The sequence below is a fragment of the Pseudomonas sp. 1L-C-7-B-C1 genome (assembly GCF_057291635.1).
In genome coordinates, this window is sequence record NZ_JBXAWH010000020.1 from 1 (window position 1) to 57,671 (window position 57,671).

General features: G+C 59.1%; 52 protein-coding genes (1 of these 52 running past the window's edge). 34 read left to right on the top strand and 18 right to left on the bottom strand.

What is annotated here, in order from left to right:
- Positions 1-270: 270 nt before the first annotated feature.
- The 7 genes from AC0Z8Z_RS24390 to tssI all read right to left on the bottom strand — a co-directional run bounded on the left by AC0Z8Z_RS24390 (position 271) and on the right by tssI (position 11,755).
- Positions 271-1,290: a hypothetical protein gene (locus AC0Z8Z_RS24390; RefSeq protein ID WP_485620819.1), complete on the bottom strand. Its 1,020-nt coding sequence runs from the start codon at positions 1,288-1,290 to the stop codon at positions 271-273.
- The gene (locus AC0Z8Z_RS24395; protein WP_485620820.1) at positions 1,290-4,037 is read right to left on the bottom strand and encodes an RHS repeat-associated core domain-containing protein; all 2,748 of its coding nucleotides are present in this window, start codon (positions 4,035-4,037) and stop codon (positions 1,290-1,292) included. Before AC0Z8Z_RS24395 ends, AC0Z8Z_RS24390 begins: the two co-directional genes overlap by 1 nt.
- Before the next feature lie 192 nt (positions 4,038-4,229).
- Complete coding sequence (locus AC0Z8Z_RS24400; protein WP_485620821.1) at positions 4,230-4,580, bottom strand: hypothetical protein; 351 nt, start codon at positions 4,578-4,580, stop codon at positions 4,230-4,232.
- A gap of 13 nt (positions 4,581-4,593) precedes the next feature.
- Complete coding sequence (locus tag AC0Z8Z_RS24405; protein WP_485620822.1) at positions 4,594-8,799, bottom strand: RHS repeat-associated core domain-containing protein; 4,206 nt, start codon at positions 8,797-8,799, stop codon at positions 4,594-4,596.
- Positions 8,800-8,802: 3 nt separating this feature from the next.
- Positions 8,803-9,267, bottom strand: coding sequence for a DcrB-related protein (locus AC0Z8Z_RS24410; protein WP_485620823.1), 465 nt, complete (start codon positions 9,265-9,267; stop codon positions 8,803-8,805).
- 32 nt (positions 9,268-9,299) lie between these two features.
- Positions 9,300-9,869 (bottom strand): hypothetical protein, encoded by a 570-nt coding sequence (locus AC0Z8Z_RS24415; protein WP_485620824.1) that lies wholly within the window; start codon positions 9,867-9,869, stop codon positions 9,300-9,302.
- 32 nt (positions 9,870-9,901) lie between these two features.
- Positions 9,902-11,755: a type VI secretion system tip protein TssI/VgrG gene (gene tssI / locus AC0Z8Z_RS24420; protein ID WP_485620825.1), complete on the bottom strand. Its 1,854-nt coding sequence runs from the start codon at positions 11,753-11,755 to the stop codon at positions 9,902-9,904.
- 751 nt (positions 11,756-12,506) lie between these two features.
- Here tssI and AC0Z8Z_RS24425 point away from each other — a divergent pair.
- From AC0Z8Z_RS24425 to AC0Z8Z_RS24460, 8 genes are all read left to right on the top strand, one after another.
- The gene (locus AC0Z8Z_RS24425; RefSeq protein ID WP_485620826.1) at positions 12,507-14,012 is read left to right on the top strand and encodes a DUF6861 domain-containing protein; all 1,506 of its coding nucleotides are present in this window, start codon (positions 12,507-12,509) and stop codon (positions 14,010-14,012) included.
- Positions 14,012-14,236 carry a hypothetical protein gene (locus AC0Z8Z_RS24430; protein ID WP_192173546.1) on the top strand — a complete coding sequence of 75 codons (225 nt, stop codon included), beginning with the start codon at positions 14,012-14,014 and terminating at the stop codon, positions 14,234-14,236. The genes AC0Z8Z_RS24425 and AC0Z8Z_RS24430 overlap by 1 nt, the downstream gene beginning before the upstream one ends.
- A 142-nt stretch (positions 14,237-14,378) precedes the next feature.
- Positions 14,379-14,780, top strand: coding sequence for a hypothetical protein (locus AC0Z8Z_RS24435; RefSeq protein ID WP_463580541.1), 402 nt, complete (start codon positions 14,379-14,381; stop codon positions 14,778-14,780).
- A gap of 94 nt (positions 14,781-14,874) precedes the next feature.
- Positions 14,875-15,111, top strand: coding sequence for a DUF6966 domain-containing protein (locus AC0Z8Z_RS24440; protein WP_485620875.1), 237 nt, complete (start codon positions 14,875-14,877; stop codon positions 15,109-15,111).
- A 103-nt stretch (positions 15,112-15,214) separates the two neighbouring features.
- Positions 15,215-16,141 carry a hypothetical protein gene (locus AC0Z8Z_RS24445; protein WP_485620827.1) on the top strand — a complete coding sequence of 309 codons (927 nt, stop codon included), beginning with the start codon at positions 15,215-15,217 and terminating at the stop codon, positions 16,139-16,141.
- Positions 16,138-16,413, top strand: a complete 276-nt coding sequence (locus AC0Z8Z_RS24450) for a hypothetical protein (protein ID WP_485620828.1) — start codon at positions 16,138-16,140, stop codon at positions 16,411-16,413. The genes AC0Z8Z_RS24445 and AC0Z8Z_RS24450 overlap by 4 nt, the downstream gene beginning before the upstream one ends.
- Before the next feature lie 50 nt (positions 16,414-16,463).
- A complete protein-coding gene (gene tri1, locus AC0Z8Z_RS24455; protein WP_485620829.1) occupies positions 16,464-17,534 on the top strand; it encodes an ADP-ribosylarginine hydrolase Tri1 in 1,071 nt (356 codons plus the stop codon).
- 198 nt (positions 17,535-17,732) lie between these two features.
- The gene (locus AC0Z8Z_RS24460; RefSeq protein ID WP_485620830.1) at positions 17,733-18,041 is read left to right on the top strand and encodes a hypothetical protein; all 309 of its coding nucleotides are present in this window, start codon (positions 17,733-17,735) and stop codon (positions 18,039-18,041) included.
- A 2-nt stretch (positions 18,042-18,043) separates the two neighbouring features.
- Here AC0Z8Z_RS24460 and AC0Z8Z_RS24465 read toward each other — a convergent pair whose 3' ends face one another.
- Together AC0Z8Z_RS24465 and AC0Z8Z_RS24470 are read right to left on the bottom strand one after the other, a co-directional pair.
- Positions 18,044-18,514, bottom strand: a complete 471-nt coding sequence (locus tag AC0Z8Z_RS24465; RefSeq protein WP_485620831.1) for a hypothetical protein — start codon at positions 18,512-18,514, stop codon at positions 18,044-18,046.
- A gap of 18 nt (positions 18,515-18,532) precedes the next feature.
- Complete coding sequence (locus AC0Z8Z_RS24470; protein ID WP_485620832.1) at positions 18,533-19,075, bottom strand: CbrC family protein; 543 nt, start codon at positions 19,073-19,075, stop codon at positions 18,533-18,535.
- A 390-nt stretch (positions 19,076-19,465) separates the two neighbouring features.
- Between AC0Z8Z_RS24470 and AC0Z8Z_RS24475 the strand changes: the two genes are divergently transcribed.
- From AC0Z8Z_RS24475 to AC0Z8Z_RS24485, 3 genes are all read left to right on the top strand, one after another.
- The gene (locus AC0Z8Z_RS24475) at positions 19,466-19,996 is read left to right on the top strand and encodes a hypothetical protein (protein WP_485620833.1); all 531 of its coding nucleotides are present in this window, start codon (positions 19,466-19,468) and stop codon (positions 19,994-19,996) included.
- Between the two features lie 278 nt (positions 19,997-20,274).
- Complete coding sequence (locus AC0Z8Z_RS24480) at positions 20,275-20,577, top strand: hypothetical protein (RefSeq protein WP_485620834.1); 303 nt, start codon at positions 20,275-20,277, stop codon at positions 20,575-20,577.
- 187 nt (positions 20,578-20,764) lie between these two features.
- A complete protein-coding gene (locus AC0Z8Z_RS24485) occupies positions 20,765-21,073 on the top strand; it encodes a hypothetical protein (protein ID WP_485620835.1) in 309 nt (102 codons plus the stop codon).
- Between the two features lie 144 nt (positions 21,074-21,217).
- Here the strand turns inward: AC0Z8Z_RS24485 and AC0Z8Z_RS24490 are convergent, their stop codons facing one another.
- Positions 21,218-21,946, bottom strand: a complete 729-nt coding sequence (locus AC0Z8Z_RS24490; RefSeq protein ID WP_485620836.1) for a hypothetical protein — start codon at positions 21,944-21,946, stop codon at positions 21,218-21,220.
- 215 nt (positions 21,947-22,161) lie between these two features.
- Here AC0Z8Z_RS24490 and AC0Z8Z_RS24495 point away from each other — a divergent pair, with 215 nt between their 5' ends.
- From AC0Z8Z_RS24495 to AC0Z8Z_RS24505, 3 genes are read left to right on the top strand one after another with little or no spacing between them, the layout of a single operon-like run.
- On the top strand, positions 22,162-22,425 hold the full coding sequence (locus AC0Z8Z_RS24495) for a hypothetical protein (RefSeq protein WP_485620837.1): 264 nt from the start codon (positions 22,162-22,164) through the stop codon (positions 22,423-22,425).
- A 32-nt stretch (positions 22,426-22,457) separates the two neighbouring features.
- Positions 22,458-22,796, top strand: coding sequence for an immunity protein Tsi6 family protein (locus AC0Z8Z_RS24500; protein ID WP_485620838.1), 339 nt, complete (start codon positions 22,458-22,460; stop codon positions 22,794-22,796).
- A 5-nt stretch (positions 22,797-22,801) separates the two neighbouring features.
- Entirely contained in the window at positions 22,802-23,359 is a 558-nt protein-coding gene (locus AC0Z8Z_RS24505) for an HD domain-containing protein (protein WP_485620839.1), read from the top strand.
- Between the two features lie 272 nt (positions 23,360-23,631).
- Here AC0Z8Z_RS24505 and AC0Z8Z_RS24510 read toward each other — a convergent pair whose 3' ends face one another.
- Entirely contained in the window at positions 23,632-24,216 is a 585-nt protein-coding gene (locus AC0Z8Z_RS24510; protein WP_485620840.1) for a hypothetical protein, read from the bottom strand.
- A 598-nt stretch (positions 24,217-24,814) separates the two neighbouring features.
- Here AC0Z8Z_RS24510 and AC0Z8Z_RS24515 point away from each other — a divergent pair.
- The 15 genes from AC0Z8Z_RS24515 (at position 24,815) to tssA (ending at position 45,932) form a co-directional block, all read left to right on the top strand.
- A complete protein-coding gene (locus AC0Z8Z_RS24515) occupies positions 24,815-25,564 on the top strand; it encodes a hypothetical protein (RefSeq protein ID WP_485620841.1) in 750 nt (249 codons plus the stop codon).
- Positions 25,565-25,633: 69 nt separating this feature from the next.
- Positions 25,634-26,167, top strand: a complete 534-nt coding sequence (gene tssB / locus AC0Z8Z_RS24520) for a type VI secretion system contractile sheath small subunit (protein WP_062387737.1) — start codon at positions 25,634-25,636, stop codon at positions 26,165-26,167.
- A 14-nt stretch (positions 26,168-26,181) separates the two neighbouring features.
- Positions 26,182-27,684 carry a type VI secretion system contractile sheath large subunit gene (tssC, locus tag AC0Z8Z_RS24525; RefSeq protein ID WP_065988946.1) on the top strand — a complete coding sequence of 501 codons (1,503 nt, stop codon included), beginning with the start codon at positions 26,182-26,184 and terminating at the stop codon, positions 27,682-27,684.
- Positions 27,685-27,711: 27 nt separating this feature from the next.
- Complete coding sequence (gene tssE, locus AC0Z8Z_RS24530; RefSeq protein WP_065988945.1) at positions 27,712-28,194, top strand: type VI secretion system baseplate subunit TssE; 483 nt, start codon at positions 27,712-27,714, stop codon at positions 28,192-28,194.
- On the top strand, positions 28,194-30,026 hold the full coding sequence (gene tssF / locus AC0Z8Z_RS24535) for a type VI secretion system baseplate subunit TssF (protein WP_485620842.1): 1,833 nt from the start codon (positions 28,194-28,196) through the stop codon (positions 30,024-30,026). The genes tssE and tssF overlap by 1 nt, the downstream gene beginning before the upstream one ends.
- Entirely contained in the window at positions 29,990-31,060 is a 1,071-nt protein-coding gene (gene tssG / locus AC0Z8Z_RS24540; RefSeq protein ID WP_485620843.1) for a type VI secretion system baseplate subunit TssG, read from the top strand. Before tssF ends, tssG begins: the two co-directional genes overlap by 37 nt.
- Positions 31,057-33,654, top strand: a complete 2,598-nt coding sequence (tssH, locus tag AC0Z8Z_RS24545) for a type VI secretion system ATPase TssH (RefSeq protein WP_485620844.1) — start codon at positions 31,057-31,059, stop codon at positions 33,652-33,654. The genes tssG and tssH overlap by 4 nt, the downstream gene beginning before the upstream one ends.
- 38 nt (positions 33,655-33,692) lie before the next feature.
- Positions 33,693-34,478, top strand: coding sequence for a type VI secretion system lipoprotein TssJ (tssJ, locus tag AC0Z8Z_RS24550; protein WP_485620845.1), 786 nt, complete (start codon positions 33,693-33,695; stop codon positions 34,476-34,478).
- The gene (gene tssK, locus AC0Z8Z_RS24555) at positions 34,471-35,814 is read left to right on the top strand and encodes a type VI secretion system baseplate subunit TssK (RefSeq protein WP_485620846.1); all 1,344 of its coding nucleotides are present in this window, start codon (positions 34,471-34,473) and stop codon (positions 35,812-35,814) included. The genes tssJ and tssK overlap by 8 nt, the downstream gene beginning before the upstream one ends.
- On the top strand, positions 35,811-36,608 hold the full coding sequence (gene icmH / locus AC0Z8Z_RS24560) for a type IVB secretion system protein IcmH/DotU (protein WP_485620847.1): 798 nt from the start codon (positions 35,811-35,813) through the stop codon (positions 36,606-36,608). The genes tssK and icmH overlap by 4 nt, the downstream gene beginning before the upstream one ends.
- A gap of 30 nt (positions 36,609-36,638) precedes the next feature.
- On the top strand, positions 36,639-40,577 hold the full coding sequence (locus AC0Z8Z_RS24565; RefSeq protein ID WP_485620848.1) for a type VI secretion protein IcmF/TssM N-terminal domain-containing protein: 3,939 nt from the start codon (positions 36,639-36,641) through the stop codon (positions 40,575-40,577).
- Between the two features lie 55 nt (positions 40,578-40,632).
- On the top strand, positions 40,633-41,559 hold the full coding sequence (tagF, locus tag AC0Z8Z_RS24570; RefSeq protein WP_485620849.1) for a type VI secretion system-associated protein TagF: 927 nt from the start codon (positions 40,633-40,635) through the stop codon (positions 41,557-41,559).
- Positions 41,556-44,051, top strand: coding sequence for a type VI secretion system membrane subunit TssM (tssM, locus tag AC0Z8Z_RS24575; protein WP_485620850.1), 2,496 nt, complete (start codon positions 41,556-41,558; stop codon positions 44,049-44,051). The genes tagF and tssM overlap by 4 nt, the downstream gene beginning before the upstream one ends.
- Before the next feature lie 160 nt (positions 44,052-44,211).
- Positions 44,212-44,730, top strand: a complete 519-nt coding sequence (locus tag AC0Z8Z_RS24580; RefSeq protein WP_485620851.1) for an Hcp family type VI secretion system effector — start codon at positions 44,212-44,214, stop codon at positions 44,728-44,730.
- Positions 44,731-44,831: 101 nt separating this feature from the next.
- Positions 44,832-45,932 carry a type VI secretion system protein TssA gene (gene tssA, locus AC0Z8Z_RS24585; protein WP_485620852.1) on the top strand — a complete coding sequence of 367 codons (1,101 nt, stop codon included), beginning with the start codon at positions 44,832-44,834 and terminating at the stop codon, positions 45,930-45,932.
- Between the two features lie 94 nt (positions 45,933-46,026).
- Here tssA and AC0Z8Z_RS24590 read toward each other — a convergent pair whose 3' ends face one another.
- From AC0Z8Z_RS24590 to AC0Z8Z_RS24615, 6 genes are all read right to left on the bottom strand, one after another.
- Positions 46,027-46,407, bottom strand: a complete 381-nt coding sequence (locus AC0Z8Z_RS24590; protein ID WP_485620853.1) for a VOC family protein — start codon at positions 46,405-46,407, stop codon at positions 46,027-46,029.
- 58 nt (positions 46,408-46,465) lie between these two features.
- On the bottom strand, positions 46,466-47,803 hold the full coding sequence (locus AC0Z8Z_RS24595; RefSeq protein ID WP_485620854.1) for an MFS transporter: 1,338 nt from the start codon (positions 47,801-47,803) through the stop codon (positions 46,466-46,468).
- A gap of 108 nt (positions 47,804-47,911) precedes the next feature.
- Positions 47,912-48,850, bottom strand: coding sequence for a hydroxymethylglutaryl-CoA lyase (locus tag AC0Z8Z_RS24600; RefSeq protein ID WP_485620855.1), 939 nt, complete (start codon positions 48,848-48,850; stop codon positions 47,912-47,914).
- On the bottom strand, positions 48,847-50,040 hold the full coding sequence (locus AC0Z8Z_RS24605; RefSeq protein WP_485620856.1) for a CaiB/BaiF CoA transferase family protein: 1,194 nt from the start codon (positions 50,038-50,040) through the stop codon (positions 48,847-48,849). Before AC0Z8Z_RS24605 ends, AC0Z8Z_RS24600 begins: the two co-directional genes overlap by 4 nt.
- A 106-nt stretch (positions 50,041-50,146) precedes the next feature.
- Complete coding sequence (locus tag AC0Z8Z_RS24610) at positions 50,147-51,058, bottom strand: LysR family transcriptional regulator (RefSeq protein WP_205483764.1); 912 nt, start codon at positions 51,056-51,058, stop codon at positions 50,147-50,149.
- Positions 51,059-51,229: 171 nt separating this feature from the next.
- A complete protein-coding gene (locus AC0Z8Z_RS24615) occupies positions 51,230-52,210 on the bottom strand; it encodes an oxidoreductase (RefSeq protein WP_485620857.1) in 981 nt (326 codons plus the stop codon).
- 85 nt (positions 52,211-52,295) lie between these two features.
- On the opposite strand from AC0Z8Z_RS24615, the gene AC0Z8Z_RS24620 reads away from it, so the two are divergent.
- Positions 52,296-53,234 (top strand): AraC family transcriptional regulator, encoded by a 939-nt coding sequence (locus AC0Z8Z_RS24620; protein WP_485620858.1) that lies wholly within the window; start codon positions 52,296-52,298, stop codon positions 53,232-53,234.
- On the opposite strand, the gene AC0Z8Z_RS24625 is transcribed toward AC0Z8Z_RS24620, so the two are convergent.
- Positions 53,192-53,767 (bottom strand): TetR/AcrR family transcriptional regulator, encoded by a 576-nt coding sequence (locus AC0Z8Z_RS24625; RefSeq protein WP_485620859.1) that lies wholly within the window; start codon positions 53,765-53,767, stop codon positions 53,192-53,194. The genes AC0Z8Z_RS24620 and AC0Z8Z_RS24625 overlap by 43 nt on opposite strands.
- A 182-nt stretch (positions 53,768-53,949) precedes the next feature.
- Between AC0Z8Z_RS24625 and AC0Z8Z_RS24630 the strand changes: the two genes are divergently transcribed.
- The 4 genes from AC0Z8Z_RS24630 to AC0Z8Z_RS24645 form a co-directional block, all read left to right on the top strand.
- Positions 53,950-54,606 carry a glutathione S-transferase gene (locus AC0Z8Z_RS24630; protein ID WP_485620876.1) on the top strand — a complete coding sequence of 219 codons (657 nt, stop codon included), beginning with the start codon at positions 53,950-53,952 and terminating at the stop codon, positions 54,604-54,606.
- Between the two features lie 165 nt (positions 54,607-54,771).
- The gene (locus AC0Z8Z_RS24635; protein ID WP_485620860.1) at positions 54,772-56,403 is read left to right on the top strand and encodes a methyl-accepting chemotaxis protein; all 1,632 of its coding nucleotides are present in this window, start codon (positions 54,772-54,774) and stop codon (positions 56,401-56,403) included.
- 67 nt (positions 56,404-56,470) lie between these two features.
- Entirely contained in the window at positions 56,471-57,466 is a 996-nt protein-coding gene (locus tag AC0Z8Z_RS24640; protein ID WP_485620861.1) for an aldo/keto reductase, read from the top strand.
- A protein-coding gene (locus tag AC0Z8Z_RS24645; RefSeq protein ID WP_485620862.1) for a thiol-disulfide oxidoreductase DCC family protein crosses the window boundary here: on the top strand, positions 57,463-57,671 show its beginning. It continues 235 nt past the right edge of the window; 209 of the gene's 444 nt are visible here — the first part of the coding sequence; it begins with the start codon at positions 57,463-57,465; its stop codon lies beyond the right edge, outside the window. The genes AC0Z8Z_RS24640 and AC0Z8Z_RS24645 overlap by 4 nt, the downstream gene beginning before the upstream one ends.

The following is a 57,671-nucleotide window of genomic DNA, read 5'->3' on the forward strand; positions in this document are numbered from 1 at the left end:
CCTACGAGACGGCCAGTGTCGCGGCTGTGCAGCTGCCCGTTGGCTTCGTATTCGTGTGTGGCGTCGATGATGGTGTGCGGCAGGCCGTCGTCGCTTGTGCAGATGTTCGATGCGCAGCACCTAGCCGTGGGGATTACGATCAAATCTACTTGTAGACTTCATCGTATCGACCGTTTCAAGATGCCAGCGTTTTCCATCGTCGTGCTACAAGCCCTCTCGCATAGAAACGAAACCGTCGAACCTGAAAAAGACCACGACGGCTGTAGCAAATTAATATCCAGGTGCTGGCTCTGCGCTCTCGATATCTACGGCAAGAAGCGGCGCGATCTCGGGATCAGTACCTGTTCGCTGAACCGTAATCACCGCAAGTAATGGCCCAAATTCGCCTGGAATGGGATCAAAACCCCTTAAGTGCACATCTACTGACACAGCTTCGCCACTACCTGGCAGCGCTATTTTTGGCCATTCTTGCGTCCTACATAACGGCCAATTCAGCAATTGCTCGCCGGGGACAACGCTAAGCTCCTGAATATCGTCCCTGACCTTATATCTCCCATTGAATTGAGGTAAGGGAACATTCGGAACGAGATCAACATCCTCGCACTTAGCAAGCCCATGAATATAGTATTGCCAAGGCGTCATACCCCATACCAAAACTAGCAGACCAGCTTCAAACAAATAATTAGCGATTTCTGTTTCACAAAATGCTTGCTGCAAATCCATTATTTCACAAGAAAGGTTTTCTTTAATAAAAGCATCCATTTTATCTATGTCTGCGAGAAAAAAACCCAGCCGCGCAGCGCCATCGTACACGGGCCCCGGATAACGCTCAATTACTGAGGGAGGCTTACCTAGCTCAGAAAGAACTGCTGTTACGTTGACGATCTCGCTGTATTCAAGCATCGGCTTAATATGATCTGGCACCTCACCTAGCGTCTTCAATGGCCGATCCAAGTATACGGTCAAATCAAGGTAATAAATTCCAGGAGCCAAGCGTGTCGAGTCGAGGGTAATTTGTTCTCCAGCTAGTTCAATAGAAACAGTTTCGCATGCAGACGCAAGATGAATTAAAACTTGCTTGCTTGATAATAACGTGGATTTAAATGTAGGACGGTAATCAAAAACCCTCGAGTTTCTCGTCCATCGAAAAATGACTTTACGCTGCTGCTGTGAAAATAGCGAGAAGTCATAATCTCGAAGATCTATTGAGGTGACTCCGAGGTTTATAGTCGCATTCGCGACAACTCTTGAATCGTTCAACGTGAGATATTTGCTTTCAGAGCTTAACATCAACTACATCCTCCCATGGCAAACCCTTTACTTCTGGCCCATTTTTTTGTTGCTTCCCAAGCTTGAGACGGCGATACATTCGACGCGAGAATCTTACCCGGCCGGCCGTTTTCAATAATCCTCACATCACCTCTAACGTGTGCAATTTCAGGATTGTTATAATGTGTTTCCAACGACTTGAGCCAAGCTTCGTTCGTTAACCCTTGCGCTTTAACAGCATCCGCACTAACGAGGGGCCTAGTGTTTGCTCCCGTCTTATTGTACCCATGCATACGACTATGCTCGACATCATTCCATTGCCCCGGCTCTAACCAATACATTGAGGGAACATTATGGAGAGAATTGAATGGAGCGATTCCCAGCTTGGTTGCAGCAGCGTGCGGAACCATATGGTGCCCCAGCAACACAGGATTGCCCAACGGCATCAGTCCCAAAGGATCAACCCACGTGATTGCATTTGGGGCGTAACGATAAAGATTGTCGCCGCCGATCAACCCAATCGGATCCTGCGTAATAAACCGTCCAATTTCCGGATCGTAATACCTGAACGTGTTGTAGTGCAGACCCGTCTCATCGTCGAAGTACTGACCTTGGAAACGCAGGTTCTGCTCAACCTCACCCACGGCAAGCGATTCAACTTCGCCCCACGCCTTATAGGTTGCCCGCCAAACAATCTGGCCGTCGACATCCGTCATCTCCAGCGGTGTGCCGATCTGGTCGGTGTGGAAGTAGTAAAGCTTCCGCTCTTCTTCACCTTCACTTTGGTCAACCCGGGCAAGTGGCGCGTGGCTACCTGGCTCGTAAAGATAAAGGCTGCTCTGCCACGGCGTTTCCTCACGCAGCATCCGCAGGCCTTGCCAGAGGAAATGCTTATGCTCGGTCTGGCTATCAATCTCGGACGTCTTACCAACCCGACGACCCAAGCTGTCATACCGGTACGTGCCAACGCTGCGCACATGGCTGTTAACCATCGTTTCCGCACGCACGAGCCGGTTTTCGCAATCGTAGGTGAACGTCTGCAGCTTGCTCAAGCCCGACCGTTTTTTAATCAGGTTGCCCCACGCGTCGTAGGTATATTCCTGATCCCGCCATTGCTTAATGCGGTTGTCCTTTACCTGATCGAATTGGCTGGTGTTGAAATTCAGCCGGTTCGCCGCAGCGTCGTATCTGAACTCTTCGCTATCCACCAAGCGCCCGGTGTCTCGACTATGCAGCTGACCATTGGCTTCATACTCGTACTTAATCTCCCCGCGCAGTTTGTCCAGCGTGCGGGTCAGTTCGCCTGCTGGATCGTACTCGAACCGCCGATGGATCGGGTTGTACGCATGATCGACCAGCAACGAGGTGTTGATGCCTGGATTCTGGATCTGCGAAAGCTTTTCAGCAGGAATAGTCGACGCAAACTGCCAGCTCTTGCGCCCCATCGCGTCATAGCCAAAACAACTGGTGAGCTTGCCCTGTGATCGATAGACCTCGCGATGCAGGTCATCGCGCTCCATGTCGCTGATGAGCAGACCGTCGAGGTTCAGTTGATGGAGATGCCCGCTCCCGTAATACAAATGATTCAGGTGCTGACCCGTCGGCAACGTCAGCGTGGTCAGGTTGCTGAGCGGATCGTATTCGTAGGCCAGCGCCCCTTGCGGCGTGGTCTCTTTGATCAAACGACCTAACAGGTCATAGCTGAAGTCGAGTTTCTCTTCTGCAACGCCCAGCTTTTTGCCGATGCTTGAAGGCAGCCGGTGAATGCTGAGCAACCGGTCTGCTTCGTCGTAGCCATAATCCTGCCGCGCATCCTGATTGACCTTGGCCAGCAATCGGCCAATCACATCACGCTCAAATTCCGTGCTGCGCTGCGGCCGCTCTGCCCTGTCGCCGTAGCCGATTTCCTCAACCCGCGTCAGATGCCCGCCCAGGTTGTAGTTGAATCTGCGCGTCAGATTGTCGATGCGCTTTTCTTCGATCAGACGATCCGAGGCGTCGTAGGCAAATCGGTACGCAGCATTGTTTTCGTTAACCAGCGCTGTTAGGCGAATCGCCTTGTCGTACTCGTAGCTGATGCGTTGGCCTTTGGCGTCCTGGCGGCTGGCAGGCAATCCGCGTGCAGTACGCAGCAGACGCGTAATCTGACCTTTGCCATCGGTGTGCGTGAGGACCTGACCCAATGCGTTGTAGGTAAACGACTCAGCGGTGCCGTCCGGGTGCTCGATGCGTACAACTTCGCCGTCAGGCTTGCGCTCAAGTCTTGTCGTCTGATTCAAAGCGTCGGTGACGGCGACCAGATGGGACCGATCATCGTAGGTGTAGAAGGTGTTTTTGCCCGAGCAATCCTGAAACCGCTCCACCTGCGCCAGTTCGTTCCACCACAGATATTTGGATTTGTATGTGGCGTCGATGATGGTGTGCGGCAAGCCGTCGTCGCTGTTGAGGTACTCCGTCTTGTGGCCGAGTGCATCAACTTCAGCGATAAGGTTGCCTTTATCGTCGTATCGGGCTTTCCAGACGCCGCCATCAGGATAAGTCGCTTCGGTCACCAACCTCGTACCAAGGTGGTGTTTGTAGCGGATCTTGCGGCCCAGCGGATCGGTCTCTTCGATCAGGCGGGAGAAGTCGTCGTACTTGAAGGCCAGCTTATTGCCATCGGGTAGCGTGATGCCGGTCAGGTTGCCGGCTTCGTCCAGGTTCATGGCGTAACGTTCGCCGCCATAATCGCGGCTGGCGATGACAAGGCGGTCCTCGTTGTAATGCACTTCAAGCTCACGGCCCAGCACGTCGACCGCCCAGGACGTGCGCTGCGCGAAGTCGTAGCGGAAATGAAAGTGTTCGCCATCGCTGGTCAGTACTAAACCACGCGGCGCTGACCTTCAATGATTACTCAACTTCATATGCAGCTTAAAGCCAGCACCACGCTATCAGCTCAAAAACACGAATCGAATCAAGAACTACCCGTAGACATTTAAATCCTGTGCTTTTTCAATGAAAAGATCTTGTAGATCTCCTTGAATCTCTTCCCCTTCATAGGATAGGGAAAAGTCACCTGACACATTGTCGGGAAAATGCACACCGTCCAAGGTTCCTAGTATGACCGAAGCACTGTCGGCGATGACCACCTTAAAAAAACTCAACACATCTGCACGTTCGGATTCATTAAGCTTGCTCAGCGCATTCCTAGCCTTCGCGTACGAATCTGTGTCGCTGTTCATAGCTTTATTCAGAGACTGAGCATATTGCTCGAAGTTTTTATTAAAAAGTTCGTCAAAAATTGCATCAACAAATTCATTATCACGGCTCATTTGTGTCTTCCTATCATCTAACTTCCGGGTACATAGATTTGTTGAGATCTATGAGTTCTTGTAGCTTAGCATTCGGGACGTCGGGATAAACACGTCTCAGCTCCTTGATATCTCTTGCAATCACGTCTCGCGCACTTGTGAACGGCATCCCAGTCTTAGCGTTCACACCGGATCTTGAAACGATCCCCACGCCCTCTTTCGAAACCGTGTGACCTACTCGGGGTACCAACATGGCTGGCCCGGTCGCGGGGTCATATCCCTCCACTAGGTCCTTCATGAGGTTTTTTTGGCCCACGTGATGAGAGTCAAGTCCTAGGTTCTTGCCTTTAACCGCACTTTTGTTGGCCTGATGAGAGTTTACATCCCACTTATCACATGCCAACCCTAGTGGGTCGATCCAAGACTCAGGATTTGGCACGTATCGGTAAAGATTTTCTCCGCCCACTAACCCTATCGGATCTTGGGTAGTGAACCGCCCAACCTCCGGATCGTAATACCGAAACGTGTTGTAGTGCAGGTTTGTCTCATCGTCGAAATACTGGCCTTGGAATCGCAGGTTCTGCTCGACTTCATTTACGGCAAGCGTTTCGACCTCACCCCACGCCTTGTACGTCACCTGCCAAACGATCTGGCCATCGACATCCGTCATCTCCAGCGGCGTGCCGATTTGATCGGTATGGAAGTAATAGAGCTTCTGCTCCGCCTCACCTTCGCTTTGGTCAAGACGCGCAAGCGGCGCGTAGCTGCCGGGCTCGTAGATATAGAGGCTGCTCTGCGAAGGCGTTTCCTCACGCAGCATCCGCAAGCCTTGCCAGAGGAACTGCTTGTGTTCTGTCTCGCCGTTTATCTCGGCGGTTTTGCCAAGCCGACGCCCCAGGCTGTCGTATCGATAGGTGCCGACGCTGTGAACTTGGCTATTAACCATCGTCTCCGCGCGCACCAGCCGGTTTTCGCAGTCGTAGGTAAACGTCTGCAGCTTGCCCAGCCCTACCCGCTTCTCAATCAGATTGCCCCACGCGTCGTAGGTATATTCCTGATCCCGCCATTGCTTGATGCGGTTGTCTTTAACCTGATCAAACTTGCTGGTGTTGAAGTTCAGGCGGTTCGCCGCAGCGTCGTATCTGAACTCTTCGCTATCCACCAAGCGACCGGTGTCGCGACTGTGCAGCTGGCCGTTGGCTTCATATTCGTACTTGATCTCGCCGCGCAGCTTGTCGAGCGTGCGGGTCAATTCACCTGCTGGATCGTATTCGTAACTCCGATGAATCGGGTTATATGCATGATCCACCAGCAGCGAAGTGTTGATGCCTGGGTTCTGGATCTGCGACAGCTTTTCAGCCGGAATAGTCGAAGCAAACTGCCACCTCTTGCGGCCCATCGCGTCGTAACCAAAGCAACTGGTGAGCTTGCCTTGAGACCGATAGACCTCGCGATGCAGGTCATCGCGCTCCATGTCGCTGATGAGCAGACCGTCGAGGTTCAGTTGATGGAGATGCCCGCTCCCGTAATACAGATGATTCAGGTGCTGACCCGTCGGCAACGTCAGCGTGGTCAGGTTGCTGAGCGGATCGTATTCGTAGGCCAGCGCCCCTTGCGGCGTGGTCTCTTTGATCAAACGACCTAACAGGTCATAACTGAAGTCGAGTGTCTCTTCCTCAACGCCCAGTTTCTTGCCAATACTTGAAGGCTGACGGTGGATGCTGAGCAACCGGTCTGCTTCGTCGTAACTGTAATCCTGCCGCGCATCCTGATTCACTTTGGCCAGCAACCGGCCAATCACATCACGCTCAAATTCGGTACTGCGCTGTGGCCGCTCTGCCCTGTCCCCGTAGCCGATTTCCTCAACCCGCGTCAGATGCCCGCCCAGGTTGTAGTTGAATCTGCGCGTCAGATTGTCGATGCGCTTTTCTTCGATCAGACGATCCGAGGCGTCGTAGGCAAATCGGTACGCAGCATTGTTTTCGTTAACCAGCGCAGTCAGGCGAATCGCTTTGTCGTACTCGTAACTGATCCGCTGGCCTTTGGCGTCCTGGCGGCTGGCAGGCAATCCGCGCGCCGTGCGCAGCAGACGCGTAATCTGACCTTTGCCATCGGTGTGCGTGAGGACCTGACCCAATGCGTTGTAGGTGAACGACTCGGCTGTGCCATCCGGGTGCTCGATACGCACCACTTCGCCGTCGGGTTTGCGCTCAAGTCTCGTCGTCTGGTTCAGCGCATCGGTGACCGCGATGAGGTGGGAACGATCGTCGTAGGTGTAGAAGGTGTTTTTGCCCGAGCAATCCTGAAAGCGCTCCACCTGCGCCAGCGCGTTCCACCACAGGTATTTGGATTTGTGTGTGGCGTCGATGATGGTGTGCGGCAGGCCGTCGTCGCTGTTGAGGTACTCGGTTTTGTGGCCGAGCGCATCGATTTCAGCGATCAGGTTGCCTTTATCGTCGTAGCGAGCTTTCCAGACACTACCGTCGGGAAAGCTGGTTTCGGTCACCAGCGTCGTACCGAGGTGGTGTTTGTAGCGGATCTGGCGGCCCAGCGGATCGGTCTCTTCGATCAGGCGGGAGAAGTCGTCGTACTTGAAGGCCAGCTTATTGCCATCGGGTAGCGTGATGCCGGTCAGGTTGCCGGCTTCGTCCAGGTTCATGGCGTAACGTTCGCCGCCATAATCGCGGCTGGCGATGACAAGGCGGTCCTCGTTGTAATGCACTTCAAGCTCACGGCCCAGCACGTCGACCGCCCAGGACGTGCGCTGCGCGAAGTCGTAGCGAAAATGAAAGTGCTCGCCATCGCTGGTCCAGTGCTCGACCACACGCGGCTGACCGTCGATGGTTTCCCAGCGGTAATTGCAGCTCAAGCCCAGGGCGTTGCTGTGGCCGATCATCACGCCTTCGGCATAACTGAAGCGGCGCATCGTATCGCCGTTGCGGTTGATCACTTCGCTCAACTGGCCGTCGTCGCTGTAGCGATACTGAACGAGGGTTTCGACGGCTTCATTGCCCACTATGCGCTTGACGTCAGTCAGGCGGCCCAAAGGATTGTCGTAGTGCAAATGCACCCGCACGCCGCCGGGGGCACTGATGTCGGTAAGCGTACCGTCGGCCGTTCGGGAGAAATGCAGGTAATGCCCGAGCGCATTTTCCAGACGTTGCAAGGGCATCGGCGTGTTGTCGTCAGAAACCTCGCCGAAATAGAAGAAGGTGTTATCGAGGGTTTGCAGGAGGTAGTGACCGCCGGGCGATCGGACCAGGTAAATCTGTTCGTAGGGGTTGTAGATGCTTTCGCCAGGCTCGATGTCGACGAAGGGCACGCTGCGGCCCTGGTTGTCAGTGAGGTACACAAAGCTGCCACTTCTGCGCAGGCTTTGTTCCCAAGGCAGCACCCAGCCTCGGCCCAGGACGCTTTCAACGGCAAGATCGCTGGCATAGAAGCGGGACCACTCGATAGGCATCAGGCCCGGTAACACAAAATCGGTTTCGCCTGACTCAAACAGCAATTTTCGACCGCTGGTGAGGTCCACCGGATTGCCGGTCGCAGCACCTATCGCGCCTCCAATCGCTGGCCCGGCGACATACCGGCCGAACAGATAAGTGCCCGTCACCCCAGCCATGAATTTTAATGCACAGGGGCCAGCAGCTTTAAGCCCCTTGGTCAGACCAAGGCTGAAAACTTTGCCCAGTGCCCGCCACCCACTCGCTACGATGATCGCTACGTCGACGCCAAAGCGCAGCTCGTCAGAGATCTCCTCGTCGACATGAAGATAACGCGTCGTACCGCCACCGATAAACACGTTATCTGACCCTGTTGCGATTCTCGCATCACAGGTCACCTTGTCGCCTTTACGCGAAGCCGCGACGTTGTTGATGAAAACGTTGCTGGAGCCATCAGCGATCTTCACCGGAGGCGGATGTTTATCGCAGGCAGCCATGCTCAATATGGCGTGGGCGGCATTGCGGCTATTGATGAACACGTCCGTGGAGCAACCTGCTAACAGAATACCCCCGGCCGGCGATGTTCGCGCAGATCCCCATGCTTCTCCCAACGCAGGCGCAATGCCGGACCCCACCGAAAGTACGCCTATCAGGAGGATGGTGCCGAGGCCTAACGTGCAGGTCATCAACGCGCCAGCGGCAACTGCCATCGCGATCCCAATGACCGCACCCGCCAGGAAACCGCCCAAAGCCCCGGTGTGTTCTATTCCGTCCCCCCAACGCGCCGCTTCGAACATGGGTTATTCCTGTTCGGTGTTGGTTGAGGCAACAATGCCCTCACGCGGCTGAAAGCTCGTTAGAAGCTTCAGCCAGTCTTCATCCTGCACAGTGCTGAAGTCGGCCTGGCTGGTCGTGGAAAAAACCAGAATGCGGCCTGGCTGAATTTCGAACGCTGCCTGCCGCTGGTACACCGGCCGACCATCGTTCATGTAATAGGCATCGACCTGAATTCCGGCAAATGTCTGGCCGGTAGATAGTTCCGCCGCCTTCTTGCCCAGTAAGGTGTAACCGCGCAACTTCGATGTGATGAGCTTGATCTGGCGGCTGATGTAGGCGTTCAGATCTTCGGCTGGAAGCATGTTGTCACGGCCGACCGTGATGTTCAGCGGAGCGGGAACGCTGTTACCCACCACGAACATATTGACAGTGCGGTCCTGAACGCCTTCCGGCAATGTGATCGATCCTTCTTGAAGCTGATAGTCCATTGAGGTGTGTCCGTAAATAGTGAGGAAGGGGTTCAGCAAGCCGCGATGTTCTCTAGCATTTCGTCGAACTCGATCAGCCAGCTCGCCAGTTCGGCATGTTCAGGATTGATCACAGTCGACACGCTAAACCACTGACGCTCGTTGCCTTGGGCAGGCGATATGATGGCGCTAGTCGCACGACCATGGCGGCGCTCCTCTCCTGCCATGAACGCATAATCCAGCGAAATCGCGGGGCTGCCCGCCAACAGGCAGTCGCTCTGCCGAACAACGGTGACATCGCCGTGATGCTTGCGCAGGTTGTCAACGTAAAGCTCGGCGGACCGCCGCAGTGTCAGGCCCTCCGGCGCCGGGCGACGCTTCGCGCTGAACGTGACAGGTTGCCCGTCTCTATCGAGGGTGATGTCAAGGTCGCGAAATGTCAGCGCGTGAGGCATCAGCAAAGCCAGCCCGGCGATTTTCAGCTCATTGCGTGAAGGTTGCAGCGGCACCGGAGGTGATGGTTCAGGCTCAATAACGATTACTGGCGCACTGGCCGCCTCCTCCGCCTGCTGGCGCGCCAGTGCCTCAGCGGCCAGGCGTTTCTCCGAGATGCGATCGTACATGCTGGTTCTGGTGCTTGGGATTAACGGATTTCTCATTTGTTGATATCGACCCGTTTGCCGTGAACGAAGGTGTCGTTCTTGCCAAAAATATCGACCGAATTACTCGTGATTTCGATACGGCCATCCATGATTTTGATGCTGCTCTCACCGACCGTGAGAACGATCTCGGTCTTGGCAGTGATATGAACGAACTGTTTGTCGACCTCAATCGCCAACGAACCCTCTAGAACCTTTATCCGGGTGTCATTCTTGATCGTTTCGGTGTGGGTACCGCCTACCGTAATGGTCCTGTTATTCCCCACATCGTGCTTTTCATCCAGCTCGATCTCGGTGTCCAGGTTGCGCTCGGCGTGCATATGAATCTGCTCGGCACCGGACTTGTCCTCAAAGCGGAAGAAGTTCGCTGTGCCCGCATTGCCCTTGGTCGAGCGAGTGAGAAAACCACTCTGCGTCTTGTTCGCCGGCAACGACCACGGCGGCGTGTTCTTGCTGTTGTAGACACTGCCCATGATCAACGGGCGATCCGGATTCCCATCCAGGAACACCACCACCACTTCATCGCCCACACGCGGAATCTGAATGCTGCCGAAGCCACCGCTGGCGCCTGACTGGGCAACGCGGACCCAGCACGAACTGTGGTCGTTGTACTTGCCGTTGCGGTCCCAATGGAACTGGACTTTCACGCGGCCGAGTTCGTCGGTGAAGATCTCTTCGCCCGGAGGGCCGACAATAATGGCGGTTTGTGGCCCGGCAATAGTCGGCCGCGGCGTGGACAGTTGCGGGCGGAAGGGAATCTTTTTGCGCACGCAGGAGAAGGTGTTGTAGTAGCTCGCCTGATGGCCGTTCAAGTAGTTGTTGTGGCCTTCGCTTTCGACGCCCATCAGCAGGAACTGGCGATCGTCGGCGGAGCCCTGATCGTGGTCGTAGTGCTGCACCAGCTCGAAGGTGAAGCCGGGCTTCATCGCGCGGCAGTTGCTCGCCCCTTCGAACTTCTTGCCGCGGATTTCCAGGGCTTCCATGCGCAGGCGCAACAGCGTTTCGCCCTCGTCGTAAGTGCCGTGGGTGTACTGGCCGGGGAAGTCGTAGATCTCGAACGTCTCTACGTCGCCCTGTTTGTTCAGGCTGTTCATCCCGACCGGCAGACGGTTGTTGGGCTGACGGTAGTCGAAGGTCTGCACGGCCATCTTGCCCGCCTGCAACTGGCGGTTGCCGCTCCACTTGGTGATGGAGTCTGCGGTCTCGGTGACGGACGCAGTGTGGAAGCGGATCTGCGGTTGTTCCGGCAACGGCTGCAGCATGCTGGAGTCGTCGCAGATGATCATGGTGTGGCCTTCGGCGGTGTGCTCGAAGTAGTAAAACATCCCTTCTTCTTCGAGCAGACGCTGGACGAAGTTAAAGTCGGTTTCGCGATACTGGGTGATGTAGGTGTAGCGCTTTTGCGGCTTGGTCAGACGGAATTCATGGCGGGAGAATGCCGGGCAGAGGGCGAACACCTGGGTCACCACTTCCTCGACGGTATTACCCTGAAAGATCCGCGTGTCGAAGCGGTTTTTCAGCATCGAGAACCAGGGGTTGAGCGTCGCGGTGTAGCGGGCCATGCCGCCATCGCTGCCGGTGCTGGCAAACCGCGTGAGGTAACCGGCAATATAGCGCGGCGTGCTGTCGGCCAGTTCGATTTCGATGGTGACCAGTTGCCCCATCATCGACTTGAGCTCGACGCCGGAATCTTCGCAGATCAGCAGCAGCTCGAAGCTATACGCCTGGGACAGCGCTTCCCGACCTTTGAAGGTTTCGAGCAGCAGTTGCTGTTCCGGGTTGGCGAGGTTATTGAACTTGAACAGGCGCCGGTTCTGGGGCGAGAGCAACGCGGCAAGGTCCATCATCATGTAAATCTCCTGGATGGCACGGGGTAGAACGCTACCGCCATGCTCAGCAACAACAGGTTACGAGCCGACAAGGGGGCCGGAGCCCTTGTTGCATCGTCGCTAACGGGTCGATGACGCGCCACCGGGCGGGTTCGCCATCAGCCGTGGGGGCATTCCTACAATCACGTAGGACCCGAGCTACAGACGCTTCTTTAAAACAACAGTCTCGGAATCGACCGTTGGGTCCGCGCTTGACTGCACAAGCGGTTAGCAACGCCATCTGATTCCGGGTAAGCATTCTATTGCTGGACACTGCGACCGCGCCGCAATGCGAAAGTGCCATCAAGCACTGCAAATCGCGAGCGGCATCACAGTCTCAGAATCGTTACAGATGTTTCACAGCGGCAAAGGAGACACTTATGCGCCTCCCGCTGTCAACCCGGTGAATCGATTATGCGGAGCGTCGCGTAGGATGGTGGATCCCGTTTGGAATTTCTTAACCGGCGAGTGAATGTCTCGAAGTGCCCGTAATCACAGGCGCTGGCCGAGGGCTATAGCGATCAGTTGGTTGAGTGACGGTGTTCTGCCATCATTGCCGAGTGTAAAAAACCTGAGAAAAATGCGCATCGCCGGAAATTAAATCGTACGTTAGCGGTCGATAGCGGACTTGACGTCCACTGCTGGCGACTTGCTAGCCATAACGGTCAGCCGCAACAGACACGCCCATCGGGACGCTGTCCAGCGCCTCCCCCTCAAGGACTGTGATGTGTAAATGGACCTATTAACCAACGTGCCAAGCTGGGACGACATCGAGCGAAACCTCGACGAACAATTTAACGCCCTCAACCAAGGCGTCAGCAGCGGTTTGCAGAGCGCGAACGACGGTTGGGACGGTATGAGCCGCCGGCTGAGTAACGGCGTCAGCCAGGCGTACGGCTACATGGGCGGAGCCCGTATCGATCACGTCCGGCAGGCGATGGCCCTCTCCTACCCGATCATGCAGTCCGATCTCACCCGCAAATGGGCGTCGATCAACATCAAGGAAATTCTGCCGGTACTGATCAAGCTGGTGCAGCAAGTGGTGATGATCCTTGGGGGCAGCGTCGCAGTGGGTGGCGCTCTTGGCGGCGCTGCAGGCGCGTGGGCTTTTGGTATTGGTGCAGCACCAGGGGCCGTGGCTGGCGCGGGGATCGGCCTGCAAGTGGGCAACGTGATTCTCATGGCACTGGGTCTGTCGGCCATTGCGGAGTATTTCTACAAGGGCCTGCCTGCATGCTTGTCGACATTGCAGGAAGGGCTCGCCACCGCCTGGCACGCCGAAGATGGCTTGAAACCCACAGGCCTTGACCCGACTGGCGGCTCCGCTGCGCAGGTCCAGGAACGCACCGAACGCGCCGCTCGGCAATTGGCTCGCGGGCAAGAGCAACTGGTGATGCTGCTGCTAACGGCCATCGTGACTTATCTGACGCGCGGGCAGATGAAGGCCGGCGTGATGAACAGTCTGGAGAGCATCGCTACTCGCAGCGCCAAGCTACAGGCCGACATTTCGAACAAGGAATTCGCGGCGTGGTTAGCGCGCAATGAACAGAAGATTCTGGCTCAGCCGGAATTGCAGCCGAAAGATGTGACGCCCTTGAAAAAGGCTGAGCTTGAACCACCGCTGCCCAACGAGAGCTCCAAATCTACCAAACCACCCAAAACACGCCCAACCTTCGAAGAGATCTATGCAAAAGCCGGTGCAGCCAAGGCCGAGATAGACGCCGTGGCTGATGAGATCGCTGCCAAGTACGGCGGCACGGTTGCAAAAGCACCGATCAAATCAAGGGCGCGAGCATTGGAAAAGATCGCCAATGATTACGGCGGTGACCCTACCAAGATCAAGGACCTGGCACGTAACACGATCATTGTGCCCGCAGACAAAATTGCGTCAGTTACTCAGGAGTTGGCGCAACGCGGTGCCAAGGTGAAAATCATCGATGGTGCTGCAGACCCACTTGGCTACAGTGGGGTCAATTCATCGTTCATGACCAAAGCCGGCATACCCGGTGAAATTCAAGTGAACTCTCCCCAAATGATTTTTGCTAAAGAGCCTGAGGCGTTGGCCAGAAACCTGTTGGGGAGCGACACCTATGACGCCGTGGCCTCCAAGGCCGGTGTGCCGGGCGGTCTTGGACATGCTTACTATGAGGATTGGCGAACAATGAATCCAACTTCCAGCGGTGCCGAGGCTATTGCCACGAAAAGCAAGGCTTACTACGACACAGTGAGGGGATTGTAATGGGCATCAACAAGGGGGAGCGCTTTGCTAAAGAAGATGTTTACGTCGATTACCCATTCGAGGATGTCACTTATCGATGGGATCACGCTTCCCAGCAGGTATTTGTGCGGTTCTATGGAGAGCAGGAAAGCCGCGAGCCCGTTCCGCACGAGAACCGTCTTTTCAATGACGCTCTTCGCTACGGTGAGGAGATGACTAAAGCTGAGTACGATCGAGGTAAGTAAGTCAACGGCACGCGGAATGGTTCACAGTAATCGCCGTTGTGAGCCACCAGTCATCCTGTGCCTGATTCACAATACAGACCTCCATGCAGAAAGATTTACGCCTGAATCACCAATCGTGTAAACGACAACAAGGAACGTTATTTTGACCCGCTTAATCCGATGCTTGATTGCCTCAGCGATAGCCTTCTGCGGCATAACACCGACCTACGCTCAGGACAGTGAGCAGGCGCTTGAAGCCGTCATTGCCGAGCAACAGAAACAGCTTCCCATCATGCTCGACCCTATGACCCGCATCGACAATATCAGCTATGCCGATCACACCGTGCTCTACAAGATCACGCTTTCTGTTTATGCAAATCGCCCAGGTGAACGGGTGTACTACGAGAGTTACCTGACTCAACAGATCCAGAAAGCGCTGTGCAGCCAGACTGCCTATTTGCTAATGCTAGCGCTGGGAAACAAGATCACTTACAGCTACTCCAGCAGCCAGGCCGAGCCTATTACTGAAATCACCTTCGGACCAGGGACTTGCCGGGAAACGTAGCCTGTAATCCCTGGTAGTTGAGTTGAGCTGGTGTAATCGGATCAGGGCCTCTGGGATGACAAAGAGCATTTCGATAAGTGCGACGATGACCCGCATGTCCGCGTTGCTACGTGCCGGGAACAAAGACGGATGGGCTGAGCACCTTGATGATTATCGAGCAAATCTGCCTCACGACTATGATTTCGCACTCTCGCAAATAATCGGACTGTATGGAGGAATGGGGTCCCTGACCGACATCGTTTTGTACTGTAACGGACAGCCCTTGATCGACGAGAACAATGAGTTTGCCGAATTGCGCACCCGGTTATATGAGCTCTGCATACAACACTAACTGTCTCTGAACCCCATTGCTCCACTAGCTAGAAAAAGCACCATCCGCCCCGCCCCGCGCCCAAGCCGGCGCATCCATCCCAAAGACAAGGACGCAAACACTCATGCAACCAAACAACCCCCACACCTCTTCCGACACCGGCGAACTGATCGCAACGTTCCGCCAGGGCAAGGCCTTTTTGATTTTCGGCCTGATATTGGCCGCTGTGCTTTTTGGTCTCGCCGCATTCGTGTTCTATCTGAGTACTATTGTGCCAATGGCCCATAACGGCCCGGTAACTCTCCAGACGTCCCGCGGCATGACCCTCAATTTCTCAGGCGAACACGCAGTGTTTAGTTTCACCATAGGCTTGTTGGCCATTATCGGGCTGTGCCTATTGGGTACCACCGCTTGGCAGAAGAAGCTGCGTAATACCCATTACGAAGTTTATGGGAATGGCATCGTGCGGATCACTAAAGACCAGCGCGTCTACACGGCGTTTGCCGAGATAGAGGACCTGTACCTGTTTAGCTCCGGGCAAACTGTATTGACCGGCCTGATCACAAACCTGGCCTATCGTCGTAATGCCTCAGAGCCCTTTCATCGAGTGGTCGATACCTTGAAAGGCTTCCAGGCATTTCAGGAACTGGTCCGTGACTTACACGTCCGCGCACGCCTGCCGGCTTTGGCCGAAGCGCTGGAGGCGGGCCAGTCGGCCACCTTCAACTGCATCAGTTCAAAGCAAGTCTGGGGCAAGCGAGTAACCGGCAACTTCCTTAAAGTGACCACGGCGCCAATTCTTCTGAGCCGGGACTTTTTCGAGTACCAGGGCAACAAAGTGCCGGTGTCGTCACTGCGCACGGTAGACCTCAACGCCTGGACCGAAAACGTAGTGATCAAGGACGAGAACGGCAAGCCGGTATTGTCGACCATCGCCACCGGCATTCTGAGCCATGACCTGTTCCTCAATACGCTCGATATCGTACTGGGGGTTGAAGAGCAGGCACGCGAGCCAGCGTCCAATGTCTTCGAAATGAACATCCAGCGATGATCTATCGCGGCGCAGGATGGATGACGCTGTTAACACCACTGGCCATGGTGCTGTTACTGACGTGGTTGTTGATGGAACCCAGCGCTAAATCCAGTGATTTATCGCTCATGCAATTCTTGCTGGCAGTGGGTATTGGTTCAGCCATCAACGTGGTCCTGGACTTTGTGTTGAAAATGCTATTCCGCGGCGTGCCGGGCAAAAATATCAGGTTTCTACTTGGTGGTCGGAGGCGGAATTACTGTATCCGCCTGGAACATCTTTTAAGATTTTGAACCGGTTTTAATCAGGCTCAACGACTCATTTACTACTAGTAAGAGATCCCATGATCGACCTTCATAGCCCAACGCTGATCGTAACCGAGTACGCTCATCGATACGATCATTTGCAGCCGCCCTCCTACCCTCGTGATACAGGCAGCAGACGGTATGTGGAGGCTGAATGGGAGAGATCTAGATCCTCCACTCTCACCCACAGCCAATCCCTAGACAGAGCGAAAGGAGCTCTGTTGGGGCTGGCTGTAGGAGATGCTGTAGGCACCACTCTAGAGTTTTTGCCACGCGATGCAAAGCAGGTAAAAGATATGGTAGGCGGCGGACCCTTTAACTTAAAGCCTGGGGACTGGACCGATGATACAAGCATGGCGGTGTGCTTAGCGGACACTTATCTGGCAAACGGCAGATTCGACTACATTGATTATCTAGATAGGCTATGCCAGTGGTACAAGCAGGGAAAGAACAGTGTAAATGGGCTTTGCTTTGACATCGGAGGCGCAACTCGCAATGCACTCGAGGGTTGGCTAAGTCTGAGGCTGAAATGGATTGGGAATACCGAACCTGACACCGCAGGGAATGGCTCTATAATCAGACTGGCACCCGTTGCCATCTTTCGGCGGCATAGGCTGTCATCCACTTGGAGAGAAGCCCAAACTCAAAGTCGCGCCACCCACAGAGCTTTGGAAGCAGTGAACTGCTGTGAGCTCTTGAGCGCACAATTGCACTTGGCGCTCAATGGCGCAGATAGGATAGAAATGTGCCAGCCTATGGTTCGTCCCCTTCAAGCGCGAGCAACCATAATCAATGCAGGTGAATACAAACAAAAAACCCGTGATCAGATCCGCTCTAGTGGCTACGCCATTGATACGTTGGAGGCAGCATTGTGGGCAGTGTGGAACACTGATAACTTCAAAGACGCAGTGTTGTTAGCTGCTAACCTCGCAGATGACGCTGACAGTGTAGCTGCAGTTGCCGGACAACTCGCTGGAGCCCTTTATGGCGCGTCCGGGATACCGAAACAATGGGTAACGAGAGTTGCATGGTCGGAGCATATCCAAAACCTAGCACTTCAGCTGCATGAGCAAGCACCTTATAACGACCCATTTTATGAATTAGGTTAGTTAGTAACCTGTGCGTCCGAGTCGCAACTGCTCCGTAAGCTTGTGCGCAATGGCAGTTCTCTGATCCGGAGCTCAAGGACGAAAACGGCAAGTCCGTATTGTCGACCATCGCCACAGGGATCCTGAGCCATGACCTGCTCCTCAATACGCTCGATGTCGTCTTGGCAGTTGAAAAGCAGGCACGCGAGCCAGCCGCTAATGTCTTCGAATGAACATCCAACGATGATCTATTGCGGCGCAGGCTGGATGACGTTGTTCACACCACTAGCCATGGTGCTGTTAATGATTTGGTTATGGCCGGATCCGAGCGTAAAGCCCGGCAATACATCACTTACGCAGCTCTTGATCGGGGTGGGTATCGGTTCAGCCATCAACGTTGTGCTGGGTTTTGTGTTGAATCGCGAGCTTCACCCCGATGGCGTTCGCCACCACTTCTTTTTCATACCGATGCAGTGGCCGGCGCTGTTGATCATGCTTGCCTGCGCCGTGATCGCCTTACTGAAATAAGCTCACCGGCCACTCGGCAAGGGCGGTCGGGTTTCGACTTGTTCAAGGCTTACACGGTAAGTCGTGTAAGTGTCCCCGTCTTTCAGGTAAAGGTCGCTGCGGTAATCCGATATGGCTCCTTTCAGCTTGATATGCAGGCCGTTGGGGACACGCTGGATTTCCACATCTTTCAAGTCAGTGTCCGAGACCAGGAAGGGCGGGGTCTTGCCCAAATACACCTTCATGGTTTCGTCAGTCGATTCACGATGATCCATGTAGAACCTTAACCACTTGGGCTCTGAACGGTCCCTCGCCTCCTCCACGATATACAGCCATTCCCCCGGTATGAAGTTTTGCTTCAGGACTATTTGCGGAGGAAGTTCAGGTTTGTGCACGTAGCCATAGGTAAGCGCCCCTGCAAGGCAGATCAGGAAGAAAATCGCGACGTACTTTTTAAGCCTGACCTTGAGTGCTTGCCATTCGGTTTTATTCATAGCCTTCAACGTTGGGCGTCAATGATTGTCTTGATAAGCGCCTAGCGTGGCGCAGTGGCGACATTTGAAGAGGTAGACCGTAGGCCCATGATCCTTATCCAGGGCAGTAAAGAACGCTTGCCATTGCGGCCCCTCCTCCACTCCCGTTGAGTCCTGAACGGCGGCGATGGCTGCCGGGCCCATTTCAAGCAACTCTGTGTGACCGGCCTTGCCAATGAATTCGGCCGCGTCGTCGCAGTGAGTGAACCAGCATTCTTGCTGCCACCCGCTGAAACCAGGCGTGCGCTGACAGACTTCGGCGATCTGCGCCTCGCTCAGCGTGTCATCGCCATCCAGGCCAACGCTCTCGTCATCGACAAACGTCGCGCCCAGGCGCTGGTGCGCACTCCCGTCGGCAATGCACCAAGGGCAGATACAGTTTTCGTACTCATCAACGGCGTATACCGGCCCCACGTAGATGTAGCCGCGCGCCTGGTTGCAGCTGACGCAAGTGTCGGAAGAAGGTTGCACCGAACCGGTACCGACGGGATCGGGATGGTAAATAAAATGGGGCAGTGTCATAAACGCATCCTTAGTGATTGCTCAATCGCATTCTTGCACGCTAATTGAATCGAGCAAAAAAATGGCGGATTGCTCATCCAGGTGACCATAAATCGGCACATCTCCATGGCGATCAGCGAACACGCGCCTGGCTTGGAAACACAGCTGCGTGCGGAGCAAATTCACCATAGCTAATATGTAGCTTCAAGCTGAGGAGCTCATCCTACCCGGCCGGCGCGCATCACCGGTATGCTAGCGGGAGTGTGGTCACGTGCCCCGGGTAGGCCTTGGGCCCTGGAAACGAAAGGATTAATCATGCCGGATGCCACCCCCACTATGAACCGCAGGGAAACCGCCAACAAAAAAACAGGTGGACATCCGTGCAATTGACTGCGCGAGGACGTGAACCCAATGACAGATAACCTGGACAATGTGTTGCTGATCGCGCTAGCGGACGGCGCACTCGACAAATTTATCGTCGGTGAGCCTTTCTATTTTCAAGAAGCCAAGGTAGACACCCAAGAACCACAAAACGTGATGGCTGCCTTCGACTTGGTGCTCGACTATTGGACTAAGACTAAAGACGAGACGTTTCCGCGGAAATTTGCAACAGCAATGTTGAAGGCTCTGGGAACCTATCCAGACAAAAACCGAGCGATTAATAGTGTAGCTGTCTGGATCTGGTATTACCGACATTGTCTAGCCCAGAAGACGTCAAATCCAGATGGCATGTATGGTGATCTTTTTGAAATGAATACCGCCGGCGTCGCCGGTGCGCTCAAGCATGAACTTGAGGTCAACAAAGCTGAATTAATTAGCGACACGCGGTGGGCAGGCGAGTCGTGGAACAGTAAGCAAGGTCTATGGGAGCCGTTGATGCGCGTGGCGGTAGGCGTTCGGGATAAGCTCGGAGGTCCGGACTTCGTGCCTGATAATCTCTAGCGGGACCTTGGTCTATTGGCATTTGCACCGACTCGAAGCGTGTTTCCATGAATCCGCATCACCCTCAGATCACAGCCTGCGGACTGCGGCCCGAACGCCACGAAGGTGCGGTTACCCAACCATCAGCAGAGCCGTGGCAGCTCAGCTTCAACACCACTTGAGCAGCGAGGGCTAGCGGATGACTGACATTACGTTTAGATCGGCAACTTGCCGCAAAGCGCTGACCAGCAGGGTCAGTTTGTGTAATGCGCTGGAAGGCAGTTTTGAAGAGGCCCCCGATGAATAAAAACAAACTCCAGGCATCGGCGCGTGAGCTCCGGCGCACGCTAGATAAATACGCAGTCATTGAACCTGCCGCAGCGTTACTATCGGCTTCGCTTCAAGACCTTATCGAGAGGGCCGAGCGATGCAGCATTCTTCAGGCGGTGGATATCGGAGATATCCCAGGGTACAAGCTGCTCTCGGAGACCGGGCTCCAGGGCTACGATGATTTGTCCGAAGCATACGCTGCGTTCTACATTGAGCTCACCGGCGGCGAGTCCGAAGCTCCCAAAGCCTTCAAAGCGAGACGCGGCCGGTAACAAGCACGAACGCCGGCCCTGACATGGATGCGTGAACTCAGGCCTCAAAACGACCAGGCGCCGATGGCGTATGGTTGGCTTGAGCAACGTCCGCCCTCCTCAACCGGCGCACATCACCGATATGCTGCCGACAGTTTTGGTCACATGCGCCGGGGAGGTTTTGAATCCTGGAAACGGAACAGAAGTCATGCAGGACGCCACCACCATGAACCGCAGCGAAACCGCCAAGCAAAAAATAGAAGCGGCCATTCGTGCCATTGACTGCGCACTGACTGAGCGGACGCAGGCGATTTTTGAGATCACTACCGCAGCTCAACTCATTCGCTTCAAAGCAGAGCTACTGAAGGCTTTGCACCTGATTTTGCGAGCCGAGATCCCGGAACTGATCAGCCACCGTAAACTCGGAATGGCTAGAGTCTTTACCGATCAGTGGCCTTACAACTTGAGACTGGGTTTGATCATTATCGAGGCTGAGCAAGCCTTCGAAGCGATCTAACTGTGCCCTGCAACTGCCTTCCGGTTCCATCCCGCCTGGCTATCGGATGACGTCAACCCACACCGCGCCGTTTCCGTCGCAATAGCCGTTCACAAATCAGCGAAGCGAGATACCCACCAAATCAAGTCGAGACGAATCGAAAAATCAGTTGTCTGGTGATTTCCTCCAAGAAGCCATCAACGCAAACAATCTGCCCAAATACCAACGCCTCCGCGCTTTGCGGATTTGGTCAATTTGCATGAACGTGTAGGGCTTAGGCATTGATTGTTCTTGAAGGCGGAGCGCGCGTAGCCCCCTGATGATGTGCCGAGCGTGAAACAACGCGGCGATGCAAAACGCCTGCAGTCCAACCATAGCGACCATTGCAGCAGTTAAATGGCCGAGTGAATTTATAGTAATACTTGCCGCCAAGGTTGTAGCCCCGGCAACTAACACGGGATTATAAGAGGCAGGTAATCGCTGCCTATCCTGATACCTCGGCTGGACTTTTAACCCGTTATATTCGAACGGATGAAAGGATGGTCTACCTCTGGCCAGTACATAGTAGGTCAGCAGCGTGATACCAACCGGGGCGCACCCTAGCAATAAGGGCAAAAGACCCTCTTTGCCCCAAATGCTTCCTGCAGCGAGATACGCGACCGAGCAGACTGGTAAACAAAACGCGCCTAAAAACGCCACGACCAGCGAAATCATATAAACGGTAAACCTCTCACAGCGATAAACCAGGTAGAGAGTCCAAAGAATCGCCAGCAGCGCCACCACGAGGTACAGATGCCAGAAATATTCAAGATTTGATGGACCTAGGGCCATCATGGATAAAAGGAATGTTAGCAATGTCCAACTGATTTTCTTGAGATTCTGCGCATCAATCATTACCGTTCCCTAACCCATAAGCACATAAGCACATAAGCACATACGTTCATCGTCGATCACTGACGGTTGACCAGACAAAAACTCGACCTCATTCGCACCGACTTGCTCAACGACAACCAACCTGTGTAAAGCTTTGCGCAGCGAGCTTTACCAGATATTGCATAATGAGGCAGCGCTAAAGCTGCTTTAGCAAGCAAACTGGAGCCCTCCGAACGATGACATTCAGCGACACTTACGTAAACCGCGAAGAAATGTTCTCCCTGGGAGTCGAAGAAACCTCAGGCCAATTCTACGTATCGTTTCCGGTGAGCAGCGGCTTTGTGGACTACGCAGAGTATTACGCAATTGACGCGCACACGTTCGAACGCTTCCACCACGATCTCGCCTCAGCACTTCAATTCGTCAACCGTTGCCGTCGGCGCGAGCTGGACGAGTTGCTGATGCAAAAGCCAGGCTGGAACCGAGGCAGCGCGATCTAGCAAACGCCGCCGTACCATAGGGAAACCACCCGTTGAAAAAAGCCATCGACTACATCGACGAAGCCATTGCGGTCACCCGCCTGAGGGAGGCGTCGTGTCCAGCATTCCCCCTTTACGCAAGCGCGCTGATCCAGCTCGACTTCATCAGAAACATCTTGCTGGGCATCGAAAAAGACAAGAGCCGACTGCACAAATTGACCATTGGGGTGTGGGCCGCGAAGGAGTTTGAAGGCAACGACCCCGAACTTGCCGACGTACTTTTCAACGCCTACAGCATTGGCGACCAGATTGCCCGCGGCTTGAAAATCCAGCTCCCCGACGGCCAGCCCCTGGAAAGCCTTCACCACCCAGCATCCCCACTTCAGGAGTGAATTGATTGACGTCCACCAATCTGCAGCACCTCTACAACAAAGCCTGGCTGTTCGCCTCCCACGCCCACGTCGGGCAGATGATGAAGGGGTCGAATCTGCCGTACACCACCCATGTCGCGATGGTCGCCAACGAGCTGATTTTCGCGGACCGGGAAAGTGACATCGGTGATCTGGCCATCGCCATGCCTGCCGCACTGCTGCATGACGTGATCGAGGACACCGCGATCTCGGAGGAGGCATTGGCTGAAGTGTTCGGCGCCTCTGTCGCATCGACCGTCGCCTGCCTGAGCAAGAACCTGATCGTGCCCTTCTCGGACGAGCGCTATTTCCAGGCCATCGCCGCGCATTCCCGGGAAGCGGCAGCGATCAAGTTGTGCGACCGGATCACCAATCTCCAATCCGCGCCATCGACGTGGTCGCTGGAAAAGCGCGCCTCCTATCACGAGGAGTCTGCGCACATCCTGGCGGCGCTCGGGCATACCAATGACTATTTGAAGCGCCGACTCACCGACGCCATGAAGCGGTACAAATCCTTGTACGTCGATGAGCAGCGGGACATCTGAAGACCTCTTCGTGAGCACGGTGAAGCGCCACTCCGGTCACTCCCACAAGGTTTCCGAAACCGGCCAAAATATCGGGTCAGCCCACCATACCGTGGGAGCGAGCTTGCTAGCGAATGGTATTCCAGCCGACGGATATCTGCTGAATGCACCGGTCTCTTCGTGAGCAAGCTCACTCCCACAGAATCTGCAGTGTGTCCCGGATCTGTGGCCCACATGAGACCAGTCGGGCCTTGCTCGCGAAGCGGTCTAGCCCAGAGGATCCAGTCAGCCGGTCACCCAGCGCCCGGCCTGAGCTGGGCGCCAGCAGCAACTGCGCTCACATACTCATCAAACAATTCAACCTGACCATCGACCCTGAGCCAGCCCCGATACGATTCCGCATCCCTCCTGTAGCGGGCAAAGGCTTCCGATTCCGGCCCGTCCGCAAAAAGTGAAGCGATGGCTGCGCTCTGGAAGTACCAGTAAATTCCGTCACATTGCTCGGTGGCTTTGGCGTTGGAAAGGTCGATCGCCCTGGACCGCCATTGTGCTGCAAGCTCACGTCCCTCTTCCCGAGAGGCGTCTGGCATCGCTCGCCAGCCAATCTTCCCGGCGTCGTCCACATAGGCGTGATACCTGGCGAGCAATGCCTTATCTCTTTCCCAGACCGAAGGACAAACGGGCGGCGGCGTCGCGAACGCACCAGGCGCCGGACAAACCGGCAACCCGCTGAGAAGTTGCTGCACCCGCGACAACGGCTGCTCCTGCCCCCGCTCCTTGCCGTCGGCAGAAGCTGACTCTGACTTCGACCCTGGCACAACCTCCTCCACCCGCCCCGCGCGACCCAGCACCGCCCTCAACCAGCCTCGCACTTCCATCACCCAGCTCCCTTGATAAATCCCTTCCACACAAACGACGCTCAGCCCAAGCCATCGACCCAAGCCACAACCCGGCAAACTACACCACCCCGCGCCCGAGACAATCCAGACGCCACACAAAAAACCACAGATCCGTCACCAGTCCCGCAAGGCGCTTTTGCGTCGGTTTTCCTTAGTTGCCCGATTAGTTCAGATCAGTAGGTGAACCGGTTCACCTTTCCGCCCTTTTCTTTAAACCTGCCAAAGGGATCCAATAAAACCCTGCAGCCCTTGAACCATAAGGGCTGGAGCCATTTCTAAGCCTACGACGAGGATCATAGTGGCCATAAAGCATCATTGCGGCCTGTATCAAATCTGAGAAAAACTTCGCGTCTGTAGGAACTTTCCCACACAATTAACTGCCTGAGCTGACACTGCTGGCTACTAGCTATCGGTGTTCGGCCACGTTTCATGCGCCTAACCTTCGCAGCGAGTTTTCGGGATGACGTTCATCCAGATCCGCTTTTCGAGAAGGTGTGCCAGTTGGGCGACGCGATCTCTTCACTATGTCTCGCCGCATTCGCCGCATTGTTGAGAAGGGTTCAGGGACGATGTACCAATGACTCAAACGTTTGACGTAGAAGCACTCATAAAGCTGCGCAGCCAGACCCGGGCGGTTTCCGACGTGCTTAAAGCACAGGCGTCCGATTACCTGGCCACGCTGGCGCTGTTGATCCGTCCGCAGAATCTGTTCGGTGAGTACCTCCAGGGTGCCCAGCGCAGCAGTGGCCGGGAAACTCAGCACCACTTCAAAGCACTCAAAGAGCTGTACGACAGAATTGGTTCGGCGTCTCCGTTCCAGTTGGTCAATGAGATGGAAGTGCCGCTGAACCTCATCAGCACCACGCCCGAGCTGTTCCCGCTGGAATACGACAAGGTCCTGGCCGACAGCGGTCAGACCGTCCGCATCACCAGCCCGACGCGCTGGGTGATCGGGTTCAATTCCTTTGACCTGGCGCGCTTTCGCAGCGTCATCAAAGACCCCAACCGCAGCAGCGCCGAGTTGTACCGCTTCGTCGTGCACTACCTGGTGCTGTTTTACTGCGTGAGCAAATCACCGGGCCTCGGGCGTTTGTTTGACGGCCTGCGTTTTCCGGTGAGCTTTGAGCGACTGAAGGATTTTGGCGACCTGCCGTTCTGCGTGATCAGCTCGCCGGTGCGCTCGACGCTGCCGGACGACTCGGTCATTCGCAGCAGCACGCAGATTGCCGGCAACGCCAGTTTTGAAGAACTGGTGGGCCAGGACAGCATCATGGACATGAAAGATGAGATTCGTCAGCGCCTGCTGATGACGATCGAAGGACTGTAAAGCACTCGGCTCAACGTCGAGCCGACACGCAAAATGACTTGCAGCGAGTTGCTCGCACAGGAGAACACGATGGCGAAGAAGGAAAGTACCCAGCACAAACTCGACCGCGTTCGCGCCCCTCGGGTCCACATCACCTACGACGTCGACATCGGCGATGCTCAGGAAAAGAAAGAGCTGCCCTTTGTCGTCGGCGTGCTGGGCGATTTTTCCGGCAACCCCCTTGAGCCGCTGCCCAAGCTCAAGGATCGCAAATTCATCTTCATTGACCGCGACAACTTCAACGGCGTGCTCAAAGGCATCAAGCCGCGCCTGGCCTATCGCGTCGACAACACGCTGGCCAAGAACGGCACGCAGCTGGGCGTCGAGCTCAACTTCAACGCCCTCGAAGACTTCGAGCCGCAGAACGTGGTCAAGCAAGTCGAGCCGCTGCGCAAGCTGCTGGAAGTGCGCAACAAGCTCGCGGACCTGCGCAACAAGATGGGCGGCAACGACAAGCTCGAAGAGCTGTTGATGGACGTGTTGCAGAACACCGAGAAGCTGAAAACGCTGGGCAAGGAATTCGGTCGTGAAGCCGCCGTTCCCGCCACCGACGCCAAAGAGTAAGCAGGAGCACGACCATGAACGACAAACAAACCGTGGCCCAGCAGGACACTGATCTGGTTGAAGTGGAAAACTTCGCCCCGCAGTCTTCGCTGCTCGACAGCATCATTTCCGAAAGCCGTGTCGCCCGCTCCGAAACCGAACGCACCCGCACCCGTGATCTGATCGGCGAGCTGGTGGGTCAGGTGCTCGAAGGCGAAATGACACCGAGCAAAGACCTGATCGCCGTGCTTGATGCGCGCATCGCCGAGATCGATTCGATGCTCTCCGAGCAAATGAACGAGATCATGCACGCCCGTGAATTCCAGCAGCTGGAAGCGTCCTGGCGTGGCCTGAAATACCAGGTCGACCAGACCGAGACCAGCACCACGCTGAAGATTCACCTGCTCAACGCTTCGAAGAAAGACCTGGTCCGCGACCTCAAGGCCTCATCGGAATTCGACCAGAGCGCGCTGTTCAAGAAGATCTACGAAGAAGAGTACGGCACCTTTGGTGGCGCGCCGTTCGGCATGCTGCTGGGTGACTACGAGTTCAACCGTAACCCGGAAGACATGTACCTGCTCGAAGAGATTTCTCACGTTGCGGCCGCTGCCCATGCCCCGTTCATCTCGGCGGCGTCGCCTGAGCTGTTCGGCTGGGACTCGTTCACCGACATGTCCGGCCCGCGCGACCTGGCGAAGATCTTCGACACCGTCGAATACGCCAAGTGGAAGTCCTTCCGTAATTCCGAAGACTCCCGTTATGTCGGCCTGACTCTGCCCCACGTGCTGGGTCGCCTGCCGTATGGCCCGGATACCACGCCGGTCGAAGAGTTCAACTTCGTCGAAAGCGTCGATGGCCGTGACCACAACAAATACCTGTGGATGAACGCTGCCTACGCACTGGGCACTCGGGTCACCGACGCGTTCTCCCGCTACGGCTGGTGCGTGGCGATTCGTGGCGTGGAAGGCGGCGGTCTGGTGGAAGGTCTGCCGACCCACACGTTCAAGACCGATGACGGCGAAATCGCCCTCAAGTGCCCGACCGAAATCGCGATCACCGACCGCCGCGAGAAAGAACTCTCCGACCTCGGTTTCATTCCGCTGGTGCACTGCAAGGGCACCGACTACGCGGCGTTCTTCGGCACCCAGTCGACCCAGAAACAAAAGCAGTACAACACCGACATCGCCAACGCCAACGCCCGTCTTTCGGCGCAGTTGCAGTACATCTTCGCCACCTCGCGCATCGCTCACTACATGAAGGCGATCATGCGCGACAAGGTCGGCAGCTTCGCTTCGCGCAAAGACGTCGAGATGTTCCTCAACAAGTGGCTGTCCAGCTACGTGCTGCTCGACGACACCGCCAGCCAGGAAGCCAAGGCCAAGTTCCCGCTGCGGGAAGCCCGGGCCGAAGTCTTCGAAGTGCCGGGCAAGCCTGGGGTGTACAAGGCCGTGACGTACCTGCGTCCGCATTACCAACTGGATGAGCTGACGGCGTCGCTGCGACTGGTCGCCGAACTGCCGCAATCCACACGCGGTTAACCGAATCGGGTCTGCCAGGGAGGCAACATGAGTAGCCAACACAAGCTGTTGCCGTCACTGCTGGACCGGTTGCTGGATGACCGTCCGCACCAGTCCGTTGAAGCCTCGGCGCAACGCTTGTGTTCGCTGGCCGATTACAAGGCCAGCATCGTGCGTGACCTGGAAATTCTGGTGAACACCCGTCAGTCCCTGGTGGCTGGCGAACTCGCCGGTTTCCCGCAACTGCCCGGGACGATCCTCGATTACGGCATGCCCGATTTCACCAGCAAAAGCGTGCTCGATCCCCAGGACCGCTATCTGATTCAGCAGCAGCTGGAGAAGGCGATCTCTGACGGCGACCGGCGCTTTCGCAGCGTCAAGGTTCAACTGCTCGCACAACAAACCGGCCAACGCATGCTGACCTTTCGCGTTGACGCCGTACTGCGCCTGCAAGACATCTCCCGTCAGGTTTCCTTTGACGCGGTGTTGCAGGTCAATACCCAGGAATACACAGTACAGAACCTCAACTGATGCTCGACGACCTGCTCCCCTATTACGAAAAGGAACTGTCGCACCTGCGCTTTTTGGGCCAGGAGTTCGCGAGCCAGTACCCGAAAATCGCCTCGCGGTTGCTCATCGAGGGCGATAACTGCGAGGACCCGCACACCGAGCGGTTGATCGAGGCGTTTTCGTTTCTTGCGGCCCGGGTACACAAGAAGCTCGATGACGAGTTTCCGGAAATCGTCGAATCGTTCCTTGAGGTGCTGTACCCGCACTACCTGCGCCCTACGCCGTCGATGTCCATCGTCGAGTTCACCCTGGGCAAGAACGAGAAGGTCACCGAGGCCTATCGCGTTGCGCGTCACACCGAGATCCACGCCACGCCCATCGACAGCGTGGTGTGCAAGTTCCGTACGTGCTACCCGGTCGACCTGTGGCCGATCAGCGTGCAGCAGGCTTCGTTCGTCGAAATGGAACGCTCGGCGTTCAACGGTCACAGTGCTGATCTGGTGGCGCGTCTGCGCATCGGCCTGACGGCGACGTCTGACGTGCTGTTCGGGCAGATGGAGCTGGACTCGTTGCGCTTCTTCCTCGACGGCGAAAGCACGCTGATGCTGCAGCTGTACGAATTGCTGTTCAACAACCTGGCCAAAGCCACGCTGACCTTCGAAGACGAAGGCCGTATGCGCGAAGTGGCCCTGCCGGCCGACGCGCTGAAGGCGGTTGGTTACGGTCTGGATGAAGGGCTGGTGGATTATTCGGAGCGCTCGTTCCTCGGCTACCGGCTGCTGCACGAATACTTCACTTTCCCGGACAAGTTCATGTTCTTCGACCTGTCCGGTTTCGGCCGCATTCTGGCGGGCAAGAAGCTGGGCAAGGTGGAGATCAATTTCTACTTCTCCGACTACGACCTGCACGACCGCCTGGCGCGCCTAACGCAGAACATCGGCCGCGCCAACTTCAAGCTCAACTGCACGCCGATCATCAACCTGTTCCGCCAGCAGGCCGAGCCGATCACCCTGACCCATGCCCAGCATGAATACGCCATCATTCCGGATGTGCGCATGCAAAACACGGCCGAGGTGGTGTCCATAGACCAGGTGCGCCGGGTCAAGAAAGTCGGCGGGCTGGAGCAGGTCACCAGCTGTCATCCGTTCTTCGAGCCGCGCGCCGATCAGGGGCCGGGCAACAGCTTCTGGATCGCCCGCCGACGCCCCTCCCAGAGTCGGCAACGGGACGGCACCGACATGTTCATTCGTGTGGTTGACCGGGATCTGGAGCTGATCAACTCGGCCAGCGATACCTTGAGTATCCGCCTGACCTGCAGCAACCGTGACCTGCCGTCGCTGCTGCCCTTCGGCGGCGCACGCGGGGATTTCAGCGTCCCGGCAGGTTCGGTCATCGACGACATCCGCTGCCTGCGCAAACCCACCGCCTCGGTGCGCGTGCCACTGGGGAACGGCGTGATCTGGCGCCTGGTCTCGCACCTGTCGCTGAACCACATGTCGCTGGTCAGCAAAGGCCGCGACGTGCTGCTGGAATTGCTGTCGCTCTACAACTACCGCAACACCTCGGCGATCCGTAAGCAGATCAACGGCATTGTCTCGGTCAGCAGCGAGCCGGTGGTCGCGCGGATCGGCCACCCGCGTCCGAATTTCGTGCGCGGCGTGGGCATCACCCTGAAATTCGATGAAAGCCAGTACACCGGCAGCGGCGTGTTTCTGTTCGGCATGGTGCTCGACCATTTCTTCGGCCAGTACTGCTCGATCAACAGTTTTACCCAATTAACCCTGCGCACCTTGCAGCGCGAGAAGAGAGTGGTCCAATGGCCCCCGCGAACCGGCGATCAACCCCTGGTCTGATCGACCAGGCACGGGCTGAGCCGCACCGATTCGAATTCTTTCAGTTGGTGCGTTTGCTCCGCCTGCATTACAGCAGGAACGGGCGAATGGACCTGCAGACGCGGCCCCATGAAGATCCGTTGCGCTTTCGTTCGCAGCTGTCGCTGAATTTCCCGGCGAGCGAAGTCAGCGACCTGAAATTCGAGCGCGAGGGCAAGGTGTCTGCGGCCGGTCTGCCGCTGACCGAAGTGCAGGTGACGTTCATGGGGCTGGTCGGGCCGTCCGGCGTATTGCCGCGCCCGTACACCGAGCTGTTGCTGGAGCGCCATATTCAATACCGCGACGACGCCGCCCACGCGTTTCTCGACGTGTTTTCCCACCGCATGACCACGCTGTTCTACGAGGCCTGGCAGAAGTACAAGTTTTACATCGAGTACGAGCGCAACGGCACGTCGGACTTTGATCGCTACCTGCTGCATCTGGTGGGCCTTGGGCCGCAGGCGCAGAAACAGAAGTTCGGCCCTGAAGGCTCACCGCTGCGTAGGGAGCTGTTCAGCTACTTCTCGGGCATGTTCGCGCAGAAGCCGCGCAATGCGCTGAACCTGCAAGTGATGCTGAGCTTTTACTTCTCGCTGCCGTTCAACGTGCGTCAGTTCGCCGGGCGCTGGCTGAAACTCGACGTGAGCCAGTGCACGCAGCTGGGCCGCAAGAACGCCGCCCTCGGGCAGAGCGCCGTGGTCGGCAACCGGGTCTGGGATTACCAGTCCACCGTACGCATCGACATCGGCCCGTTGACGCTGGCCGACTATCGGCGTTTTCAGCCCGGCACCGAGGACTACCAGAAACTCGTGGAGCTGGTGCGTTTTTACGTTGGCGCGCACCTGGATTTCCAGATCGCGCCGACCCTCAAGCGTGAAGCGGTGCCGCTGGCAAAAATCGGCCGTCAGGGCAATGTCGCGCTGGGCTGGCTGGGGTGGTTGAAACGTCCGGGCGCCGACGTCGAACCGGCCCGTTGTGCTCTTTTCCATATTCCTTTTGATGGGGTCTTACTGTGAACCTGAAGTCGCTGTTCGCCAAACTGAACGAAACCAGTCGCACAGCCACAGAAGGCGCTGCCGCCCTGTGCTTGTCAGAAAACCATTACGACGTTGAAGTCGAGCACTTGCTGCTGCAGTTGTTGGAAAACAACGACAACGACCTGCCGGCGATCCTCCGTCACTACGACGTGGTCCCCGAGCGCTTGCAGGCGCAGTTGGTCACCGCCCTCGGCACCTTCAAGAAAGGCAACACGCGCACGCCGGCTTTGTCGCCGCACATCAAGCGGATGATCGAGCAGGCCTGGGTCCTGGCCTCCATCGAATTCGGCCAGAGCCAGATCCGCACCGGTTACCTGATTCAGGCGCTGCTGGACGATGACCAACTGCACCGCGTGGTCGTGGCCTCCGCGCCAGAGCTGGAGAAAATCAACGCCGACGACCTGCGGGTCAACCTCGCGGCACTGGTGGAAAGCAGCCCGGAATCGGCTCTGGCCAGTCCGCTGGAAAGCCCGAAAGCCGCAAGCGGACGCACCGTTCAAGGCAACGGCAAGACGCCGGGGCTGGATCAATACACCATCAACCTGACCCAAAGCGCCCGCGACGGCCGCATCGATCCGGTGCTGGGCCGCGAGTTCGAAGTGCGGCAGATGGTCGACATTCTGACCCGTCGCCGGCAGAACAACCCGATCCTCACCGGTGAAGCCGGCGTGGGTAAAACCGCGGTCGTCGAAGGCCTGGCCTTGCGCATCGTTCAGGGCGACGTGCCGTCGGTGCTCAAGGACGTGGCCATCCACACCCTCGATCTGGGTCTGCTGCAGGCCGGCGCCGGGGTCAAGGGCGAGTTTGAGAACCGCCTGAAGTCAGTCATCGAAGAAACCAAACGCAGCCTGCACCCGATCATTCTGTTCATCGACGAAGCCCACACGCTGATTGGCTCCGGTGGCCAGGCCGGGCAGAACGATGCCGCCAACCTGCTGAAGCCGGCGCTGGCCCGTGGCGAGCTGCGCACCATCGCCGCGACCACCTGGGCTGAGTACAAAAAGTACTTCGAGAAAGACGCCGCTCTCGCCCGCCGCTTCCAGGTGGTCAAGGTCGAGGAGCCGGACGAAGACAAAGCCATCTATATGCTGCGTGGCTTGCTCGGCAAAATGCAGGAGCACCACAAAGTCACCGTGATGGACGAAGCACTGGTGCAGGCCGTGCGCCTGTCCAACCGTTACATCACCGGGCGTCAGTTGCCGGACAAAGCCGTCAGCGTGCTCGACACCGCCTGCGCCCGCGTGGCCCTGGCGCAGTCGGCGCAGCCCGGCCCGCTGGAAGACTGCAAGCGCCAGATCGACAACGTTCAGGCCGAGATCGCCGTGCTGCAGCAAGAAGCCGCCAAAGGCAGCGACCACTCACGCCGACTGGCCGCGCTGAACGAGGAATTGCAGAGCGTTCAGAACACCCGCGAGACGCTGGAGCAGCAATGGCAGCGGGAGCTGGATCTGGTCAAGAAACTCGCTGAGCTGGGCAGTGTCGAGACACCCGACGTCAACCAGATTTCCGCCGTGCGCGCCGAGCTGTCCGAGGTGCAAGGCGAGCAACCGCTGGTCCACGCCCTGGTCGATGGCGGCACCATCGGTGAGGTGATTTCCGGCTGGACCGGTATCCCGCTGGGCAAGATGCTGCGCAACGAAATCGACACCGTGCAGCGCCTGCCGGCACTGCTGGGTGAACGCGTATTGGGTCAGGATCACGCCCTGGCGGAGATCGGCAAACGCATCAAGATTTCCCGGGCGCGCATGGAAGACCCGAACAAGCCCATCGGCGTGTTTCTGCTGCTGGGCCCGAGCGGCGTCGGCAAGACCGAGACTGCTCTGGCACTGGCCGACACCCTGTACGGCGGTGAGCGTAACGTCATCACCATCAACATGTCCGAGTACCAGGAAGCCCACACCGTTTCCAGCCTCAAGGGCTCGCCACCGGGTTATGTCGGTTACGGCGAAGGTGGCGTGCTCACCGAAGCGGTACGCCGCAAACCCTACAGCGTGGTGCTGCTGGACGAAGTGGAAAAAGCCCACCCGGACGTGCTTGAGCTGTTCTTCCAGGTCTTCGACAAGGGCGTGCTGGATGACGGCGAAGGTCGCGAGATCAACTTCCGCAACACGGTGATCATCCTCACCTCCAACACCGGCACCGACCGCATCATGGAGCGCTGCCTGAACACCACCGATCAGCCGACCCCGGACGAGATCGTCGAGGACCTGCGCGACGAGCTGAACGAGGTGTTCAAGCCGGCCTTCCTCGGGCGCCTGACCATCGTGCCGTACTACCCGGTTCAGGACGAGATTCTGGAGCGCATCGTGGCGCTGAAGCTGGAGCGTATCCGCAAGCGTTTCGAGCGCAATCATCAGGCCGTGCTCGGTTACGACGAAGCGCTGGTCAAGGCCATCGCCGCGCGCTGCACCGAAGTCGACAGCGGCGCACGCAACATCGACAACATTCTGTCCAAGACCCTTATGCCGGAACTGTCCCAGCACGTGCTGGAACGCATGGCCCAGGACAAACCGATTCAGAGCCTGACCATCGAACTGGGCAGCGACGGCGGTTTCGCCTATCGACTGGTTTGAGCTGGCTGGATTGATCGAGCATTCATAGGTATGCAGTCATGAATATGCGAAACAGGGAACGTCTTTGCGCCGGGGCTGGCTGGGCCACCCGCGTGACCCTTTTGACAGTCGTGATGGCGCTCACCGCCTGCGGCATCACCGACCGCGCCAGCAAGCGCGTCGATGACACGTGGGCCGGCGACATGCTGTTCGGCGACAAGGAAAAAGTCATCCTCACCGCCGATGGCGGCAACCAGCTGAATCCCGATGAGAGCGGCCGGCCGCTGTCGGTGGTGCTGCGGGTCTATCAGCTCACCGCGCTGGAGCGGTTTGCGTCCATCGACGCCGATTCGCTGTGGGACAACCCGCAGCAGGCCCTCGGCAACACGCTCATCGATAGCCAGGAAATCACCCTGCTGCCGGGCATGGGCCAGATCGACCAGTGGCCGCTGAACAAGGCCACCGGCTATGTGGGCATCGCTGCGTTCTTCCGCTCCGACGAGAAGAGCCACTGGAAAGTCGCCTTCGATGCCAACTCCCTGCGCAAGGACGGCATCTGGTTTTCCTCGGACGGCCTGCGTGTGCTGGTCGACAACAACCACGTGCTGGCGGTGCGTGGCAACGACGTGCTGAACAGGCCGCAGACCGAAGCGCAGTTCGCCAAAAGCAACGTCATGCCCGCCGCCGAGCCCGCCGCCAATGCGGGCAATCCGCCCCTGAGCCAACAGGTGCAGGACGCGATGGTGCAGAAGGCCAAAGATACCGCTGTGGACTCTGCGCAACAGAGTGCACAGAAAGGCGTGCAGTCAAAGTTCGATTCATTAGTGGAAGGCGTTCATGAGTAAGCAGAGCCGCGTGATGTGGTCCGAAGGCATGTTTCTTCTGCCACAGCACTTCCAGTATCAGGATGAATTCCATCAGCATCAGTTGGCCGAGTCGACGCTGCGCGCCACGCCCTTCCACTGGGGCGTGCAGGCCATGCAGATCGACGAAGAGGCACTGGCCAGCGGTTCTTTGCAATTCAAGCGGCTGAAGCTGGTGTTTCCTGACGGCAGCCTGTTCGACGCGCCGGCACACGACCCGCTACCGGCAGCGCGAGACTTGCGCGAGTTGCTCAAAGGCAATGACTTCAAGGTCTACGCTGCCTTGAAACTGCCTGAGCCGTTCGGCCTCAATTACGTCGAAGACGGCCAGGAGCAGAAAAACGCGCGGCGTTTCCGCAAGCAGTTCGACACCCTGCCCGACCTCAACGAAGGCGATCTGGAAAACGAGATCACCAGCCTGCGCCTGAACGTGGTCATGCTGATCGACGGCGACACGCTGGACGGTTACAGCTACTGCCCGATCGCGCAGCTGTCGCGCAACAACATCGGCGGCTTCAACCTTGACACCCATTTCGTGCACCCGACCCTGCACCTGGGCACCCACGAAACCCTGATCAGTCTGGGTAAGCGTCTGCTCGGCGCCTTGCACTCGAAAAGCAAAGCCCTATCGGGGCGTCGTCGCGAGCGTGCCGACCAGATCGCCGAATTCGGCTCCAGCGACGTCACGCTGTTCTGGCTCCTCAACACGGTCAACCGCGCCTACCCGAATCTGGCTCACTTGCTGGCCCACCCGCGTCTGCACCCGGAACGTCTGTACCTGTTCCTGGCGGAGCTGGCCGGTGGTTTGTTGACCTTCTCGCTGGACGTCGAACTCAACGACATCCCCGAGTACAACCATCATGATCCGGCGGCCTCGCTGGTCACGCTGGACCAGATGATCCGCAGGCTGCTGGACAACGTCATCCCGAACCAGTGCATCGTCATCAACCTGACCCAGACCAAGCCGTCGTACTGGCAGGGCCAGTTGCACGACCCACGACTGGTCGATGCCGATTTCTACATCTCCGTGCACGCCGACATGCCCGGCTCCAGCCTGCTGGAACTGGTGCCACGCGCGGTCAAGGTTGGCTCGCCCGAAGACATCGAAGTGGTGGTCAACAGTGCCATGCCCGGCGCGACGCTCAACCATTCGACGCGATTGCCCAACGCCATTCCGGTGCGTCTGGACAACCACTACTTCTCGATCGAACCCCATGGCCGGGTCTACGAACGCATGATGAGCGCCCAGGCGATCTCGTTCTACGCACCCAGCGCTTTCACCAACCTCAAGCTTGAACTGATGGCAGTACTCAAATGAGCGAAGCCGTAATGCAAGGCGCCATGGCCGCCGACCAGCCAAAACCGACCCTCAAAGACCTGGTGCAGGAATTCATCAGCATGGCGCTGATCCTGCGCCGTGGCCGTCAAGTGACCTCGGTCAGCGCGTTCGAGGAGAGCGTCGATAAGTTCTTCGCCGCCCTGGAGCGAGAAGCCCGCGCCTCGAATTACAGCGTCGAACAGGTCAAGGACACGCAATACGCGTTGTGCGCGTTTCTCGATGAAAGCGTGCTGCGGGCCAAAATGCCTGTGGCGCCGGTCGTGGCCAAAGCCGAGGATTCGCCCCCTTCCGCCAACGCTGCATTGGCGACGCCGGCGGAGGAAATCAACGAATTGCGCCGGCACATCGAAGTATCGCCGCTGCAGTTCCGCCATTTCGGCGTACACCTGGCGGGCGAAGGTTTCTTCGACAAGATCGAAGCCCTGCGCGCCGATGTGAAGCGCAACCTCGACGTGCTGGAGGTGTATCACCTGTGCCTCGCGCTGGGTTTCGAGGGCAAATTCAGCGTCGGTGACGGCAAGGATCAACTGCGTTACCTGGCCAATACCCTTGGCCAGGACATCGCCCGCTATCGCAAGACCCCCAAAGCGCTGTCCCCGGACTGGGCGCTGCCGGATCAGGTCTCGCAGATGCTGCGTCACGAGGTGCCGGTGTGGGTTTACCTGGCGCTGATCGCGCTGGTCTGTCTGGCGGTGTACCTGACGCTGGACTGGCTGCTGGGCAAGGACGTTGCCTTATTGTCCGAACACATCAGCCAATTGTTCAGTGCCTGAGCACTGCTCGGGTAAGCGAGTCAGGAAGACATGAAAACACTACTTCGCGCTCTAAAAAGTTTCTGGTTCATCCTCATCGCGCTGTGGCTGGGGAGCCTCGTCGCGTGCGTGGTCATTGCGGCGCGCAACCAATGGTCGCGGGAATACCTGCTGCAAACCCTGCTGATCGTGAGCGGGTTTTACATCTTCGTCGGTTTTATTCGTCAGGTACGACGCCTCAGTAAAGAGCGCAATCTTGAAAAACTGGTGCATCACGAGGTTGACCGCTCACTGCCGGCCGACGGCAATTTCCGCGACCAGCAAGTGCTGCGCGATCGCCTCAAGCACGCGATCACCATGCTCCGCGCCGATCGCTCCGCAGGCGGCGGTGGCTCGTCGGCGTTGTACGAGCTGCCGTGGTATCTGGTCATCGGCCAGTCAGCGGCCGGCAAGACGTCGCTGCTCACTCGCTCGGGCCTTTCCGCCACCACCGCCAGTGGCCAGACCACCGACGAAAGCGGTACCCGTCATTGCGATTGGTATTTCAGCCCCGAGGCTGTGCTCATCGACACGGCCGGCCGTTACCTGGCCGAGGACTCGGCCGCCAGCGAATTCACTGCTTTCCTGCAACTGCTGAAAAAGCAGCGCAAGAAAACCGCGATCAATGGTCTGGTGCTGGTCGTCAGCCTGCCGGAGCTGCTGGCGGCCACGGCCAATGAACGTGCGGAAATGGCGATCCAGTTGGTTGCGCGCATCGAGGAATACAGCCGCAGCCTCGACGCCCATCCGCCGATCTACCTGATGCTGAGCAAGACCGACCAGTTGCCGGGTTTCAATCAGGCCTTCGACGGCCTGGACCTGAACGAGCGTCAGCAACCGCTGGGCATGACTTTCGCGGTGTCGGAAATTCGCACCCATGGGTTGAAGACGGTCCTCGACAGCAAGCTGAAGAACCTGCACAACGGCGTGCAGCGTCATGTCGACGCGCAGATGATCAGGCTCGGTTCCGACGCCAACAGCGCGCTGCTCAACTTCCCGAACTACTTCGCCGAGCTGTCGAGCGTGCTGGTGCCGTTCCTTGCGCACTTCACCCAGCCGGCCAGCCACGGCAGCCCGCTGCTGCTTCGCGGCCTGTACTTCACCAGTGCGCTGCAGACCGCCGAGCAACTGAGCCAAGTGTTCGACGACGATCTGGCCGAAGCCTTTGCCCTGCAGCCGGCCAGCGACAGCGCGAATGCCGAGCAGGCCAATGGCAGGAAAACCGGCGATCGCAGCTACTTCATCACTGACACGTTCCGCCGGGTGATCTTCCCCGATCGCGATTTGATCTCGTATCAATCCCGCGACGGCCGCGACAGGTCCATGACCCCGGTGGTCATCGCCGCCGCACTGCTCGCCGGTCTGGGTTTCATCGGCTGGCAGGCGCTGTCGTTCCAGCACAACCGTGAATGGATCGCCGCCCTGCAAGACAAACTGACCGAGCTGAGCGACGCCCCCGACCGCGCCCAGCGCATGGCTGCAGGCGAAGGCCTGGAACTGCTGCGCAACGAACTGGCGCTGATTGAAAAACACCGCGCCAAAGGCGTACCGCTGCAACTGAGCGCCGGCCTGTACCGAGGCGATGAGATTTTCGCAGCCGCGCAGGCGGCTTATCTTCAGCAACTGCGCAGCCAGGCCCTCGAACCGGTGGCGCTGAAGCTGCAAATGCAGATGCGCGCGTTCAACGAGTTCACCCGATCCGTTGACCCGCAGAACGAACTCGGTGCCACTGCTGGTAAGTCAAGTGACAAAACCGGCGGCAAATCTGGCAAGGGTCAGAAACTGGCGGATCGCGGCGTGCGCAGTTTGACTGCCAACACCGGCAAGCCGAGCCTGAGCAGCATTCCGCGCAGCGTCGGCGATGCCGGCAGCCGTCTCAAAGGCGCCGTGCGCAGCAACGTGACCAAGACCCGCGAAGCGGCCCTTGCCGACCTGCGTAACCCGGCGACGGCCAGTGATGCAGCGGAGCTGTCGGCCACCACCGGCGGGCTGTCGTTGTCCGAAGAAATGCTCGGCCGCCTTGATGAACAGCAAGTCGCCTCGATCATCGAATCCTACAATTCGCTCAAGCTGTACCTGATGCTGACGCAGCCCAACGCGCATTCGGACCCGGAATTCGTCAGCGCTGCCTTGCCCGTTGCCTGGAGCAACACCGCTTCGGCGGACAGCCCGGTCAGCGACGAGGTGATCGCCGACAACGTGCCGATGTACGTGCAGTTGCTCAAAACCGGTCAGGCCCCTGCCCTGCCCCGCAACGATCAATTGGTCGAAGAAACCCGCAAGAGCCTCAAGTCGTTCATGATTTCCAGCTCGCTGGTGGACCGTGAATACCTGCGCCTGCAGCTGGAAGCCAGTCGGCAATTCCCGGCCGTGGGCCTCAACGAGCTGGTGCCGTTGCCCGGTCGCCAGTTGCTCTACGGCAGCGAAGCGGTGCCGGCGATTTTCACCCGCCAGGGTTGGGACGGCTTCGTCAAACCCGAACTGATCAAGCTGATGTCGAGCAACCTGCGCAACGAGTCCGATTGGGTTCTGGACGGCGACGGCGGCGACAGCATCATCCAGAAAGCCAACTTCATGCGCGAGTTCATGGCGCGCTACAAGCGTGACTACGCCCAGTCCTGGTACACCCTGCTGAGCAGCGTCGGCGTGCGCCACTTCACCGACATGGCCAACGCCACCCAACAGTTGTCCCTGCTGAGTGACGTGCAGAATTCGCCGGTGAAAATCCTGCTGTCCGGGGTCAACGACAACACCCAGTGGGACGTGCCTGCGCCCCAGGTCAATCAGCAGGCCGGCACGCCGAAGGCTGATGATTTCTGGAGCAAGGTCACCGGACTGGTCAGCGGCCCGCAAGTGCCGACTGCTGCCATGCTTTCCCCACTGCCAGCGGTGGATGACGGCAGCCTGGCCCAGCGCTTCGAACCGGTGTCGCGGGTCTTCGCCACGCAGAACGCCGAAGGCGCCGACAGCACGATCATGGATCGCTACCTGGCGGCACTGCGCAAACTGAAAGTGCGGATGAACAACATCCAGCGCTCCCAGGACGTCGGCAAGAGCAGCAAGCAGCTGATCAGCGAGACCCTCGAAGGTCAGCCCAGCGAAGTCACCAACGTGCGCAACTACGTCGAGACCACGGTGGACACCAGCCGGGGCAGCTTGTCGGAATCGCTGCAGGGCCTGTTCAGCCTGCCGATCCAGTTCGCCTGGGAAACCCTGCGCGACCCGGCCGGCCAGCAGATCGCCAGGGCCTGGGCGCAGCAGATCGCCAAGCCGTGGGAACAGGTCATGGCCCACCGTTACCCGATCGCCGCCGGCAGTCGCAACGAAGCATCGGTCAAAGACCTGCAGCGTTTTGTCGATCCCGAGTCCGGCCTGCTGCCGAACTTCAAGCGCAACGAAATCGGCAACCTGTCCGGCGGTGAAGGCCTGGGCATGGGCAGCGGCGCCAAGGCCGCACCTTTGGTCAACCCGAACATGGTGACCAGCATCGACAAGGCCAGCTCTTTGGGCCAGGTCATCGCCAGCCTGTCGGACAAGGAAAACGGCTTCGAAATCATGCTCGAACCGTCGGCGTTCTTCACCGACATCATCTTCACCCTCGACGGTCAGGTTCAGCATTACCGCAACGGCAAGACCAGCTGGAGCCGCTTCTCCTGGCCGGGCACCACCACTGCGCCAGGCGCGCGTCTGGACGTGGTGACGCTGACCGGCGAGCGCATCACCGTGTTCGACTACCCCGGTCGCTGGGGTCTGTTGCGCATGAACGACAGCGCCCGGGTCGACGACCTCGATGGCATCCAGCAGCGCTTCAGCTGGAACACCGCCAACGGTCAGGTCAGCCTCGCAGTGCGCAACTACGGCGGGGTCAAGCTGACCGACCTGGCCAACGTCAAATCCCTGAGCGCGCTGAACACGCCGTCCAAGGTGGTTGCCGAAGGATCGTCGAAGTGATGTGCGGCGCACTGTTTCTGAATAGCCGCCTTGTGAGCAACGGGGAGTGCCGTCGATGATCGGCTGCTTCGGCAAGCTGCCGTCGAGCGCGGACTTCGTCAGCCTGCATGGCGCGGCGGATGACGTCTGCGAGTTCGACGGCTGGCTGCAGGCGTCCCTCGCGGCGATTCATTCGTGCGAAGACTGGCGGGCGCAGTTCGATCGCCTGCCGGTGTGTTTCTTCTCGTACCGCGCGCGCTCGGGCAACTGGTTGCTGGGCGGACTGGTCAGCTCGATGGATTCCAGCCAGCGCCGCTACCCGCTGTTCATCTTTCAGACTGTGAAGGCAGGCGACGGCGAGCCGCTGGTCAACCCGTTCACCCTGAGCGAATTGTTCTGCGCGCAGATCAAACCGCTGCTGCACCTCGGTGCCCAGGGTGAGCATGTGTCGGTGCTGTTCGAGCGGATCAAGGCGCTGCGCCCGTTGCAAGGTCAGGACTTCGCATTGTTCCGCCAGGTGCACGAGAAATTCCTGCGCAACTTCAACCTGCGGGACATCGCCACGGCGCTGGGTCACTCCTGGCCGGAGTTCGTCACCAACGCCGTGCTGACCCGATTGCATGCGCTGCGCCGTCCGCTGAATCTGGCTCAGGCGCCGGGGATCAGCCTGCCGCTGCCCGCTGAGCGCGGCTTGAAAAACCCGACCGCAGACCTCTGGGTCGACTGGCTGACGCGGATGAAAGCCGGCCGTGTGTCGCCCCAGGTCAGTGTGCTGGCCGACGACTTCATGCGGCCCAAGCTGTTGTGCTTCCCGTCCCGCAGCAGCACCGGCCTGTACACCGCACTCACCGACCCGGCTGAGCGGCCTGAGCATTACGACGTACTGGCGGACTTCGCGGCGTTCGACGAACACCATCGCCCGCCCGATTTTCCTGACACCGATCGCCCCCTTTTTGACGTCATCGACCGATTTGTCGACGCGCTGGATGTGAAGTCTGTATGAACAAGCTCAAGTATTACCTGCTGCGCTACCAACCCTACATTCTGGGGGTGTGCATCTTCCTGACGATCTTCATCGTCTGGGGGCTGGGCCGCGCGCTGGACTTCAGTTCACTGGGCAGCCTGCTGACCGGCATCGCTGTGTTTCTGCTGCTCTCGATCGGCTACGTGCTGTTCCTGCGCAGGAGCACCTCCCGGCAGCACAACCTCGAAGGGCTGCTGCGCGACGACGCCGATCAGGCGGTGTTGAACGCCAGCCCCGCGGACCGCGAAGAGGTCAGCCTGCTGCGCGAGCGCCTGCTGCAAAGCATCGATCGCCTGCGCAGCAACACGCCGCGCGGCACCCGTGCCAAAGACGCGCTGTACGCCTTGCCGTGGTATCTGGTGGTCGGTCAGCCAGCCGCCGGCAAAAGCACCATGCTCTATCAGTCCGGCCTGAATTTCCCGTACGCCGAGCGCGAAGGCGTGCGCGTCGCCGGCTTGGGCGGCACACGCAATTGCGACTGGTTCTTCAGCTCCGAAGCGGTGCTGCTGGACACCGCCGGGCGCTACATGACCGATCAGGACGAAGCCGGTAAATGGCGCGGTTTTCTGCAGCTGCTGCGTCAGCACCGCCAGCGTCGCCCCCTCAACGGGTTGATCGTGACGGTGAGCATCCACGACATCCTGCAGGCCTCGCTGGAGGATCAGGAACGTCTGGCCAAGCGCCTGCGCGAACGTATTCAGGAAACCTACTCGCTGCTGGAAGTGCGGCTGCCGATTTATCTGGTCTTCACCAAGTGCGACCTGGTCCCCGGTTTCGCGCCGTTCTATCGCCAGCTCGACGAGGTGGCTCGTGGAGAAGTGATGGGCAAGACCTTCCCCCACAAGGACTATGAAAAAGCCGACTGGGCTCAACGCTTCGGCGTGGCCATGGACGAACTGGTCAACTACTGGAAGGAAGTCGCCAGCCAGCAATTAGTGTTGCAGGACATCCAGATCACCCGCCGGGACTCGGCGGTGTATCGGTTCCCGCTGGAATTCGCAGCCCTCAAGCCTCGGCTGCAACTGTTCGTCGATGCCCTGCTGCGCGCCAATCCGTATCAGAACGCCGAGCTGCTGCGCGGCTTCTACTTCACCAGCGCACTGGATGCCGATGCGCCGGAGCTGGGTGGCCATACCCGTCAGGTCAGCGAGCGGTTCTCCCTCGAAGCCGAGCACACAACCGCCCATGGCCAGGCCCAGCCGCAGCCGTTGTTCATCAACAGTCTGTTTCGCAAGGTGATCATCCCCGACCAGCATCTGGTCGCGCTGTACACCAGCAACGTCCGCGAACGCCGTCGCAAGGCCGCGTGGGTCGGCGGCGCCAGCCTGATTGCGCTGCTGCTGTGCGGCGCCTGGGGCTGGTCGTACTGGAACAACAAGACCGAGATCCAGACGCTGTCGTCTGAACTGACCGCCGCTGCGGCGCAGGACGACAGGACGCCGGCTCAATACACCGACTGGCAAACCCTCGACCGTCTACGCGTGCGGACCGCCGATTACTACGTCCGCCACCATGATCAGGGCGTACCGCTGCGCCTGCGTCTGGGCCTTTATCAGGGCTATAACGTCGAGCCGCTGGTGCGTGCGCGGTACTTCAGCCGGCTGGAAACGGTCATGCTCAAGCCAACCGCTGACAACCTCACCCGTTCGCTGTACCTGCTGACCACGATCAAGGTCTACCAGCGCAACGCCAAGGACCTGATGCCGGTCACCGGTGTGGACAGCGTCGAGCCCCGCGCCCTGCCCAACGACAACCGCGCGCAGTCCATCGCCGACTTCGGCAAGGCCACCCTGGAGACCTACGTTCAGCTGTCGCGCTCCCAGCGGGAAAAAGCCGATCCGGCGTTCCTCAAGGCGAAGATCCCTGACTATTGGTACCCGGCCATCGCCAAGCAGACCGGCAAAACCATCGGCGCGACGGGCGCTGCGACCCACTCGGGCACCGACTACGAACTCGCCAGCCGCCAGGTCAATTTCTACAGCGACCAGATCCACGAACCGGACGTGCCGAGGATTCTCGACAACGCGTTCCTGACCTCCAGCTCGCGCAATTACATCAACAGCCTGCTCTCGCAATCGCTGCGCTCGATCGAGACCATCACCCTGGAGTCGGACACCCTGTTCGCCTTCGGCCGTGCCGATTTCCAGAGCCTGAAAACCGAGGGCCAGAGCCAGCTGAGCGCCATTGCCGGCAAGCTGCTGAGCACGCCGAACATCGGCAAGATCGTCATCGCCGGCCACGCTGACCAGCTCGGCGACCGCCAGGGCAATCTGCAGGTGTCCAGGCAGCGGGCGCAAACCATCAAGACCTATCTGGTCGGCAAGGGCGTGCCCGCCGAGCTGGTGGAAGCCGTGGGCGAAGGCAGCGAGAAGCCGCTGGTCAAGTGCGACATGCAGCAGCCGCGCGCGCAGTTGATCCAGTGCCTTGAGCCCAACCGACGCGTAGAAATCGAGGTGCGTGCGCTCAACTGATTGAGCGCGGGCACCTGAAGAACCCGGCGCCCGGGCCCTGTTGTACAAAGGCCCGGGCTGCGGCAACCGATCCCTGTGAATCTTCAGAGGGGTCAAATCAAGGGGCGTGACCTGGCCGCTGGACGGCTAGCCCCAACCTGTAAGTAAGGAGAATCAAGAAATGGCATTTGACGCATATATTCAGATCGACGGCATTCCAGGCGAAGTTCTGGATGACAAGCACAAGGACTGGATTGAAGTACTCGGTTACGAGTACGGCGCCACCCAAGCGACGTCGGCGACTGCCAGCTCTTCGGGCGGTGCGTCCTCCGAGCGTGTCGCACTGAGCGATTTCAGCATCCGCAAAGCGGTCGACAAGGCCTCTGCAAAGCTGTTCGAAGCGTGCTGCAAAGGCACTCACATCGCCAAGATCCAGCTGAACGTCAACCGTGCGGGCGGCGACAAGCTGACCTACCTGACCATCAACCTGGAAGAGGTTGTGGTGTCGTCGGTCAAGGCCATCGCCGGTGGCAGTCAGGATGGCGAAGACAAAGCCGTCAGCGACCTGCCGATCGAAGAAATCAGCTTCAACTTCGCTCGCATCAAGACCACTTACACCCAGCAGAGCCGTGCCGATGGCCAGGGTGGCGGTAACGTCACTGGCGGTTGGGACCGTACTGCGAACAAGGTTTTCGCTTGATCGAGTAGTCACAGCGGCCCGTTGCCTGGCGCAGCGGGCCGTATTCAACACCGTGCCGGCTGGATCGGCGCGGTGTTCTTTTTTCTTATCCCGAGTTGACCATGTCTGAATTTCTCAACGACCTTTCACTGACCGAACTGACAGCGCCGATCGATGGAGGAAGCGGCGACGACCTGAGCTTTTCCACGCTGTTCGACAACGTCAAGGAAGCTCGTCGAGCGGACCCTGATTACTTGACCCAAGGTGACTGGCAGACCGATCTGAAATCTTCGGATTGGGACCTGACGATTACCCTGGCTGCACAAGGCCTTGCTCAACAGAGCAAGGATTTGATGCTCGTCGCCTGGCTCAGCGAAGCCCTGGCGCACAAATACCACTTTCTCGGCATCACCTTCGGCCTGACCCTGGCCGAGCGGATTCTTGAGCGTTTCTGGGATGACCTGTACCCGGCGCTGGACGAAGGCCTGGAAGAGCGCGCGGCACGCCTGGCCTGGCTGAAAACCACCCTGGCCGATGTGGTGGGCGGGCTGCCGATCACCCAGGGCGATCAGTTCGGCCTGCTGCGCTACGACGAGTCCCGGCACATTGAGAACCTGGCGCTGCAAAACCCGCAGGCCATGCGCATCGCGCTGGACGAGGGCAAGATCAACGCGGAAATCTTCCAGCGTTCGGTGGTGCTGACCGACACCGAGCACTTCCTGCGCAAGGCCTCGGAAATCACCGACAGCCTGCAGGCCTGCCGGCAGTTGCAGGACACAGCCGATCGCCTGTTCGGCAGCGAAGCACCGAGCTTCGCCGGCCTGAGCGAAATCCTTTCCCGCGCCGCGCAACTGGCTGAAAAACTGCTCAAGGACCGTGGCGTGGAAATCAACCCCGCGCCTGCCCAACCGACCGCCGAGCCTGTCGCCGAACCGGCCGATCAACCCGCTGCGGGGCCTGCCATGACCATCACCGTGAAAGACACCGCGTCGGCGCCACTGCGCACCACGCCGCTGACCCGAGATGAAGCCTTCACCATGCTTGCCGGCGTCGCCCAGTTTTTCAAACAGACCGAGCCACAGAGCCCGGTGCCGTACCTGATCGAACGCGCGATCAAATGGGGCAACATGCCCCTGGAAGGCTGGCTCAACGACGTTATCAAGGACAGCAACGTGGTCGACAGCATTCGCGATGTGCTGGGGACCAAAGAGCCGAAGGGCTGAAACGAAACACTGACGGGCAACCGCGGCCTCATCAAAAATGACGAGACCGCAACGTTATAGGTGGATGAAGACCCTATGGGACGGACCAGCGTTGTCAGCCCATCAGCTCGGAAATCTCGATCAGATTGAGATCGGGATCACGCACGTAAACCGACCGAATCGGCCCTGTCGCGCCGGTGCGCTCGACCGGCCCTTCGACGATGGGCCACGCCTGCGCCTGTAGGTGGGCGATGACGGCATCGAGGCTTCGGCTGGCAATGAAGCACAGGTCGAGCGCGCCGGGCACGGGCAGGTGAGCCTTGGGTTCGAACTCGTGACCGCGCTCGTGAACGTTGATCTTCTGGTTGCCAAAGCGAAACGCCAGACGGCCGCTGCCGAAGGTTTCCAGCTGCATGCCCATCACGCGCACGTAGAAGTCTTTACAGGCCTCAATATCGATGGTGGTCAGGACCAGATGGTCAAGGTGATCAATCATTTGCGTACGCTCCGTGGGCTAATGAGGTCGACCGTCAGGCAGTCTTTCAGCACCGACCTCAGTGTTCGTTCTTGTCCAGCGTTCTCAACTTCTGCGGCAATGCCCACATTAACAGGCCAGCCGCGATCAGGCTGCTGACGCCGATGACGTAAAGCGCAGGCGTCGTCGTGCCAGTGAGGTCCTTGATCCCGCCGACCATCACCGGGCTGACGATGCCGCCGAACTGCCCCAACGTGTTGATCAGCGCAATACCGCCCGCCGCGCCGGCACCTGCGCCCGCCAACAGCTTGGGCGGGAGGGTCCAGAAGGCCGGAATGGCGGCGACAATCCCGCCACCGAGCATGGCTAGGGAGACGATCAACAGGCTGGTGTGCTGGGCAAAAAAACCGGCGCTGAAGAAGCCGATAGCCCCAAGCACCATCAGCCCGCAGACGAATTTGCGGCGTTCGCCGCTGGCGTCCGAGAGGCGCCCGACAACGATCATGCTGATGGCGCCGAAGATATAAGGGATGGCCGTGAGCAGCCCGATGATCACCGGGCTTTCGACACCCGCGCTGCGAATCAGCTGCGGCGCCCAGAAGTTCAGGCCGTAGGACGCCACCTGAATCAGGAAATAAATCAGCCCGAGCATCAGGAAACCCGGCATTTTCAGCGCGGTCAGCAGCGAGCCCCCATGCTTGTTCGGCTCATGCTGAGCGATGCGGCTCGACAGATACGTCTTCTCGGCGTCGGTCAGCCAGTGCGCGTCGGCAACACGGTTTTTGAGGATCTTCAGCACCGCGAAACCCAAGGCAATGCATGGCAGGCCGCCGAGCAGGAACAGCCAGTGCCAGCCACGCAGCTGCATCACGCCGTCCATGTGACCGAGGACCAGTCCCGAGATCGGTGCGCCCAGCAGCCCGGCGAAAGCCGAGGCCAGGAACAAAATCGAGGTGATGCGGCCCCGGTAGGTCTGCGGGAACCAGAGCGTCAGGTAAAACAGCACGCCCGGTGCGAAACCCGCTTCCATGGCGCCGATGATGAAACGCAGCACATAGAACTGCCATTCGGCGGTGACGAAAACCATCAGCGCCGTGGCGACGCCCCACGACATCATGATGCGGGCAATCCAGCGACGCGCCCCCACCTTGTACAGCATGATGTTGCTCGGCACTTCGAACAGCACGTAGCCGATGACGAACAGGCTCGCCCCCAGCCCGTACGCGGTGTCGCTCAGGCTCAGATCGGTTTGCAGCTGGAACTTGGCAAAGCTGATGTTGATGCGATCAAAAAACGCGAACAGGTAGCAGACCATGATCAACGGCATCAAGCGCCACGCAACCTTGCGGATCAGTGCCTTTTCGGCGCTCACAACCTCGGCGAGGCTGCTGTTCGAGGTCAGAACAGAGACGGTCATTGCGATACTCCAGATCGACTCTCTGAGAGAGCCCTATTGTTTTTGTTGTCTGGACGCGCACGCAGCGGAACGCGCGCGTTTGTGTGGGAAACCGGGACAGGCGGCGCGTTAGCCGGGCAGGTTTTCCGGCGCCGGGTGAAGATCACGGTTGCGCCCGGCCTTGGCCACCTGCCCCGGCATTTCATGGCCCAGCAGCCCCGGTAAACCGCGCGACAAAACGAGCAGATGCGGCAGATCGATGCCCGTCTCGATGCCCATCTCATCGCACATATTCACCAGGTCCTCGGTGCAGATATTGCCCGAGGCGCCCGGCGCGAACGGGCAGCCACCGAGCCCGCCCAGCGAGGCATCAAAGCGCCGCGCCCCCGCTTCGTAAGCAGCGAGCACATTGCTCAGCCCCAAGCCGCGGGTATTGTGAAAATGCAGCGTCAGCGCCGATGACGGAATCCGTGCAAGCACGCGCTGCACCAGCGCAAACACCTGACGGGGGTTGGCCATGCCGGTGGTGTCGGCCAAGGAGATACCGTGCATGCCCAACGCCAGATAGTCATCGACGATCCGCAGCACACGGTCTTCATCGATGCGGCCCTCGAACGGGCAACCGAACGTGGTGGCAATGGAGCCGTTCAGGCTGAGCCCAGTGCCCGAGGCCAGCGAGACCACCTCGGCGAAGCCCGCGAGGGACTGCTCGCAACTCATGCGCATGTTCGCCAGGTTGTGGGTCTGGCTGGCGGACATCACCAGATTCATCTCATCGGCACGCGCCTCGATGGCCCGCTGGGCACCGCGCAGGTTGGGAATCAGGGCGACGTAGGTCACACCGGGCTGGCGCCGGATGCCGCGAAACACCTCATCCCCGTCACGCAAAGCCGGAATGGCTTTGGGAGAAACAAAAGAACCGGCTTCGATGCGGCTGAAACCGGCGAGAGAAAGTTGGTCGATCAAGGCGATCTTGTCAGCGGTGTCCACCCAGGTCGGCTCGATCTGCAAGCCGTCGCGCGGGGACACTTCCTGCACGATCAGGCGCTGGGAGAAGTCGGTGATCATTGCACCACCCCACTGTGCTTGAGCTGCGCAATGTCGGCGGCGCTCATGCCCAGCTCGCCGAGCACGCTGTCGGTGTGCTGACCCAGCGCGGGGCCTTGCCAGTTCACGGAGCCTGGGGTTTCCGAGAGTTTCGGCACGATGCCCGGCATCTTCACCGTGGCACCGCCGGGCAGATCGGCGTCAAGAATCATCCCGCGCGCCTGGTAATGCGGGTCGGCGACGATGTCCGCGACGTTATAGATCCGTCCCGCCGGCACCTCGGCCGCTTCAAGCGCCTTGAGTACATCATCAATGGGCAACTCCGACGACCACGCGCTGATCGCCCCGTCGAGCATATCGCTCTGGGCGGCGCGTCCATCGTTGTGGGCGAACTCGGGGTCCTCGGCCAGATCGGCGCGGCCAATGGTCTGCATCAGGCGTTTGAAGATCGGGTCGCTGTTGCCGGCGATGACCACGTAGGCACCATCGGCGGTCGGGTAAGTATTGGACGGCGCAATGCCCGGCAGTGCGCCACCACTGCGCTCACGGACGTGGCCAAGCATGTCGTATTCCGGCACCAGGCTTTCCATGACGTTGAACACGCTTTCGGCCAGAGATACATCGACCACCTGACCATCGCCCTGGCCGGTCTTGACCCGCAACAGCGACATCAGCGCGCCCATCACCGCGTGCATCGACGCCAGCGAATCGCCCAGGCTGACGCCGACCCGCGCCGGTGGCGAACCCGGCGTGCCGGTGGTGTAGCGGATGCCACCCATGGCTTCGCCAATGGCGCCAAACCCGGGACGGTCGCGGTAAGGACCGGACTGACCGTAGCCGGAAATGCGCACGAGGGTGAGTTTGGGGTTCAGCGCGTGGAGCACCTCCCAGCCAAGACCCAGCTTTTCCAGGGCTCCGGGCCGCAGGTTCTCGATCAGCACGTCCGCGCTTTCAGCCAGCCGCTTGACGATGTCGATACCTTCGGGAGATTTGAGGTTCAGGGAGAGGGACTTCTTGTTGCGCGACTGCAGGTACCACCACAGCGAGGTGCCTTCGTGCAGCTTTCGCCATTTACGAAGCGGATCGCCCTGCCCCATGGATTCGATTTTGATCACCTCGGCACCGAACTCGCCCAGCAGGCGGGCGGCAAAGGGTGCAGCGATCAGCGTGCCGATTTCAATGACGCGCACGCCTTGAAGGGGGCCTGTCATAGCGGTTACCTCGAGTCTTTCTTGGAATTTGTCACTAAGACTAGAGGAACGGGGTTCGGCAAATCCAACCGTCAGTTGGCAACGACCGTTCGCGAAACGCGAAGGCTCAGCCCTCGTGACTCTGCAGATGCTCGAACAGCAACTGGCTGACCGGCGACAGTGCGGCGGTGTCGCGCACCACCAGAATCAGCGTGCGCCGGGCCCACTCATCGCTCAAGCCTACGGCCCTGAGGCCCAGCGACGGACCAAGCAGATCGAACGCCTTGCGTGGCAGCACGCCGATGCCCATGTCGGCCTGGACCATCCGGCACATGGCATCGAAACCCGGCACGTGGATGCGCACCCGCAGCGGCCTGCCGTGGGCGCGGGCGGCGTTCTGGGTACGCATGTTGATGGAGCTGGCGGCGTGCAGGCCGATGTAGTCACTGCCGAGGGTGTCCTCGAACGCCACCTGCTGATGCCCGGCAAGCGGGTGATCGTCACGCATCACGACGACCAGTTCGTCGCGGCGATACGGTGCGCTGTGAAGGCCCTGAGTGTCGGTGTCTTCAGAGCAGATGCCGATGTCCGCGACACCGTCGACCAGGCCCTGCACGACGCCGTTGCTGGGCCGCTCTTCGAGATCGACTTTGACCAACTCATGAGTGGCGACGAAGGCGTGCAGGTCTTCCGGCAAGAACTGAATGATGGCCGAGAGGTTCGCCAGCATGCGCACATAACCGCGCATGCCCTGCAGGTGCTCGTCGAGTTCAAGGCCCATTTTCTCCAGATCGGAAAGCATCCGCCGGGCATGGTGCAGCATGGTCTCGCCTGCTGCGGTCAACAGCATGCCCTTGGCATTGCGCAGGAACAGGCCGATGCCGAGCACTTCTTCCAGCTCCATCAGCCGCTTGCTCGCAGCCGACACCGCAATCGCCTCCCGCGCCGCCGCCCGGGTCAGGGTGCCTTCTTCGTACACCGCCACGAACAGCTTGAGGGTAATCAGGTCGAGTCGGCGGATGAGGTTTTTGTGCAGCATGGGACTTACTCGATCAGGGCGCGGCCGAAAGCATACACGTGCTGCTGTTGTGTGGAACCGGCTTTGGCCGGTAAGAGGCCAGCGCGAACACTCTCAATTTTGCGGCGTGCCATCCGACGCCTTCCCGGCTAAAGCCGATCCTACCAAGCATGCACAGTCCCACTGATGGCATCACACCGGCACGGTCAGTCCCGTCCATTGTTCAGACACCACCCACAAGCGTTCGGCGAGTTTGGCATCGGTCGCCCAGCTCGCGACACCCGTGCGGCCCGCTTGCGCGTCATGCGGGGCGGCGATGTTGCAGTCTTCGCAATACACGCCGCCCTTGCCGTCCAGCGCGGGACTGGTCGCGCACCACAATCCCGTCGCAGCGCCCTGCTCCACGGTTTTCAGGCCTGCGTGGGGGTCCAGCCGTTGGTTGCCTTGCTCGTCCAGCACGTCAAACGCCGCGATTTCCTCGGCGCTGAGGTGCCGTCCCAGGTCAGTAAGAATTTGCCCCGGATGCAGCGAAAACCCACGCACGCCGTGATCTTTTCCCCGCGCATCGAGGGCAATGGCAAACAGCGCATTGGCGGTTTTGGACTGACCGTAGGCCACCCATTTGTCGTAGGGGCGGCGCTGAAAGTCGATGTCATCAAAATCAATCCCGGCAATCTGGTGCCCTCGCGACGACACGGATATCACGCGCGCACCGCCCGACGCCACCAGCGCTGGCCACAGCCCGCAGGTCAACCGGAAGTGCCCAAGGTGATTGGTCGCGAACTGGCTTTCGTGGCCGTCGACGTCCCGTGACAGAGGCGACGCCATCACGCCGGCGCAGTTGATCAACAGCGCGACCGGCTGACCTTCCCCGACGACGCGGCGGCTGAAGGCGCTCACCGAATCGGGGTGAATCAGGTCCATCTCGCGGACGTCGATCCTGTCGGCGCCGGCAATGCCGGCCAGCGCGACACGGGCGCGCTGCAGGTCTCTGGCCGGAACGATAACCCGAGCGCCTGCGGCGACCAGACGTTGAGTGGTGACCAGACCCAGACCAGAATGACCGCCGGTGACGATGGCGAGCTGACCAGTGAGGTCGATGCCTGCCATGACCTCGGCGGCGGTGCTGGCGGCATTGAAGGGTGTGGCGATGGGTTGCTGAGGCGTGGTCATGCTGTTCTCCCGGATGAGTATCGCGAGAGGGAATTCTTGGCTAAGCTCGCAGGACGAACCAGTCACCTGAATCCGGTTTTCTGTCGTGATCATCCAAAACCCTGAATCTGACCCCCTTTCCGACGTACTGGCCCTGGCCGGTTTGAGCGCGGCATGCTCCGTCCGGCTTCAGGCGGGTGGCGCCTGGGCACTGCGCTTCAAGCCCATCGAGTTGAAATTCAATGTGGTGCGCCGAGGCGAATGCTGGCTGTGCATGGACGGCGCGCCACCCCGACGGCTGCGCACCGGTGACTGCTTCGTGGTGTCGCGCACGCCCTTCGTTCTGGCGAGCGCGCCGGAGGTGGAAGCGCTGGACGCCTCCGAGGTGTTTTCAACCTCTGGCGAGTCGGCGCGCTTTGGTGTCGGCGATGAAGTGGAGCTACTCGGCGGCAGCGTCTCGCTGGTCAGCTCCGGCGCCGTCGAATTGCTCGACCTGCTGCCGCCCGCGTTGATCATTCACGCCGAAAGTGGCGCCGCGACCTCCTTTGGCTGGCTACTCGACGAGCTGGACCGGGAATGGCAATCGGGGCTGGTGGGCGCCCAGGCCATGTGCAACGACCTGCTCCGGCTGATCTTCATCCACGCGCTGCGCCATCACATCTCGACGGCCGATGCCGCTGACCTGAAATGGCTGGCCGGGCTGCGCCACCCGTCAATCGCCCCCGTGCTCCGAGCCATTCACAGCGCGCCGGAAAGGTCATGGACTCTGGCTGAACTGGCGAGCCTGGCGTGCCTGTCACGCTCCAGCTTCGCAGCCCTGTTCAAAACCGTCGTGGGCCAGGCCCCAGTGGAGTACGCCACGCGCTGGCGCATGCAGGTCGCGGCGGCGCGCTTGCTCAATGGCGTGGACAGCGTCGCGGCGGTGGCAGCGTCGCTGGGCTATTTTTCCGACGCGGCGTTTGGCGTGGCCTTCCGGCGAGTCCATGGCAAGTCGCCAGGACGTTACCGGCGTGAGACCGTCGGGATCAGCCCGGCGTCGCGGTAGTCCTGAATCAGCGCATCAAACAGCTCGATGTCGGAACGCGTGCGGGCAATCAACTGCGCCCCGGCCACCGCGGTGTAGATCGCCAGCGCGCGGCGTTCGCACTGCTCTGCGCTGCCCACTCCCGCCTCCATCAGTCTGCCGGTCAGCCAGGCCACGCTGGCATCGGCGTAGGCTTTCACCTCGCGGCGGATGTCTTCCGGCAGGTCCTCGTGCTCGGCCGCCATGAAGCTGGACAGGCACAGCCGGTTGCCGTTTTGCAGGGAGGTGCGAAAGATCGACGGATACAGTTCCAGGCAGCGCAGCGGGTCCGGGTTCGCCTCGCGGATCGCCTCAAGCGCGCTGGCGGTGTCCTGCCAGTAACGTGCCGCCACCGCAGCGCCCAGCTCGGCCTTGCTCGGGAAGTGGTAGTAGATGCTGGCATTTTTGATGCCGACCGTTTCGCCGATGCTGCGGAAATTGATGCCGCTGTACCCGTGCAACTGCGCCGCCGTTTTCGCAGCGGCCAGAATGGCCTCGCGCGCATTTTCGCTCACGCTGAACTCCTCCAAGGGTCGATTGATGGCCCGCATCGTACTCCCAAACATATCAACCTGCCAATTGACAGGTAGGGCTTGACAGCGTGGTCAAACACGCCCAAAGTTTTGCCTACCAACTGACAGGCAGACACATTATGACCTCCCCTATATCGCAGTCCGATACCTCCGCTATTCCCCTGATGAAAATCCACGACTGGTTCAATGGCCCTTACCCGGCCAGAGTGCGCATCGCCTTGGCAGAGAAAAACCTGCTCTCGAGAATCGAATTCGTATCGGTAAACCTGTGGAAAGGCGAGCACAAGAAACCTGAGTTTCTCGCCATCAATTACTCCGGCACGTTGCCCGTGCTTGAGCTGCAAGACGGCACGCTGATCGCCGAATGCACCGCCATCACCCAGTACCTGGACGCCCTCGTTGGCAGCCCCGACCTCACCGGTGCAACGCCGGTAGAGAAAGGCCGCATTCACATGATGACCAAACGCGCAGAGATCGAGTTTCTCGATGCGGTCAGCACCTATTTCCATCACGGCACACCGGGTCTGGGGCCTGAGGTCGAGCTGTACCAGAATGCCGAATGGGGCAACCGCATGCGTGACAAGGCGGTCCGAGGCATGCGCTATTTCGACAGTGTGCTGAAGACGCAGCCCTTTGTGGCCGGCGATTCGTTTTCGATGGCCGATATCGCGGTCTTTGGCGGAATGATCTTCGCTTCGCTGGTGGATCTCGCGGTGCCGGCAGACTGTGAGGCGCTGCTGGCCTGGCACGCACGGATGAATGAACGTCCCAGCGTCCAGACCTGGCAGGCGATGGTCGCAGCGGGCCAGGCCCAAGGCTGAATCCCTGACGTTGGCACCCCGAATCCGGGGTGCCAACTGAGGCAAGTTGATCTCACCCAGACGTCGAGCAGTGCATTTCCGCCAAGAAAGAGGTTAATTCGTCATCAAGCTGAACCGATTCAGGTCGATATCCCGGTGATCTCTCTTCCTATGGACAGCCCCGACATGAACCTCAGACGCCTCAACATCGCCCCCCGCTCGCTGATCTGCTTTGGCTTTTTTGCCGTGTTGATCGCTGCCGTCGGCCTGTTCTCACTGATGCAATCCTCCCGGCTCAAAGACGCCCGGGACGCCCTGCAGGACAACGTGCTCCCCACCCTCCTCGCCATCGCCGACATCAAAAACGACCTGCTGACCATTCGTCTCGGCAACACCAGCCTGCGTGCTGCGCAAAGTGCCGCGAGTAACGAGTCCGCCATGAAGCGCGTCAGCCAGGGCCGCGGTGATCTCGAGAATGATGTAAAGCGCCTCAAATCACTGCTGATCAGCGAGCGTGGCTTGAATGCCTACGCGCAGATGGAGCGCGACATGCAGGCTTACCTCGCCGTTCACGCACGCTTTCTCGACGCCGTGGCGCAGAAGCGCGATGACATTATCGTTTCATTGACCGAGCCGTCCGGCGAACAGACACACGCGGCCGATACGCTCGCGAAAGACATCGCCACCATCGCCGAGTTGGCCAACGAGAAAATGCACGCCTCGGATGTCGCGGCAGAGGAAAGTTACGATCAGGCCCGCAATGTCATCATCGCTGCCATCGTGGTGGCGCTGGCCGCTACCCTCGCCCTGGCCGCCCTGTTCACCCGCAGCCTGGTGGCGCCGATCGCCAAAGCGTTGGCCGTGGCCGAAAACATTGCCGCCAACGACCTGAGCAAGCCGATTCAAGTGGACGGCTCCGATGAGCCCGGCCGCCTGCTGCACGCGCTGTCGGTGATGCAACAGAACCTGCGCCAGACCCTCTCGGAGCTGGGCCACTCGTCCAATCAACTGGCCTCGACCTCCGAAGAAATGACCGCCGTGACCGAGGAATCCCTGCGCCGGGTTCAGCGTCAGAACGACGAAATCAATCAGGCCGCCACGGCCATCAATCAGATGAGCGCCGCGGTGGAGGAAGTCGCCCATAACGCCTCTCTGGCCTCGACGGCCGCGCGGGATTCCAGCGATTCGGCGGAACAGGGTCGTCTGCGGGTCAACGAAACCATCTCGGCGATCAACGAGTTGCACGACTCGGTCGGCGCCACTGCGGATGAAATCAACGGGCTGGCCGGCCAGGTGCAGAACATCAGCGGCGTGCTGGATGTGATTCGCGGCATCGCCGATCAGACCAACCTGCTCGCCCTCAACGCGGCCATCGAAGCCGCTCGCGCGGGCGAAGCCGGACGCGGTTTTGCGGTGGTGGCCGACGAAGTGCGCGCCCTGGCGCACCGCACCCAGCAGTCCACCGCCGAGATCGAAAAGATGATCGCCTCGATTCAGGGCGGCACTCACAAGGCGGTCACGGCCATGGGCCAGAGCAGCGAACGCGCCCGGGTCAGCCTGGACGTCGCCGGTGCCGCCGGTCGGGCCCTCGCCGACATCAAAACCGCCATTGTGCTGATCAACGAGCGCAACGTCAGCATCGCCACGGCCACGGAAGAACAGGCCCAGGTCGCGCGGGAAGTCGATCGCAACCTGACCAGCATTCGCGACCTGTCGCTGCAGACGTCTGCCGGTGCCAATCAGACCTCGGCGGCGAGCAATGAGCTGTCACAACTGGCGGTGGGCCTGAACGGTCTGGTGATGCAATTCAGAACTTAATCGGACGCGAGTGATCGCACCTCTGAGCCGTCTGTTTGCGGCATCAAACGATTTCGGAGGTGAAAGCATGAAGTTTGTGAAACTGGGTTCCACGGGGCTGGACGTGTCGAGGCTGTGCCTGGGGTGCATGACGTTTGGCGACCCGGACGCCGGCACGCACCCGTGGACGCTGGATGAGGACGCCAGCCGTCCGATCATCAGGCACGCGGTCGAGCAAGGCATCAACTTCTTCGACACGGCCAACAGCTACTCGGCGGGCACCTCGGAAGTCATCGTTGGCAAGCTGCTGAAGGAATTCACCCGTCGCGAAGAAACCGTCATCGCGACCAAGGTGTTTTTTCCGGCCAACATGTGGGAAGGCTCCAAGCGGCCCAACGAGCAGGGGCTGTCGAGGAAAGCCATCATGGCCAACATCGACGCCAGCCTGACGCGGCTGGGCACCGATTACGTCGACCTGTACCAGATTCATCGCTGGGATTATCACACCCCCATCGAAGAAACCATGGAAGCGCTGAACGACGTGGTAAAGGCTGGCAAGGCGCGCTACATCGGCGCGTCGTCGATGTTCGCCTGGCAGTTCGCCAAAGCTCAGCAGGTCGCGGCGGCCAACGACTGGAGCCGCTTTGTGTCCATGCAGAACTACCTCAACCTGGTGTACCGCGAAGAACAGCGCGAGATGATTCCGCTGTGCCTGGATCAGGGCGTCGGCCTGATGCCATGGAGCCCGATGGCCCGTGGCAGACTCACCCGGCCCCATGGACAGCAGACCGAACGCACCAAGACCGACATTTCTGGCCAGTCGTTTTACGAGGGGACGGAAGCCGAGGATGGTCGCGTCATCGACGTGGTCGAGCAGATTGCCGGCGAGCGTGGCGTGCCTATGGCGCAGGTCGCGCTGGCGTGGGTGTTGGCCCAGCGTGGTGTGTCGGCGCCAATAGTCGGAGCTTCCAAGCCGCACCATCTGGACGATGCGATCGCGGCGCTGGAGCTGGTCCTCAGCGATGACGAAGTGAAACGCCTTGAGGCGCCCTACGTTCCTCACGCCGTGACGGGCTTCGCGTGAAGCCCCACGGTCATTCCGGGCTTGCCACCGGCCGGGCCGTCGTGTTGTTCGACGGCACCTGCAAGCTCTGCAATGGCTGGGCGACCTTCATCATCAGCCAGGACCGCGAGCACCGGCTGGCGCTGGCCGCCGTGCAGTCGCCCGAGGGTCAGGCGCTGCTGAAATGGGCGGGATTGCCCCAGGATCAGTTCAACACCATCGTGCT

Bases quoted from the DNA above. Each gene is read 5' to 3' on its own strand.
- AC0Z8Z_RS24390 (WP_485620819.1), bottom strand. From the start codon at position 1,290: ATGTTAAGCTCTGAAAGCAAATATCTCACGTTGAACGATTCAAGAGTT.
- AC0Z8Z_RS24400 (WP_485620821.1), bottom strand. From the start codon at position 4,580: ATGAGCCGTGATAATGAATTTGTTGATGCAATTTTTGACGAACTTTTT.
- AC0Z8Z_RS24405 (WP_485620822.1), bottom strand. From the start codon at position 8,799: ATGTTCGAAGCGGCGCGTTGGGGGGACGGAATAGAACACACCGGGGCT.
- AC0Z8Z_RS24410 (WP_485620823.1), bottom strand. From the start codon at position 9,267: ATGGACTATCAGCTTCAAGAAGGATCGATCACATTGCCGGAAGGCGTT.
- AC0Z8Z_RS24415 (WP_485620824.1), bottom strand. From the start codon at position 9,869: ATGTACGATCGCATCTCGGAGAAACGCCTGGCCGCTGAGGCACTGGCG.
- tssI (WP_485620825.1), bottom strand. From the start codon at position 11,755: ATGATGATGGACCTTGCCGCGTTGCTCTCGCCCCAGAACCGGCGCCTG.
- AC0Z8Z_RS24425 (WP_485620826.1), top strand. From the start codon at position 12,507: ATGGACCTATTAACCAACGTGCCAAGCTGGGACGACATCGAGCGAAAC.
- AC0Z8Z_RS24430 (WP_192173546.1), top strand. From the start codon at position 14,012: ATGGGCATCAACAAGGGGGAGCGCTTTGCTAAAGAAGATGTTTACGTC.
- AC0Z8Z_RS24440 (WP_485620875.1), top strand. From the start codon at position 14,875: ATGTCCGCGTTGCTACGTGCCGGGAACAAAGACGGATGGGCTGAGCAC.
- AC0Z8Z_RS24445 (WP_485620827.1), top strand. From the start codon at position 15,215: ATGCAACCAAACAACCCCCACACCTCTTCCGACACCGGCGAACTGATC.
- AC0Z8Z_RS24450 (WP_485620828.1), top strand. From the start codon at position 16,138: ATGATCTATCGCGGCGCAGGATGGATGACGCTGTTAACACCACTGGCC.
- tri1 (WP_485620829.1), top strand. From the start codon at position 16,464: ATGATCGACCTTCATAGCCCAACGCTGATCGTAACCGAGTACGCTCAT.
- AC0Z8Z_RS24460 (WP_485620830.1), top strand. From the start codon at position 17,733: ATGTCTTCGAATGAACATCCAACGATGATCTATTGCGGCGCAGGCTGG.
- AC0Z8Z_RS24465 (WP_485620831.1), bottom strand. From the start codon at position 18,514: ATGAATAAAACCGAATGGCAAGCACTCAAGGTCAGGCTTAAAAAGTAC.
- AC0Z8Z_RS24470 (WP_485620832.1), bottom strand. From the start codon at position 19,075: ATGACACTGCCCCATTTTATTTACCATCCCGATCCCGTCGGTACCGGT.
- AC0Z8Z_RS24475 (WP_485620833.1), top strand. From the start codon at position 19,466: ATGACAGATAACCTGGACAATGTGTTGCTGATCGCGCTAGCGGACGGC.
- AC0Z8Z_RS24480 (WP_485620834.1), top strand. From the start codon at position 20,275: ATGAATAAAAACAAACTCCAGGCATCGGCGCGTGAGCTCCGGCGCACG.
- AC0Z8Z_RS24485 (WP_485620835.1), top strand. From the start codon at position 20,765: ATGCAGGACGCCACCACCATGAACCGCAGCGAAACCGCCAAGCAAAAA.
- AC0Z8Z_RS24490 (WP_485620836.1), bottom strand. From the start codon at position 21,946: ATGATTGATGCGCAGAATCTCAAGAAAATCAGTTGGACATTGCTAACA.
- AC0Z8Z_RS24495 (WP_485620837.1), top strand. From the start codon at position 22,162: ATGACATTCAGCGACACTTACGTAAACCGCGAAGAAATGTTCTCCCTG.
- AC0Z8Z_RS24510 (WP_485620840.1), bottom strand. From the start codon at position 24,216: ATGGAAGTGCGAGGCTGGTTGAGGGCGGTGCTGGGTCGCGCGGGGCGG.
- AC0Z8Z_RS24515 (WP_485620841.1), top strand. From the start codon at position 24,815: ATGACTCAAACGTTTGACGTAGAAGCACTCATAAAGCTGCGCAGCCAG.
- tssB (WP_062387737.1), top strand. From the start codon at position 25,634: ATGGCGAAGAAGGAAAGTACCCAGCACAAACTCGACCGCGTTCGCGCC.
- tssC (WP_065988946.1), top strand. From the start codon at position 26,182: ATGAACGACAAACAAACCGTGGCCCAGCAGGACACTGATCTGGTTGAA.
- tssE (WP_065988945.1), top strand. From the start codon at position 27,712: ATGAGTAGCCAACACAAGCTGTTGCCGTCACTGCTGGACCGGTTGCTG.
- tssF (WP_485620842.1), top strand. From the start codon at position 28,194: ATGCTCGACGACCTGCTCCCCTATTACGAAAAGGAACTGTCGCACCTG.
- tssG (WP_485620843.1), top strand. From the start codon at position 29,990: ATGGCCCCCGCGAACCGGCGATCAACCCCTGGTCTGATCGACCAGGCA.
- tssJ (WP_485620845.1), top strand. From the start codon at position 33,693: ATGAATATGCGAAACAGGGAACGTCTTTGCGCCGGGGCTGGCTGGGCC.
- tssK (WP_485620846.1), top strand. From the start codon at position 34,471: ATGAGTAAGCAGAGCCGCGTGATGTGGTCCGAAGGCATGTTTCTTCTG.
- icmH (WP_485620847.1), top strand. From the start codon at position 35,811: ATGAGCGAAGCCGTAATGCAAGGCGCCATGGCCGCCGACCAGCCAAAA.
- AC0Z8Z_RS24565 (WP_485620848.1), top strand. From the start codon at position 36,639: ATGAAAACACTACTTCGCGCTCTAAAAAGTTTCTGGTTCATCCTCATC.
- tagF (WP_485620849.1), top strand. From the start codon at position 40,633: ATGATCGGCTGCTTCGGCAAGCTGCCGTCGAGCGCGGACTTCGTCAGC.
- tssM (WP_485620850.1), top strand. From the start codon at position 41,556: ATGAACAAGCTCAAGTATTACCTGCTGCGCTACCAACCCTACATTCTG.
- AC0Z8Z_RS24580 (WP_485620851.1), top strand. From the start codon at position 44,212: ATGGCATTTGACGCATATATTCAGATCGACGGCATTCCAGGCGAAGTT.
- tssA (WP_485620852.1), top strand. From the start codon at position 44,832: ATGTCTGAATTTCTCAACGACCTTTCACTGACCGAACTGACAGCGCCG.
- AC0Z8Z_RS24590 (WP_485620853.1), bottom strand. From the start codon at position 46,407: ATGATTGATCACCTTGACCATCTGGTCCTGACCACCATCGATATTGAG.
- AC0Z8Z_RS24595 (WP_485620854.1), bottom strand. From the start codon at position 47,803: ATGACCGTCTCTGTTCTGACCTCGAACAGCAGCCTCGCCGAGGTTGTG.
- AC0Z8Z_RS24600 (WP_485620855.1), bottom strand. From the start codon at position 48,850: ATGATCACCGACTTCTCCCAGCGCCTGATCGTGCAGGAAGTGTCCCCG.
- AC0Z8Z_RS24605 (WP_485620856.1), bottom strand. From the start codon at position 50,040: ATGACAGGCCCCCTTCAAGGCGTGCGCGTCATTGAAATCGGCACGCTG.
- AC0Z8Z_RS24610 (WP_205483764.1), bottom strand. From the start codon at position 51,058: ATGCTGCACAAAAACCTCATCCGCCGACTCGACCTGATTACCCTCAAG.
- AC0Z8Z_RS24615 (WP_485620857.1), bottom strand. From the start codon at position 52,210: ATGACCACGCCTCAGCAACCCATCGCCACACCCTTCAATGCCGCCAGC.
- AC0Z8Z_RS24630 (WP_485620876.1), top strand. From the start codon at position 53,950: ATGAAAATCCACGACTGGTTCAATGGCCCTTACCCGGCCAGAGTGCGC.
- AC0Z8Z_RS24635 (WP_485620860.1), top strand. From the start codon at position 54,772: ATGAACCTCAGACGCCTCAACATCGCCCCCCGCTCGCTGATCTGCTTT.
- AC0Z8Z_RS24640 (WP_485620861.1), top strand. From the start codon at position 56,471: ATGAAGTTTGTGAAACTGGGTTCCACGGGGCTGGACGTGTCGAGGCTG.